General features: G+C 71.3%; 44 protein-coding genes and 3 pseudogenes (2 of these 47 running past the window's edge). 23 read left to right on the top strand and 24 right to left on the bottom strand.

From position 1 onward, the window contains the following. The 4 genes from HC362_RS21710 to HC362_RS21695 form a co-directional block, all read left to right on the top strand. Positions 1-1,329, top strand: the 3' portion of a protein-coding gene (locus tag HC362_RS21710; RefSeq protein ID WP_243085672.1) for an alpha/beta hydrolase. The gene continues 6 nt to the left of window position 1, outside the view; only the last 1,329 of its 1,335 coding nucleotides appear in the window; the start codon falls outside the window, past its left edge; its stop codon occupies positions 1,327-1,329. Positions 1,330-1,574: 245 nt separating this feature from the next. Then, complete coding sequence (locus HC362_RS21705) at positions 1,575-2,963, top strand: hypothetical protein (protein WP_243085671.1); 1,389 nt, start codon at positions 1,575-1,577, stop codon at positions 2,961-2,963. After that, positions 2,960-3,802, top strand: coding sequence for an SDR family NAD(P)-dependent oxidoreductase (locus tag HC362_RS21700; protein WP_243085670.1), 843 nt, complete (start codon positions 2,960-2,962; stop codon positions 3,800-3,802). Before HC362_RS21705 ends, HC362_RS21700 begins: the two co-directional genes overlap by 4 nt. A gap of 249 nt (positions 3,803-4,051) precedes the next feature. Beyond that, positions 4,052-5,386, top strand: coding sequence for an alkaline phosphatase PhoX (locus tag HC362_RS21695; protein WP_243088750.1), 1,335 nt, complete (start codon positions 4,052-4,054; stop codon positions 5,384-5,386). 63 nt (positions 5,387-5,449) lie between these two features. Here HC362_RS21695 and HC362_RS21690 read toward each other — a convergent pair whose 3' ends face one another. Genes HC362_RS21690 through HC362_RS21680 form a run of 3 tightly spaced genes read right to left on the bottom strand, consistent with a single transcriptional unit; the run spans position 5,450 to position 8,757 of the window. Continuing rightward, positions 5,450-7,846 (bottom strand): tetratricopeptide repeat protein, encoded by a 2,397-nt coding sequence (locus tag HC362_RS21690; protein WP_243085669.1) that lies wholly within the window; start codon positions 7,844-7,846, stop codon positions 5,450-5,452. Positions 7,847-7,874: 28 nt separating this feature from the next. Beyond that, the gene (locus HC362_RS21685) at positions 7,875-8,495 is read right to left on the bottom strand and encodes a DUF6879 family protein (RefSeq protein ID WP_243085668.1); all 621 of its coding nucleotides are present in this window, start codon (positions 8,493-8,495) and stop codon (positions 7,875-7,877) included. After that, the gene (locus HC362_RS21680; RefSeq protein WP_243085667.1) at positions 8,488-8,757 is read right to left on the bottom strand and encodes a hypothetical protein; all 270 of its coding nucleotides are present in this window, start codon (positions 8,755-8,757) and stop codon (positions 8,488-8,490) included. The genes HC362_RS21685 and HC362_RS21680 overlap by 8 nt, the downstream gene beginning before the upstream one ends. 163 nt (positions 8,758-8,920) lie before the next feature. On the opposite strand from HC362_RS21680, the gene HC362_RS21675 reads away from it, so the two are divergent. Next, positions 8,921-9,379, top strand: coding sequence for a MarR family transcriptional regulator (locus tag HC362_RS21675; protein WP_243085666.1), 459 nt, complete (start codon positions 8,921-8,923; stop codon positions 9,377-9,379). A gap of 35 nt (positions 9,380-9,414) precedes the next feature. Then, complete coding sequence (locus tag HC362_RS21670; RefSeq protein WP_243085665.1) at positions 9,415-10,212, top strand: YwqG family protein; 798 nt, start codon at positions 9,415-9,417, stop codon at positions 10,210-10,212. A 162-nt stretch (positions 10,213-10,374) separates the two neighbouring features. Here HC362_RS21670 and HC362_RS21665 read toward each other — a convergent pair whose 3' ends face one another. From HC362_RS21665 to iolC, 9 genes and pseudogenes are all read right to left on the bottom strand, one after another. Beyond that, entirely contained in the window at positions 10,375-10,569 is a 195-nt protein-coding gene (locus tag HC362_RS21665; protein ID WP_243085664.1) for a DUF397 domain-containing protein, read from the bottom strand. Between the two features lie 112 nt (positions 10,570-10,681). Next, positions 10,682-10,876, bottom strand: a complete 195-nt coding sequence (locus HC362_RS35080) for a DUF397 domain-containing protein (protein WP_347568463.1) — start codon at positions 10,874-10,876, stop codon at positions 10,682-10,684. 34 nt (positions 10,877-10,910) lie between these two features. Beyond that, a pseudogene (locus HC362_RS21655) lies at positions 10,911-11,660 on the bottom strand (helix-turn-helix transcriptional regulator); the annotation flags it as partial. Between the two features lie 445 nt (positions 11,661-12,105). Next, complete coding sequence (locus HC362_RS21650) at positions 12,106-14,466, bottom strand: FUSC family protein (protein WP_243085661.1); 2,361 nt, start codon at positions 14,464-14,466, stop codon at positions 12,106-12,108. A gap of 178 nt (positions 14,467-14,644) precedes the next feature. Next, complete coding sequence (locus HC362_RS21645; RefSeq protein ID WP_243085660.1) at positions 14,645-16,141, bottom strand: CoA-acylating methylmalonate-semialdehyde dehydrogenase; 1,497 nt, start codon at positions 16,139-16,141, stop codon at positions 14,645-14,647. 73 nt (positions 16,142-16,214) lie between these two features. Beyond that, a complete protein-coding gene (gene iolD, locus HC362_RS21640) occupies positions 16,215-18,101 on the bottom strand; it encodes a 3D-(3,5/4)-trihydroxycyclohexane-1,2-dione acylhydrolase (decyclizing) (protein WP_243085659.1) in 1,887 nt (628 codons plus the stop codon). Beyond that, positions 18,098-19,042, bottom strand: coding sequence for a 5-deoxy-glucuronate isomerase (iolB, locus tag HC362_RS21635; RefSeq protein ID WP_243085658.1), 945 nt, complete (start codon positions 19,040-19,042; stop codon positions 18,098-18,100). Before iolB ends, iolD begins: the two co-directional genes overlap by 4 nt. Positions 19,043-19,066: 24 nt before the next feature. Continuing rightward, entirely contained in the window at positions 19,067-19,954 is an 888-nt protein-coding gene (locus HC362_RS21630; RefSeq protein WP_243085657.1) for a deoxyribose-phosphate aldolase, read from the bottom strand. A 69-nt stretch (positions 19,955-20,023) separates the two neighbouring features. Beyond that, on the bottom strand, positions 20,024-21,031 hold the full coding sequence (iolC, locus tag HC362_RS21625) for a 5-dehydro-2-deoxygluconokinase (protein WP_243085656.1): 1,008 nt from the start codon (positions 21,029-21,031) through the stop codon (positions 20,024-20,026). 131 nt (positions 21,032-21,162) lie between these two features. On the opposite strand from iolC, the gene HC362_RS21620 reads away from it, so the two are divergent. Next, positions 21,163-22,080, top strand: coding sequence for a sugar phosphate isomerase/epimerase (locus HC362_RS21620; protein WP_243085655.1), 918 nt, complete (start codon positions 21,163-21,165; stop codon positions 22,078-22,080). Positions 22,081-22,270: 190 nt separating this feature from the next. Further along, complete coding sequence (locus HC362_RS21615; protein ID WP_243085654.1) at positions 22,271-22,465, top strand: MerR family transcriptional regulator; 195 nt, start codon at positions 22,271-22,273, stop codon at positions 22,463-22,465. A gap of 273 nt (positions 22,466-22,738) precedes the next feature. Here the strand turns inward: HC362_RS21615 and HC362_RS21610 are convergent. Then, a pseudogene (locus HC362_RS21610) lies at positions 22,739-23,146 on the bottom strand (VTT domain-containing protein); the annotation flags it as partial. 290 nt (positions 23,147-23,436) lie between these two features. Here HC362_RS21610 and HC362_RS21605 point away from each other — a divergent pair. Beyond that, positions 23,437-23,700: a heavy-metal-associated domain-containing protein gene (locus HC362_RS21605; RefSeq protein ID WP_243085653.1), complete on the top strand. Its 264-nt coding sequence runs from the start codon at positions 23,437-23,439 to the stop codon at positions 23,698-23,700. Between the two features lie 689 nt (positions 23,701-24,389). Here HC362_RS21605 and HC362_RS21600 read toward each other — a convergent pair. Both HC362_RS21600 and HC362_RS21595 read right to left on the bottom strand, forming a co-directional pair. Beyond that, entirely contained in the window at positions 24,390-25,694 is a 1,305-nt protein-coding gene (locus HC362_RS21600; protein WP_243085652.1) for a citrate synthase, read from the bottom strand. A 133-nt stretch (positions 25,695-25,827) separates the two neighbouring features. Next, positions 25,828-28,107, bottom strand: a complete 2,280-nt coding sequence (locus HC362_RS21595; protein WP_243085651.1) for an ATP-dependent RecD-like DNA helicase — start codon at positions 28,105-28,107, stop codon at positions 25,828-25,830. Positions 28,108-28,467: 360 nt separating this feature from the next. Between HC362_RS21595 and HC362_RS21590 the strand changes: the two genes are divergently transcribed. The 5 genes and pseudogenes from HC362_RS21590 (at position 28,468) to rbsD (ending at position 34,541) form a co-directional block, all read left to right on the top strand. Next, complete coding sequence (locus HC362_RS21590) at positions 28,468-29,475, top strand: LacI family DNA-binding transcriptional regulator (RefSeq protein WP_243085650.1); 1,008 nt, start codon at positions 28,468-28,470, stop codon at positions 29,473-29,475. Then, the gene (locus tag HC362_RS21585) at positions 29,472-31,037 is read left to right on the top strand and encodes a sugar ABC transporter ATP-binding protein (protein ID WP_243085649.1); all 1,566 of its coding nucleotides are present in this window, start codon (positions 29,472-29,474) and stop codon (positions 31,035-31,037) included. Before HC362_RS21590 ends, HC362_RS21585 begins: the two co-directional genes overlap by 4 nt. A 22-nt stretch (positions 31,038-31,059) precedes the next feature. Continuing rightward, positions 31,060-33,022: pseudogene (locus HC362_RS35075) on the top strand (substrate-binding domain-containing protein). Between the two features lie 119 nt (positions 33,023-33,141). Then, complete coding sequence (locus HC362_RS21570) at positions 33,142-34,155, top strand: ribokinase (RefSeq protein ID WP_243085646.1); 1,014 nt, start codon at positions 33,142-33,144, stop codon at positions 34,153-34,155. Then, positions 34,152-34,541, top strand: coding sequence for a D-ribose pyranase (gene rbsD, locus HC362_RS21565; RefSeq protein ID WP_243085645.1), 390 nt, complete (start codon positions 34,152-34,154; stop codon positions 34,539-34,541). Before HC362_RS21570 ends, rbsD begins: the two co-directional genes overlap by 4 nt. A 23-nt stretch (positions 34,542-34,564) precedes the next feature. On the opposite strand, the gene HC362_RS21560 is transcribed toward rbsD, so the two are convergent. Genes HC362_RS21560 through HC362_RS21550 form a run of 3 tightly spaced genes read right to left on the bottom strand, consistent with a single transcriptional unit; the run spans position 34,565 to position 37,778 of the window. Next, positions 34,565-35,404 carry a sugar phosphate isomerase/epimerase family protein gene (locus HC362_RS21560; protein ID WP_243085644.1) on the bottom strand — a complete coding sequence of 280 codons (840 nt, stop codon included), beginning with the start codon at positions 35,402-35,404 and terminating at the stop codon, positions 34,565-34,567. Continuing rightward, positions 35,401-36,609 (bottom strand): dihydrodipicolinate synthase family protein, encoded by a 1,209-nt coding sequence (locus HC362_RS21555; RefSeq protein WP_243085643.1) that lies wholly within the window; start codon positions 36,607-36,609, stop codon positions 35,401-35,403. The genes HC362_RS21560 and HC362_RS21555 overlap by 4 nt, the downstream gene beginning before the upstream one ends. After that, complete coding sequence (locus HC362_RS21550) at positions 36,606-37,778, bottom strand: Gfo/Idh/MocA family oxidoreductase (RefSeq protein WP_243085642.1); 1,173 nt, start codon at positions 37,776-37,778, stop codon at positions 36,606-36,608. Before HC362_RS21550 ends, HC362_RS21555 begins: the two co-directional genes overlap by 4 nt. 193 nt (positions 37,779-37,971) lie before the next feature. Between HC362_RS21550 and HC362_RS21545 the strand changes: the two genes are divergently transcribed. Both HC362_RS21545 and HC362_RS21540 read left to right on the top strand, forming a co-directional pair. Beyond that, positions 37,972-39,066 (top strand): LacI family DNA-binding transcriptional regulator, encoded by a 1,095-nt coding sequence (locus HC362_RS21545; protein ID WP_243085641.1) that lies wholly within the window; start codon positions 37,972-37,974, stop codon positions 39,064-39,066. 136 nt (positions 39,067-39,202) lie between these two features. Continuing rightward, positions 39,203-40,063: a sugar phosphate isomerase/epimerase family protein gene (locus HC362_RS21540; protein WP_243085640.1), complete on the top strand. Its 861-nt coding sequence runs from the start codon at positions 39,203-39,205 to the stop codon at positions 40,061-40,063. Between the two features lie 13 nt (positions 40,064-40,076). Here the strand turns inward: HC362_RS21540 and HC362_RS21535 are convergent, their stop codons facing one another. Continuing rightward, on the bottom strand, positions 40,077-41,498 hold the full coding sequence (locus tag HC362_RS21535) for a S28 family serine protease (protein ID WP_243085639.1): 1,422 nt from the start codon (positions 41,496-41,498) through the stop codon (positions 40,077-40,079). Positions 41,499-41,656: 158 nt separating this feature from the next. Here HC362_RS21535 and HC362_RS21530 point away from each other — a divergent pair, with 158 nt between their 5' ends. Together HC362_RS21530 and HC362_RS21525 are read left to right on the top strand one after the other, a co-directional pair. Further along, positions 41,657-42,154, top strand: a complete 498-nt coding sequence (locus HC362_RS21530; protein ID WP_243085638.1) for an NUDIX domain-containing protein — start codon at positions 41,657-41,659, stop codon at positions 42,152-42,154. A gap of 17 nt (positions 42,155-42,171) precedes the next feature. After that, the gene (locus HC362_RS21525) at positions 42,172-42,399 is read left to right on the top strand and encodes a hypothetical protein (protein ID WP_243085637.1); all 228 of its coding nucleotides are present in this window, start codon (positions 42,172-42,174) and stop codon (positions 42,397-42,399) included. Positions 42,400-42,409: 10 nt separating this feature from the next. Here HC362_RS21525 and HC362_RS21520 read toward each other — a convergent pair whose 3' ends face one another. Together HC362_RS21520 and speB are read right to left on the bottom strand one after the other, a co-directional pair. Further along, entirely contained in the window at positions 42,410-46,210 is a 3,801-nt protein-coding gene (locus tag HC362_RS21520) for an ABC transporter ATP-binding protein (RefSeq protein ID WP_243085636.1), read from the bottom strand. A 614-nt stretch (positions 46,211-46,824) separates the two neighbouring features. Beyond that, the gene (gene speB, locus HC362_RS21515; RefSeq protein ID WP_243085635.1) at positions 46,825-47,817 is read right to left on the bottom strand and encodes an agmatinase; all 993 of its coding nucleotides are present in this window, start codon (positions 47,815-47,817) and stop codon (positions 46,825-46,827) included. 112 nt (positions 47,818-47,929) lie between these two features. Between speB and HC362_RS21510 the strand changes: the two genes are divergently transcribed. Further along, positions 47,930-48,754 carry a phosphatase gene (locus tag HC362_RS21510; RefSeq protein ID WP_243085634.1) on the top strand — a complete coding sequence of 275 codons (825 nt, stop codon included), beginning with the start codon at positions 47,930-47,932 and terminating at the stop codon, positions 48,752-48,754. Here HC362_RS21510 and tesB read toward each other — a convergent pair. From tesB to HC362_RS21495, 3 genes are all read right to left on the bottom strand, one after another. Beyond that, positions 48,721-49,647, bottom strand: coding sequence for an acyl-CoA thioesterase II (gene tesB / locus HC362_RS21505; RefSeq protein WP_243085633.1), 927 nt, complete (start codon positions 49,645-49,647; stop codon positions 48,721-48,723). The genes HC362_RS21510 and tesB overlap by 34 nt on opposite strands. A gap of 44 nt (positions 49,648-49,691) precedes the next feature. After that, on the bottom strand, positions 49,692-50,849 hold the full coding sequence (locus tag HC362_RS21500; protein ID WP_243085632.1) for an acyl-CoA dehydrogenase family protein: 1,158 nt from the start codon (positions 50,847-50,849) through the stop codon (positions 49,692-49,694). Between the two features lie 122 nt (positions 50,850-50,971). After that, positions 50,972-51,718 carry a TetR/AcrR family transcriptional regulator gene (locus tag HC362_RS21495; protein WP_243085631.1) on the bottom strand — a complete coding sequence of 249 codons (747 nt, stop codon included), beginning with the start codon at positions 51,716-51,718 and terminating at the stop codon, positions 50,972-50,974. Positions 51,719-51,840: 122 nt separating this feature from the next. Between HC362_RS21495 and HC362_RS21490 the strand changes: the two genes are divergently transcribed. The 4 genes from HC362_RS21490 to HC362_RS21475 all read left to right on the top strand — a co-directional run. Next, positions 51,841-53,517 carry a carboxyl transferase domain-containing protein gene (locus HC362_RS21490; protein WP_243085630.1) on the top strand — a complete coding sequence of 559 codons (1,677 nt, stop codon included), beginning with the start codon at positions 51,841-51,843 and terminating at the stop codon, positions 53,515-53,517. A 77-nt stretch (positions 53,518-53,594) separates the two neighbouring features. Continuing rightward, the gene (locus HC362_RS21485) at positions 53,595-55,820 is read left to right on the top strand and encodes a biotin carboxylase N-terminal domain-containing protein (protein ID WP_243085629.1); all 2,226 of its coding nucleotides are present in this window, start codon (positions 53,595-53,597) and stop codon (positions 55,818-55,820) included. Between the two features lie 70 nt (positions 55,821-55,890). Next, positions 55,891-56,901 carry a hydroxymethylglutaryl-CoA lyase gene (locus HC362_RS21480; RefSeq protein ID WP_243088749.1) on the top strand — a complete coding sequence of 337 codons (1,011 nt, stop codon included), beginning with the start codon at positions 55,891-55,893 and terminating at the stop codon, positions 56,899-56,901. A 2-nt stretch (positions 56,902-56,903) separates the two neighbouring features. Beyond that, on the top strand, positions 56,904-57,671 hold the 5' portion of the coding sequence (locus tag HC362_RS21475; protein ID WP_243085628.1) for an acyl-CoA dehydrogenase family protein. 399 nt of this gene lie beyond the right edge of the window; only the first 768 of its 1,167 coding nucleotides appear in the window; its start codon is at positions 56,904-56,906; its stop codon lies beyond the right edge, outside the window.

The following is a 57,671-nucleotide window of genomic DNA, read 5'->3' as shown; positions in this document are numbered from 1 at the left end:
CCGCCCGTCCTACGTCTCGTCCGCTCCATCGGACGCGTGCTGTCGGCCCTGGCCACCCTTGTGACGCTGGTCGTCGTCTTTCTCGCACTGATCGCCCTCACGGACGGGGCAGGCTCGGGGCTCGCCGCGTGGGGGACGACCCTCGGGGCCGGGACCCTCTTCGCTCTGTGGCGGGGGCGGCACCGCACCTGGCCGGCGCGGCTCGTGCCGTTCCTGCCGGTGGTCGTCGCGGCGGCGTTGACGGCGACGGTCTGCATCCCGACCGTGCCGACGGCCCGGCGGTACCCGTCCGCGCTGCCGTTCGTCTCCACGCAGCACTGGAACCTGGCCACGGGCAGCCGGGTCGCGGTCTACCACTACCCGCCCGCGAAGTCCGGCCCCCGGCATTCCGTGCCGTTCGTGTACCTCCACGGAGGACCCGTCCGCGGCATCTCGGTGCAGGACCACCGGTTCCTGCGACTCCTGGCACGCAAGGGCTACGACGTCTACGCCTACGAACAGGCCGGCGGCGGACGAAGCGACCTGCTCCCCATGGACCAGTACACGATCTCCAGGTCGGTCCGTGACCTCGCCGCCTTCGTCGACCGCCTGGACAAGGGCAAGGTCGACATCCTCGGATTCTCCTCAGGCGGAGTCGTGCTCACCCGAGCCCTGGCCGACCCCGGCGTCGCCGCACGCCTGCACCGGGCGATCATCGCCGAGCCCGGGCCCATGGACGGCCCCACCGCACACATCACCGGGCACAAGGGCCGGGCATCCGCACGGGGCCTCACACCGGCCCCGACCGGACCGCGATCGACGCACGTCCCCCGGTACGCCGTGGCACTCGGGCTCATGCGACTCGGAGTCCTCACTCCCGAGACCGGACTGATAGGCCAGGCCGAAGGCGACAACGCCTTCACCGCCGCCGACCTCGGCAGCGACACCGCATCCGCCTACTGCGCGCGCGACGCGCACCGCATCCCCACGGAGGACACCGCACAGAACTTCTCCTTCAGTCCCGCCGCCAGCCTCCGCGTCCAGCAGACCGTCAAGGACTCGCCCTCCATCGCGCCGCGGCTGAGGCGCTCCCGGACCCCCGCGATGCTGATGATCGCCGAGTGCTCCTCCCAGGTCCGTCAATGGGCGACCGCCGCGCTTGCCAATGACCCCGCCATCCAGCGCACGCAGTACATGCCCGGAGTCGGACACCACATGTGGAACGGCCTGGACGACAACAACGACCGAGCCGCCGACGTCATCACCGCGTTCCTTCAGGACCAGCCGGCCCCCCTGCCGAACTATCCGACCCGCGACGAGATCCCTGCCTTCCTGCGCGACCACAAATGAAGGCGGTTCAGCAGTAACCGGCAACGGCGGGCGAACCCCCGATGCCGCCCCGGCCCTGCGGCAGGTACAGCCAAGGGCGAACTCTTCTGGCCCGGAAAGGCCCCAGGGCCTGGCGTTGTCGGTGCCGCCCCCTAGAGTGCTGGGCACGAGGCTGGAGAAGCGCGCGGCTCGGAAAAGGCACGAGGCCCGGAGAAACGTGCGGCTCGGAGAGGCGAGTGGGGCTCGACGCGAACGGGGGCGGGAAGATGGCAAGGACGGCCCAGGGCAACCAGCGGGCCGCGAACGGCGCGGACGCCATGGACGGCGCGAGCGGCGCGGACGGCGCCGACTCGCCGGACGACGCCGCGTACGCCGCTGCCCTCGTACGGGCAGAGCTCGCGCCCCGCGAACTGTGGGCGCGCGTCGCGCTGATCGTCGGACTGTGCGTGGGCTGCGGCTTCCTGGCCTCCGGGATCTACGACTACACCCACGTTGGCCGCCCCAAGGGCCTGGCCGCCAACCTCTCGCTGGGCATCGGAGCCGCGCTCCTTCCGACGGCGCTCGCGCTGCTGCTGCCGCTGCGCGGCAGGAGCCGCGACCGGCACAGACTGATAGAGCTGTACGGAGCGCCCGAGTACCGGAGCGGGAGCGAGGCCGAACGGGCGCTGCGCGGACGGCGGGCCGGCTGGTGGACGGTCTGCGTCCTCGCGCTGTTCCTGGCGTTCATCTTCCTGGCGACGGCGCTCACCGAGGCGTTCTCCTCCGACCCGTACGAGGAGCCCGATCCCACGATCTACGGATCCTCCCTGGCGTGGGCCGCCATCCTGACGGCCGGTGGCTGCGCGGGCATCGCCAAGGTCCGGCGCTACCGGCCGCGCGGCACACCGGGCGGCGGACTCGGGAACGGGATGGGCACCACTGCGCGCCGCACGGGACGGCCGACGCCCACCTCCCCCCGCGCGAGGCTGTACGCGCCCCTCGGCTCCCGGCCCGCGGCCCCGCACCGGCTCAGCGCCCGGCTGGACGCCCGCGTCCAGCGGCTGTCCCGGCCCGCAGCCGTGGCGCTGGCGACGGCCGCGACGCTGGTGGGCTGCGCGCTGGCGGGCGCCATCATGCTGGTGCCCCGGTACGTCGGCGGCGGCAGACCGCTGTTCTGGACACTGCTGGTGGTCACGGCGCTCTATCTGCTCGGCCTGCTGCTGGAGTTGACGTACTACGGACCGCGCCGCCGCTATCTGCTGCTCGTCATCTTCGCGGGCATAGCGCTCTTCCCGATCTCCGGGTACGGCTACTCCACCTCGGTGCTGGTGGAGCGCGGTGAGTGGGTGCGGGTCGAGATGACCGAGGTGCACCACCACGCCAAGGGCGGGCCGACCTGCGACCTGCGCCCGCTGACCAGGGGCGCGGTCGTCGAGAACGACAACCTGACCATCTCGTGCGACGAGGACGAGGCGGGCGACACCCTGCGGGTGTTCGCCGACCCGCGGGGCGAGGTGCGACCGCGCCGCTCCCAGCCGAGCGATCTGACGAGCTTCTACGTCGGCTGGGGCATCGCGAGCACCGTGCTGGTGGGGTGCGCCGTCGGCGCCGCGCTCTACGGCCACCGGCGCCGCAGGGAGCTGGGCCTGAACACGACGGAAGGGGAGAGCAGATGACGACCGGACCCCAGGACGCCGCACCGGCGGACTCGGCGGACTCCCCCTCCCTCGCCGAGAACGCCCCGGCCCCCACCCACCCCGTCTACCCCGACCTGGCGGGCAAGGTGGCGGTGGTCACCGGCGGCTCCCGGGGAATCGGCGCCGAGACCGGGCGGGCGCTGGCGGCCCAGGGCGTCGCCGTGTGCCTGGTGGGGCGCGACCGGCCGGCGCTGTTCGAGGTCGCCGACGGCATCGGCAAGGCGGGCGGCACCGCGATCGGTGTCGTCGCCGATGTGACCGACGCGGGGGCGCTCGACCGGGTGGCCGAGCGGGTCGCCGCCGAGCTGGGCCCCGTCGACATCCTCGCCACCTTCGCGGGCGGCCAGGGCGCGCCCACCCCCACGCAGGAGCTGACGGAGGAACGCTGGCGCCAGGTCCTCGACACCGATCTGACCTCCGCCTTCCTCACCATTCGCGCGTTCCTGCCCGGCATGGTCGAGCGGTTCAGCGGCAGCATTCTCACCATGTCCTCCTCGGCGGGCCGCCGTCCCTCGCAGGCGAACCTGGCCTACGGCGTCGCCAACGCGGGCCTGACCATGCTCACCCGCCAACTCGCCACCGAGCTGGGCCCCCAGGGCATCCGGGTCAACTGCCTGGCCCCGACCACGGTGCGTACCGAGAAGGTGGTCGCCCATATGCCCAAGGAGCTCCAGCACAAGGCAGCTCTCCGCCACCCCCTCCGCCGCCTCGGCGAACCCTCCGACGTCGCAGCGGCAGCCGTCTTCCTCGCCTCGGAGGCGGCCGGTTACCTGACGGGCATCACCCTGGACGTGGCAGGCGGCCGCATCACCGACTGAGCCGCGCGAAGCCCCGACGGCGGCCCGGGTCGGCCGGCCGACCGACCGCCCGCCCCGAAGTTTTCGCCGGCAGTTCACCTCCCCACCACGCTGCCGCGCTCCCATCGGCAGGGCCGACCCGTTTCGATGGCCGAGGTCCCGACGGTTCGAGAATTCCAAGACGAGGAGGGGACCTTGTCGTCATCACAGTCCCGATCGCTGTCCCGCAGAAATGTCCTCCGCACCAGCGCCTTCGCGGGCCTGGGCATCATGGTCGCCGGCAGCGTGGATGCCATCGCGGCCCCCGCGGCCGCGGCGGTCACCCGCCGTGCCGGCGGCTACGGCAAGCTGGTCCCCGACCCGGCGGGGCTGCTGTCCCTGCCGGAGGGGTTCAGCTACCGGATAGTTGCCGAGACCGGTACGACCACGCTGGAGAGCGGTGAGCCCACGCCGTCCGACCCCGACGGCACCGCCTGCTTCGCCCGCGGCGGTGGCCAGGGCTTCGTACTGGTCAACAACCATGAGATCGGCGGCAGCGAGGCACACGGCGTGCCGACGCTGCCGGGCCTGACCTACGATCCGGGCGCCCGGGGCGGCACCACCAACATCGTGGTCGACGCCGACGGCAAGCGCGTGAGCGAGTATGTGAGCCTGGCCGGGACGCACAACAACTGCGCCGGCGGCCGCACCCCCTGGAACACCTGGCTGACCTGCGAGGAGACCGAACAGCGTGCCGGTGGCGGCTACCAGAAGGACCACGGTTACGTCTTCGAGGTCGACGCCTTCGACCGGGACGCCAACGCCGAGCCGGTGCCGCTGAAGTTCCTGGGCCGCTACTCGCACGAGGCCGTCGCCGTCGACCCCCGTGGCCCCATCTACCTCACTGAGGACGCCAACGGCCCGCACGGCCTGTACTACCGGTGGACGCCGCCGAAGAACTACCGTCCCGGCAAGGGCGCACTGCGGGCCCTCGCCCTCTCCGAGGGCGGCGACACCGCGGGCCGCCTCCAGGCCATGAGCTGCTTCCAGGGCAGCCGGCGCATCGCCGACCTGTCCGAGGCCACCAGGACCGGCACCCGCTACAGCGTCAAGTGGATCGATGTGCCCGACCGCGACGCCGCCACCACCTCGGTCCGCAAGCAGTTCGAGTCCGGCCAGGTGACCGGCAGCCGCAAGCTGGAGGGCGCCTACTGGGCCGACGGCGGCGCCTACTTCGTCGCCAGCTTCGCCCGCACGGGCGACGGCAGCGCCAACGAGCACGACGGCCAGGTCTGGTTCTACGACCCGGCGTCGGAGACGGTGACACTGAAGACGATCTTCGGCGTCAACCCCGACCCCGACGCCGACACCCACTACGACGGCCCCGACAACATCGTGGTCGACCCGCACGGCGGCCTGATCCTCGCCGAGGACGGTGACGGCATCCAGCACCTCGTCGGCGTCACCGCCGAGGGCACGGCCTACCCCCTGGCCCGCAACGACCTCAACGACAGCGAGTTCACCGGCCCGACCTTCAGCGACGACGGCCGCATCCTCTTCGCCAACATCCAGTCCCCCGGCCACGTCTTCGCCATCACGGGCCCCTGGGACCGTCGGCGCCGCTGAGCCGTCACACCCGACAACCGTGGGCGCCCGGCCGCCCCACCCTCGGCCGGGCGCCCACGGCGGTCACAGCCCGGCTGTCCGCTCCCCGATGCGCGTACGCAACGCCACGGCACGCGGATCGGCGTACGCGGCGAGGCACTCCCGGGCCTCCGCCCAGTGGGCACGAGCCGCCCCCGGGTCCTGCGGTTCCACGGCGGCGGCAAGGCAGTCGAGTTCCAGGGCACGCTGCCAGGTGTCGGCGAGCTCAGCGTGCACGGTGACTGCCTGCCGGTGAAAGGCGACGGCCTCGTCATGGCGGCCCATTGCGACGTACGCCTGCCCGGTGCCCCGCCAGGCGAGCGCTTCCCGGCCGCGGTTCTTCAGGCCACGGTGCAGCTTGGCGGACCGCTGGTACGAGGCCAGTGCCTCGCCCAGTCGAGCAGTGGCACGCTGGATGTCGCCAAGGGTGAGCAGCCAGAACCCTTCCAGGGTGTGGGAGCGCAGATTGAGCGCGATGTCGAGGGCTTCCTCGATCGCGTTCAGCGCCGCCGAGTGATCCCCCTGTTCCAGGCGGACCTCAGCGAGGATGTTGAGAGCGTTGCCGATGCTCCGCTCGTTGTTCAGCTCCCGATGAGCGGCCAACGCCTCTTCCACGGCCGCTTCGGCCTCCCGCAGACGGCCCGCGTCGAGCATGGTGCTGGCGATGTTGGACAGGGCCATGGCCACCCTGCGGGTTTCGTCCAGTTCGCGGAACTGGGCCGCCGCCCGCTCGAAATGCTCGGCTGCCGGATCGAGTTCACGGCTGTCGAGGTGGATCAGACCGATGAGGTTGTTCGAGCGGGCCTCGTCGAAAGGCAGCCCTTCAGCGCGGGCCAGTTCCCGAGCCCGTTGGTGGCGCTCCAGACCTTCCTCGAACCGGTGACACTGCCGGTAGGCCATTCCGAGATTGTTGAGCAGCCGGATCCGTACAGCCGGTTCGTTCCCTCGTTCGGCAGCCTCCAGACCGGCGCGTCCGGTCTCCAGCCAGTCGAGCACTGACGAGGACGGCGAGCGAGCGTCCCAGAGCACCACGGCCAACTGCCAGGCGAGGGTGTCGAACCCGGCGGCCAGCGCAGTCGGGACAAGCCTGGTCAGTGTCGTGTGCTCGCGGTCCGACCAGTCCACCGCCGCGTCGTAATCGGAAAAGCCGAGGGGAGCCACCACGCCCGTCCGCTCGGCCGGCGAAATGCGGGGCTCGAGCGGCTTGATCCAGCCCTGCGCTCCGTAAGCGGTGTGCAGATACCACTCCAGCACCCTGCGCAGTGCGATACTCCGCTGCTCTGCCGACTCATCGTTCTGCACTTGATGAGCGGCGAAAGCCCGCAACAGGTCGTGGAATTGAAAGCGGTCGGGTGCGATCTGCTCCAGCAGATGCGCACCCACAAGGTCGTCCAGCAGGGGCCTGGTGCGCCGTGGCGGCAGCTCGGCCAGTGCCGCAGCCGCGTGCAGGCTGAACTCCGGGCCTGGATGCAGCCCCAGCAGCCGGAACAGCCGCGCCGACTGCTCGGGCAGGGCCCGGTACGACCAGGCGAAGACCGACCGGACCGCCTCGGCTTCCTCGTCGATGCCCGTACTGAGCGCGTCCCACAGCGCCGACTCGTCCCGCAAATCGGCGATCAGGTCGTCAATTTTCATATGCGGATGGCTCGCCGCGCGCTCTGCAGCTATCCGCAGGGCAAGTGGCAGCCGAGCACACAACCGGCTCAGTTCGGAAAGCTTCTCCTCGCCGTCCTCCGGCCGGTAGCCGCTGGTGACCGCGCGCAGCAGGGCCACTGCCTCCTGCTCCGGAAGGGTGCCGAGCGAGAGATGACGGGCACCGTCGCGCACCGCCAGCCCGGCCAGCCGGCTACGGCTGGTGACGATCACCAGGCTGTTGCCACCTCCGGGGAGCAACGGCCGCACCTGGCTCACGGTGGCCGCGTTGTCGAGGATGATGAGGAGGCGCCGCTCGGCGAGCAGGGAGCGGTAAAGGGAGGCGGCCTCGTCCACATCCTGGGGAATGCGCTCGGCCGGTACGCCCAGCGCGCCCAGGAAACGGCGCAGCGCCTGGTTCGCGGTAACCGGTTCGCCGGGGTCGTAGCCGCGCAGATTGATGAAGAGCTGCCCGTCCGGAAAGTGGTCCTTCACTTCGTGCGCCCAATGCAGCACGAGCGAGGTCTTTCCCGCCCCGGCTGTCCCCGCCACCACATGAACTGAGACGACCAGCCGGTCACCGCTCCGGTCGGTCAGGATCGCCTTGAGTTGGCGCAGTTCGTCGGTGCGGTTGACGAAGGCGTGAACAGCGGCCGGCAGCTGGCGCGGAGTGGGGCCCGTCCGTTCCTGGCCCCGCCCTTGGTGGAAGTGAATGCCACCTGCGACATTGCCCGCCTGCACCACGTCGCGGGAAGCCCCGGAAAGATCGTTCCGGGAATCCTGCGAAGGTCCGTCCCCGTCTCCGGACACGCTGTGATCCGCTCCTCTCAAGCCGCTCTCAAGCCGCCGGGGGCGGTGGCAAGTGCGCCACCACGCGCGCGAAATACGATTGGATGTCCTCAGCTGCCGCGTACGCCTCTTTCACAAAGGCCACCCAGGGCTTCACCACATCGGGATCGGTGAAGCGGCGGGCGCGCTCGAAGGCCCCCTTTTCGCTGTAGAGGATTTCGTACAGCGCTTTGCCGTCCAGCACGACGATCTCCGGCAGCAGGCCGTCGCTCTCGGCCGGGGCAACTTCCTTCGCCTGCAGCACACGGCACTGATGGCCGGCTTCCGCACGCATGTGCAGCCAGGTCAGTTCCCACTGCATGTAGGGCGTCAGCGGCTCCTCCACCACGCGTAGCCGACGGAAGGGAGAAGAGTGCCTTCTGTCGTCCTCCGCCGTCTTCCGGGCTTCGTCGAGCCGCGCCTCGAACAGCCGGAGTGCCTCCTGCCAGTCACCCCGGCGGAGAGCGTCCCGGGTTGGGCTGTCCTCCTCGAAGTGCTGGAGCCGCTCCAGCTTCCAGGACTCGCCGTTACGGATGGCGTGACGCCTCGCCCGGAAATCACTGACGTAAGGGTCATGCTCCAGGACTTCACCTTGCTCCGCCGGAAGATACGGAGCACGAAGATCAAGCATCAGGAATATCTGCCTTTGCTGCGCTGAGCATATTGCCAGGGATCACGACCAGCCGCTCATCAGCGCCGAGCGATACACCCTTCGGCAAGCGGAAGCCGTAGTCATCGGTGAGATCGCGGCCTATGACGGCGATATCCCCGTTGTCCAACTGCCAGATGTCCGGGCAGTCTTCTTCGTCCTCCGAATTCCCGAGCTCCTCCGCGGATTTCCCCAGCCGCCGGAGGAATAACGCGGACGGGTCGGCTTCCCAAGCGCGGGCCATGGCTGCCTCCACTCCTCGATCCCGTGACGGACTTCACGGTACCGGAAGTGTTTGAGCGTGTGCAGTCCGTGTTCAGCCAGCCACCTTGACTTGAAGTCTGGTTCAACTTCTACGGTCGGTCCCGCCGCGTCAGCTCAAACGCAGGGAGACAGGGGAACCGGCCATGGAGTACTCGCACAGCGACGCCGAACTGGTCCAGCAGCCCATCGGTTACTGGAGCTGGGCGGCCTACAACGCCGTCGTCAGCCGCACCCGGGGCGCGCTTGCCGGGATCGGCACCACGCAGCCGCAGTGGTGGGTCCTCGCGCAGGTCGCGCGCGCCGAGAGTGTCAAGACCCGCGCGGAGGTGTCCGGCCTCCTGCGGAACTACCTCGATACGGGCCCGGAAGTCATGGAGTCCGAGATCGACCGGACCATCGCCCAGGGGTGGCTCACCGAGGACACACAAGGGCACCTGGGCATCACGGCGGAGGGGCGGGCGTTCTACGAGAAGGCCGCCGCGCTCCAGGACGAGCTGTGGGCGGAGCGGCACGCGGGCATCTCCGACGCGGCGTACCTGACCACGCTCAAGGTGCTCCAGCGGTTCATCCACAACACGGGCGGCAGTGCCTGGCACCACTAGCCCGGTTGTCAGTGGGGGCTGGAAGGATCCTCGGCATGAAGTTCGACGACCCCGCCGAGATGCACCGCATATGCGCCGAACGGCTCGGAGAGGAGACCGGCCGGCAGTTCACCGCCATGGCGCGCCGCGGCTTCGAGCTGGACCGTGCGACGGACGGGGCCCCGGCGACCGGCCGATGCCGGCTGGGCGGGCCTGCGCTGCTCGAACCCGGCACCCTTTGGCCCGAGTTCGGCGGCATGCCGCTGTCCCTGCACGCCGTGCTCGACACCGGCGCTCTCGCCCCCTGGCTCGGCGACGGACTGCCCACCCGCCCGGGCCTGCTCAACTTCTTCTACATCGACCCGGACGTGCCGTACGAGGAGTACCGGAAACTCAACCTCTCCGAGCGGGACGGCGGCTGCGTGATCCCCGCTGATCCCGCTCGCGCGGTGGAGACAGCCGCACCCGCCCCGGCACGGAGTTACCCGGCCACGCCGGTGCACGCCGCCGGGGTGACGATGCTGCCCGACTGCTGGGACATCGAGGACGAGGACCTCAGTTACGACAAGGACGAGCACTGGGGTGCCCCGTCGCTCCTCCTGCAGAAGATGGACGGCATCGACGGGAACACCGCAGGGGGCCACTGTGCCTTCGGCTGGCCCGACACGTCGTACGCCATCTATGCCACCGAGCGCGACGCCGACGGCCCCGAGATCCATCTGCTCCAGCTCGCGGAGGACGGGGACCTGGGGTGGGGTTGGGGTGACGCCGGGACCATGTACTTCATGATCCCGGCGGGCGCCTTCGCGGCGGGCGATTTCAGCAAGGCCGAGGCACGGATGCGCTGTTGCTGAGCCGCCGCCCTGATGAGGGGGCTGCCCCTACGCTCCAGTGGGGCCGCTTCATTTCGGCGACGAACGCCGCGTCGGCGGTGCCCCTTCCGTCCGTTGCGGGCTACGGGTTGGTTGTGGCTGATCGCGCAGTTCCCCGCGCCCCTTCGGGGCGCGTCCTATGCTCTAGCGGGACCGCTTCACCTCGGCGACGAACGCCGCCCAGGCGGGAGTTGGGAACATCAGCGGCCTGCGGGCCGTGTCCTTGCTGTCACGCACCGGGACGAGGCCGGGGAACCCGTCCGCCACCTCCACGCAGTTGCCGCCATCCGGATTGCTGTAGCTGCTTGCGCGCCAGCGTGCGTCGCTCAGATCCACCATGGTTGTAGCCCTTCGCTGCGTTGGCTGTGCCCCTGCCTGTCCGTTGCAGGCTGCGGGTTGGTTGTGGCTGATCGCGCAGTTCCCCGCGCCCCTTCGGGGCGCGTCCTATGCTCTAACGGGACCGCTTCACCTCGGCGACGAACGCCGCCCAGGCGGAGGTTGGAAACACCAGCGGCCTGCGGGCCGTGTCCTTGCTGTCACGCACCGGAACGACGCCGGGGAAGCCGTCCGCCACCTCCACGCAGTTGCCGCCATTGGGGTCGCTGTAGCTGCTTGCGCGCCAGCGCGCGCCGTGCAGATCCACCATGTTTGTAGCCTTCCGCTGCGTTGGCGATCATCCGCGCGGACATCGGCTCGGGGAGCGAGGCCGCACGCAACTGATCGTAGACACGATTGAACGTCTCCACATCGCCCGGCTCTTCAAACAATTGTCCGTGCCCGGCGCCCTCTGCGTACGCCACCTCGGAGCCGTTCGGCATGGTCAGGATCGTGAGCGAGCCGCCCTGCATCGGGTGCTCTCCTGATGCGAACGGGAGCACTTGAATCGACTGCCGATCGCATGCCCTGCGTACCCGATCCAGTTGCTCGTGCATCGTCCTGTCGCCACCCACTCGACGGGCGAGCACGGCCTCATCGAGCACGACGCAGTGCGAAGGAGCATCAGGCTTCCTGAGACGTTCCTGTCGCGACATACGGAGTTCAACGCGTTCCTCAAGCACCTGAGGGCTCGTCACCCCCATTCCGACTCGCAGCATCGCCCGCGCATACGCCTCCGTCTGCAGAAGACCCGGCACAGCCTGCGACGCGTACTCTCGGATGGCGGCCGCCTTCGCCGCAAGCTCCATGAACCGCTGCACCCAATCCGGAAAGCTCTCCCGATACACATGGGGCCACAGGTCCATCAGCAACCCGTCGGCGCCGACCGCGAGGTCGATGGCTTTGGTCAGTTCCCAGGTCGGGCGGGCGCCCAGGGCGCACTCGAGTTGGGCGATGCGGCCGGGGCTGACGTAGACGCGGGCGGCCAGCTCCCGCTGGGTCCAGCCGCGCTGTTCGCGTAGGCGTTTGAGATGAACGCCGTAGAGGGCGGCCATGCTTGATGTCGGGTCCAGTTGACGTTTGGCCATGGGCTCACCCCGGCTGGCTACTCAGCAACGAATAAAGCTCTCAGTGCTGCTGAGGCTACGTCCCGTCACGCACGCTTGGTGGCGTAACCGGCAATTCCAGCAAGAGGACAAGTCATGGAGAGTCCGCGTCCGGCGTGTCAGGACTGCGAATGGTTCCGCATGGTGATCAATCGCGCGGCGGGGGATCCGAAGGCGCGGGCCGACTTGGAGGCGCTGTTCGGCGCGCGCATCTGCGCCGCAAGCACAGCGACGATGAGCGGCGCGGGCTGCGGAGCCTGTGACGTGTGGGCCGAGGGCGACAGGGTGCGGGACGTGAAGACGGGCAAGCCGGGGACGGTGGTGCAGGTGACAGGCCCGGCACCGTTCATCTACCGGGTGCTGGTGGAGGGGAACGGGAGCGGCGGGGCGCCGCTCATGATCTATCGCTACGGGGACCAGCTGCGCCGGGCCGGTCGGTCGGCGCCGTCTTCGGGGCGACCGCCCGCGCCAGGTCGTCCAGCGCGTCGGTGAGGAGTTCGGCGGTGCGGAGGGCGACGGGCGGGGGGTGGTCGGCCTGTTCCCACCAGCGGGCGAGGGCCTCGTGGACCGAGGGCCACTCCAGCGGTTCGCTCCGCCGTACGGCCGGCACGGCGGTGGCGAGGTCGGAGGCGAGGGCGGCGGAGAAGTCGGCGGCCGAGCTGTCGGGCCGGAAGCTGGGGTGCGGCCCCGGCAGGTGGGCTTCCAGCAGCATGCAGGCGCGGCCCATGGTGACCAGCGCGGACTGCGCCTCGCCCGCGGAGCGGCGGGAGAGCCGCGAGACGCGGCCGTGCTGGCGGACGGGTTCGGCCTCGGCGCGGCTGAGGGTCTGCTCCCAGTCCTGCCGGGCCGCGCGGGTGTCCAGCAGGGCCTCGCGCACCTGGCGCGGGGCGTGTTCCGCGGGGTGCGCGAAGGCGTCGAGCACGGCGATGGCGTACCGCCCGGTGGCCGCCAGCCAGTCGGCGAGCCGGTCGCGCAGCAGCGGGGTGTGCCAGGCGGGGAAGAGCGCGTAGCTGAGCATGGCCAGCGCCCCGCCGAGCGCGGTCAGCCCGGCGCGCTCGTAGGCGGTCTGGTACCAGTCGGCGCCCAGGATGCCGAGCAGGAAGACCACGTAGGCGCCGGTGCAGACGGAGGCGATGACGTAGCCGGTGGACAGCAGCAGGTAGAGGAAGCCGACGCTGACGACGGCCAGCGCGGCGCTGAGGTAGGGGCCGGGCCCTGCCAGCGCCATCACGGTGCCCGCGATGGCGACGCCGACCAGTGTGCCGACAGCGCGGCCGATGCCCCGTTCGTAGGTGCGGGAGAAGTCGGGCCGCAGCACCATGACGGCGGTCAGCGGCACCCAGTAACCGTGCGCCGGCGGCAGCGCGTTGCCGAGCAGGTAGCCGAGGGTCACGACGGCGCTGACGCGCAGCGCGTGCCGCAGGATCGGTGACTTCCAGTGCAGCTCGCGGCGGAAGGCGCGGAGCGCGACGGGCACCAGCCCGGCGAGGGTGGGCATGTGGAGGTGGCGCTCGCGGGCCAGCGCGTGCCCGGCTGCGGGGGTGTGTTTGCCGCCGGCCGCCTTGCGGCCGGCCTCCTGCGTCTCGCGGGCCGTGGCCAGTTCGGCCGCGATCTCCTCCGGGTCGGGGCCGTAGGGCCCGTCCAGGCTGGCGTCCACCACCGGGGGCCGGTCCGGGAAGTCGCGACGGCGGCCCTCGCGGTCGGCCACATGCCAGGTGACCCTGGCCAGCACGCTGCCCCTGGTGACCTCGACGGGTTCCTGTGCGGCTTCCACGGCGTCGTCGGTGAGGGCGATGAGGCGCAGTGCCGCGCGCCGGGCGGGGCCGCTCAGTACGGGGCCGCTCTCGGGGACGCGGAGCACGTCCAGGGCCTGGTCGGGCAGCCGGACGCGGTCGCCACGGCGGATGGCGCGCGCGGTGGCGTCCAGTACGGTCGCGGCGGCGGCCAGCAGTTCGCGTACGCGGTCGCGTTCGGGCCCCACCATCGGGGCTCCGCCCACCACCGGGTCGGCGAGGGAGGCCAGCACCGGGCGGAAGCGCTCGGCCATGGCGCGGTAGCCGTGCAACTGGCGGGGCCTTCGGCGGGCCTGACGGGGGGTGACGGCGGCGGCGCTGCGGGCCTCGATCAGCGGTTCGGGGTCGAAGGACGCCATCGGGTCGTGCCGCAGCCGCCGCGCGTAGTCCGCGACCGCGGCCAGCGCGTCCGCGAGGGTGTCGCGGCGCTCGCCCCACGGCCGTACGGGGAAGAGCACGATCAGCCCGGCCTGTACGACGCCGCCGGTGGCGATCAGCGCGGCGCTGCTGAGCGCGCCCATCACACTGGTCGGCAGGTGGACGGTGATGAGCATGACGGCGATGTTGAACGCCGCCACCACGCCCGAGGTGGGCCCCACGCCCCAGGCCATCCCGGCCATGAAGGCCCACAGGGCCAGCAGCAGTATGAACGCCCACGGCAGGCCGACCAGCAGATAGCCGACGAAGGTGGAGATCGCCAGCCCGCTCGAGGCGGCCAGCGCCAGCACCGGCCTCGGCCGCCAGCTGCGCTGGAAGGTGGCGATACCGGAGGCGAAAGCGCCGAACGCGCTGGAGACCGCGAGTTGCGGGGTGCCGATCAGCAGAGCCAGCCCGACCACGAGGCCGACGCCGCAGGCGCCGCGTACCGCGGTCAGCGGGGTGAGGGAGGTCCGCTCCACGGCCAGCCCTGAACGGGCGGTTTCCTTCAGCGCCCGGAGCCAGGGCAGTGGTGCGGCGATCATGCGGCGAGCCTATCTAAGGCGGACGTTTCGATTCCGGCCCAGCCGCACGGGCTGTTCCGGAAAGGGCTGCCCCTTGCCGGTCATTGCGGACTGCGGGTGTGTGGTGGCTTGGCGCGCCCACGCGGCGGAGCCGCATGTCAGATACAGCCCCGCGCCCCTGACGGGGCGCGTACGCGAACTAATGGTTGCTCGGGAAGCCCAGGTTGATGCCTCCGCTGTCGGCCGGGTCGGGCCAGCGGGTGGTGATGACCTTGCCCCGGGTGTAGAACTGCACGCCGTCGTTGCCGTAGATGTGCAGGTCGCCGAAGAGGCTCTGCTTCCAGCCCCCGAAGGAGTGGTAGCCGACCGGGACGGGGATGGGGACGTTGACGCCGACCATGCCGGCCTCCACCTCCAGCTGGAAGCGCCGGGCCGCGCCGCCGTCCCGGGTGAAGATGGCCGTGCCGTTGCCCCACTTGCTGGAGTTGATCAGCGCGAGGCCCTCGTCGTAGGTCTCGGCCCGCACCACGCACAGCACGGGGCCGAAGATCTCGTCGTCGTAGGCGGCCATCCCCGGCCGCACCTTGTCCAGTAGCGAGACGCCGAGGAAGAAGCCGTCCTCGTGGCCTTCGACGGTCAGCCCCGTGCCGTCGGCCACGACCTCGGCGCCCTGCGCGGCGGCCCCTGCCACATACGAGGCGACCTTGTCGCGGTGCTCCCGGGTGATGAGCGGTCCCATCTCGCTGGCCGGGTCGTCGCCGGGGCCGATCCGCAGCTTGCCGGCCCGCTCCGCGATCCTGGCGACCAGTTCGTCGCCGATCCCGCCCACGGCGACGACGACGGAGACGGCCATACAGCGCTCACCGGCGGAGCCGTACGCCGCGTTGATGGCGTTGTCGGCTGCGTGGTCGAGGTCGGCGTCGGGCAGCACCATCATGTGGTTCTTGGCGCCGCCGAGCGCCTGCACCCGCTTGCCGTGGGCGGTGGCCTCGGCCTGGATGTGCTTGGCGATCGGGGTGGAGCCGACGAAGGAGACGGCGGCCACGTCCGGGTGGGCGAGCAGCCGGTCGACGGCCACCTTGTCGCCGTTGACGACGTTGAGCACGCCCTCGGGCAGCCCCGCCTCGGCGGCGAGTTCGGCGAGCCGGTAGGCGGCCGAGGGGTCCTTCTCGCTGGGCTTGAGGACGAAGGTGTTCCCGCAGGCGAGGGCCAGCGGGAACATCCACATCGGCACCATCGCGGGGAAGTTGAACGGGGTGATGCCCGCGACCACGCCGACCGGCTGCCGGATGGCTGAGACGTCCACCCGGGTGGAGACCTGGGTGGACAGCTCGCCCTTGAGCTTCTCCGGGATGCCGCAGGCCAGCTCCAGGATCTCCATGCCGCGCGCGACCTCACCGAGCGCGTCGGAGTGCACCTTGCCGTGCTCGGCTGTGATCAGCCGGGCGATCTCGTCGCGCCGCGCGTCCAGCAGCTCGCGGTACTTGAACAGGAACGCGGTGCGTGTCGCGAGCGAGGACTGCGACCACTGGGCGTATGCCGTCCTGGCGGCGGCGACCGCCGCGTCCACCTCCTCGGCCGAGGCGAGGGCGACCCGGGTGGGCTGCGCCCCGGTGGCCGGGTCGTAGACGGGGCCGAAGCTGCCGGAGGTCGACTCCACCGGCTTGTTGCCGATCCAGTGGCCGAGGGTCTTCATGGCGAGGGGACCTTTCTTGGTACGGGAAACATCGAGAAGGCTCACGACTGGCGCCCGGGTGGGCTCGGAGGGCTTACAAGTGGCGCCGCTGACGGGCGCGTTGCCGCTCGTACTCCTCGCGGGCCCGGCGCGCTGCCGGGCGCTGTGAGGTCTCGGCGACGGCCACGTCCCACCACGCCTCGGGCCCCGGCGCCGGAACGTCCGGGTCAGGATCGGTCTCGACGTAGACGCAGCTGGGCCGCTCGGAGGCACGCGCCGCTGCCAGCGCCTCGCGCAACTGGTCGCAGGTGGCGGCCCGGTACACCTCCATGCCGAGCGAGGCCGCGTTGGCGGCCAGGTCGAGGGGGAGCACCTCGCCGGTGTAGCCGCCCTCGGCGTCGCGGAACCGGTAGGCGGTGCCGAAGCGTTCGCCGCCGGTCTGCTCGGACAGCCCGCCGATGGAGGCGTAGCCGTGGTTCTGCACGAGGACGACGTTGATGTTGATGCCCTCCTGCACAGCGGTGACCAGCTCGGTGGGCAGCATCAGATACGTACCGTCGCCCACCAGCGCCCACACCGGCCGGTCGGGCGCCGCCAGGCGTACGCCGATGGCGGCCGGGATCTCGTATCCCATGCAGGAGTAGCCGTACTCCACGTGGTACTGGCGCGGGGAGCGGGCACGCCACAGCTTGTGCAGATCGCCCGGCATGGACCCGGCGGCGTTGATGACCACGTCCTCGTCCCCGACCACGGAGTCGAGCGCGCCGAGCACCTGGGTCTGCGAGGGGCGGGCCTTCTCGTCCAGCGGGTGCGGGGCGAACGCCTCGGCCACGACGCGCTCCCAGGCCTGTTTGCCGCGCGCGTACTCGGCCTCGTAGTCCGGCGAGACCCGGTGGCCGCGCAGTGCGGCGGCCAGCGCCTGCAACCCGGCACGCGCGTCGGCGACCAGGGGCAGGGCACCGAGTTTGTGCCCGTCGAAGGCGGCGATGTTGAGGTTGAGGAAGCGGGAGGAGGGGTCGAAGAGGGTGCCCGAGGCCGTGGTGAAGTCGGTGTAGCGGGTGCCGACGCCGATCACCAGGTCGGCGGCGCGGGCCAGTTCGTCGGCCACCGCGGTGCCGGTGTGGCCGATGCCGCCCACGTCGCAGGGGTGGTCGTACCGGACGGACCCCTTGCCCGCCTGGGTGGAGGCCACCGGGATGCCGGTCATGTCGGCGAAGGCGCGCAGCGCCTCCTCGGCCTCGCTGTGGTGGACGCCGCCGCCCGCGATCAGCAGCGGGCGCCGCGCGGCCCGTACCGCCTCGGCGGCCTCGGCCAGCGCCTCCGGCTCGGGAACCGGCCGCGCCACCCGCCACACCCGCTCGGCGAAGAACTCCTCGGGCCAGTCGTACGCCTCGGTCTGCACGTCCTGCGGCAGCGCCAGGGTGACGGCGCCGGTCTCCGCGGGATCGGTGAGCACCCGCATGGCCTGGAGGGCCGCGGGGATCAGCGCTTCGGGGCGCAGCACCCGGTCGAAGTAGCGGGAGACGGGGCGCAGCGCGTCGTTGACGGAGATGTCGCCCGCGTACGGCACCTCCAGCTGCTGGAGCACCGGGTCGGGGACGCGGTTGGCGAAGATGTCGCCGGGCAGCAGGAGCACGGGCAGCCGGTTGACGGTGGCCAGCGCGGCGCCCGTGGTCAGATTGGTGGCGCCGGGGCCGATGGAGGTGGTGACGGCCTGCGCCGAGAGGCGGTTGTGCTGGCGGGCGAAGCCGACGGCGGCGTGCACCATCGACTGTTCGTTGCGGCCCTGGTGGAAGGGGAGCGGCGCGCCCGGCTGCCGGCCGCTCTCGACGAGCGCCTGACCGAGCCCGGCCACGTTGCCGTGCCCGAAGATGCCCCAGCAGGCGCCGATGAGCCGGTGCCGCCGCCCGTCGCGTTCGGTGTGCTGGGCGGCGAGGAAGCGCACGAGGGCCTGCGCGACGGTCAGCCTGACGGTTGTCACCTGGCGGCCTCCTCGTTCTGTCCACTGCCCCGCGATGCTGCGGATTCCTTCGCCTCGTACAACGGAAGCCTTGGATCCACAGGCGTATCGGCCCAGGCGCCGCGAATCCACGCGTGTTCTGGATGGTCGCAGATAAGCCAGGAGCGATCCACCCCAGGACCGGCCATCACGTTCAGGTAGTACATGTCGTGGCCCGGTGCCGCCATCGAGGGGCCGTGCCAGCCGTCCGGGATCAGCACCGCGTCACCGCCGCGCACCTCCGCCAGCACATCGGTGCCCTTGCCGTGGCCGCTGGGGGTCACCCGCTGGTAGCCGAGCCCTTCGGTGGTGGTGCCGTCGGGGGCGTGGTGCGGTGCGATCTCGTAGTAGTAGATCTCCTCCAGCTCGCTCTCCACCCCCTCGCGGTACTCGTCGTGCTTGTGCGGCGGGTACGACGACCAGTTGCCGCCGGGGGTCAGCACCTCGACGGCGATGAGCCGGTGGGCTTCGAACACATGTGCAGCACCGAAGTTGTTGACCTGCCGCGAGCACTGCCCGCTGCCGCGCAGCTCCACCGGCACGTCCTCGGCGGCGCCGTAGCGCACCGGCAGCCGCCGCTCGCAGCGCGCGCCCGTGAGCGCGAACCGGCCGCCCGCCGCGCTGCCGATCGTCACCTCGGCGTCGCGCGGTACGTACGCGAAGTCGCTGACGGCGGTGAAGACGCTCGCCCTGCCGTGCAGCCGGAGGGTGTGCCCCTCGGCCTCCACGGTGCAGCCGCCGCTGAGCGGTAGCACGATCCACTCGCTCCCGCCCGTCGGGAACGTATGGGTCTGCCCGGGGCCGAGCTCCAGCACCCGCAGCGAGGAGTAGCCCCAGCCGGCGCTCTCGGGGCTGACCTCGAGGGCGTACGGGCCCGACGCGGCGCTGCCCGCGCGCAGATGGAAGTCGGTGGTGCGGTTCATCTCGCCCCTTTCAGAGCAGTCCGGTCAGAGCAGTCCGACGGCGGTGTCCACGGCCGCGCCCACATCCCCGTCGGCCGGGTAGAGCAGGGAGCGCCCGACGACCAGCCCCCGTACGGCCGGGAGGCTGAGCGCCTTGCGCCACTTCTCATAGGTGCCCTCCTGGTCGCCGTGCACCTCACCGCCGAGCAGTACGACAGGGAGCGTCGAGGTCTCGCACACCCACGCCATGTCGTCCGGGTCCTCGGTGACCGGCAGCTTGAGCCAGGTGTATGCGGAGGTGCCGCCCAGTCCGGCGGCTATGGCGACGGAACGGGCGACGGCGGGCCCGCTCAGGTCGTTGACCACCCTGCCCTCCACCCTCCCGCTGAGGAACGGTTCCACGAAGACGGGCAGCCGGCGCGCCGCCATCTCGTCGACGGCGCGGGCGGCGGAGTGCAGGGTGCGCAGCGAGCCGGGGTCGTCGTAGTCGATGCGCAGCAGCAGCTTGCCCGCGTCGAAGCGCATCCGTTCGATGTCCTCGGCGCGGTGCCCGGTGAAGCGGTCGTCCAGCTCGAACGAGGCGCCGGCCAGCCCGCCCCGGTTCATGGAGCCGACCGCCACCTTGCCCTCCAGCGCGCCGAGCAGCAGCAGGTCCTCCAGGATGTCGGCGGTGGCCAGCACCCCGTCGACGCCGGGCCTGGACAGCGCCAGCACGAGGCGTTCCAGCAGCTCGGCGCGGTTGGCCATGGCGAACTCGTCGCTGCCGACACCCAGCGCGCCGCGTGCCGGATGGTCGGCTGCGACGATCATCAGCCGCTCGCCGACCTCCACCAGCGGCCTGCGCGTACGCCGGGCCGCCGCCTCGGCGACGGCCTCCGGGTGGCGGGTCCGCACGGACGTCAGCTCGGAGATGCCGACACTGCTGGGGGTCAACGGTGGCTCGCTTTCGGGGCGTTGTGGGGGCGGCGGCTCGCGGGGCGCTGCGCGGGGCCGGGGACGGGCTCAGTCACGCAGCAGGTCCTGCACCTGGGCTGCCGTCGGCATGGCGGAGGAGCAGGCCAGCCGGGAGGCGACCAGCGCGCCGGCCGCGTTGGCGAACCGCATGGCGTACTCCAGCTCCCAGCCGGCCAGCAGCCCGTGGCACAGCGCGCCGCCGAACGCGTCCCCCGCGCCGAGGCCGTTGACGACCTCCACCGGGTGCGGCGGCACCTGCGCCGTGGTGCCGTCGGCGTGTGCGGCGAGTACGCCCTTGGGCCCCTGTTTGACGACGGCCAGTTCGACGCCCGCCGCCAGCAGCGCCTCGGCGCAGGCGTGCGGGTCGCGGGTGCCGGTGGCGACCTCGCACTCGGCGAGGTTGCCGACGGCCACGGTGGCGTGGGCGAGGGCTTCCCGGTAGAAGGGGCGCGCGGCCTCGGCGGCCTCGGCCTCCGTGCGCTGCCCCGCGGTCCCCGCACCCCAGAACATCGGCCGCCAGTCCAGGTCGAAGACGGTGGCGACGGCCTCCTCGCGGCCCGGCGCGCGGGCGGTGAGCGCGGCGAGGGTGGCGCTCCTGCTGGGTTCCTCGCACAGTCCGGTGCCGGTCACCCAGAAGATCCGTGCGGCGGCGATGCCCGCCAGATCCAGCTCGTCGGCGCTCAGCTCCAGGTCGGGCGCCTTGGGCTGCCGGTAGAAGTAGAGCGGGAAGTCGTCGGGCGGGAAGATCTCGCAGAAGGTCACCGGCGTGGGGTACCGCGCCACGCCCGTCACCCACCGGTCGTCGACGCCGAAGTCGCGGAGCGCCTCGTGACAGTAGACGCCGAACGGGTCGTCACCGGTGCGCGTGATGACGGCTGCCGAGCGGCCGAGCCGGGAGGCGGCGACGGCCACGTTGGTGGCGGAGCCGCCGAGGAACTTGCCGAAGCTGTCCACGTGCTGGAGCGGGACGCCGGTCTGGAGAGGGTAGATGTCGACCCCGATGCGGCCCATGGTGACCACCTCGTGCGGCGTACCCCCGTCGTGCGGCTCGGCCATGACTCCCGTCCCTCTCTTCCCCTGCGGGGTGTGCAGGTGCCCGGATCATCGTCCGCTGTTCCGGCGGCCACTGTCAATAATTTGTCCTTACATATTGACGTCGCCCCGGGCGACCGGATTGGCTCTCAGCCATGACTGGCACTTCCTCCGCCCCCTCCCTCGACCGCATCCGCGTCGGCTCCGCGCCCGACTCCTGGGGTGTGTGGTTCCCCGACGACCCCCAACAGGTGCCCTGGCAGCGCTTCCTGGACGAGGTGGCACAGGCGGGCTACCGCTGGATCGAGCTCGGCCCCTACGGCTACCTGCCGACCGACCCGGCACGGCTCACCGACGAGGTGGCCTCCCGCGGCCTGGAGGTCTCGGCCGGCACGGTCTTCACCTCGCTGCACCGGGGGCCGGACATCTGGGACGAGACCTGGGCGCACGTCTCCCGCGTCGCCGAGCTCACCCGCGCGATGGGCGCGGCGCACCTCGTGGTCATCCCCTCCTTCTGGCGCGACGACAAGACGGCCGAACTGATCGAGCCCGCGGAGCTGACGGCGCAGCAGTGGCGGCACCTCGCGCAGGGGACCGAGCGGCTGGCACGCGAGGTCGGCGAGCGGTACGGGCTGCGCATCGCAGTCCACCCGCACGCCGACACCCATATCGACACCGAGGAACACGTCGTCCGCTTCCTCGACGCGACCGACTCCGACCTGGTCAACCTCTGCCTGGACACCGGCCACTACGCCTACTGCGGCGGCGACAGCGTCGAGCTGATCGAGCGGTACGGCGAACGGATCGCCTACCTGCACCTCAAGCAGGTGGACCCGGAGATCCTCGCCGAGGTCGTCCGCGAGGGCACGCCCTTCGGCCCGGCGGTGCGCCAGGGCGTGATGTGCGAACCCCCCGGGGGTGTCCCGGAGCTGGAGCCGGTACTGGTGGCGGCCCAGAATCTGGGCGTGGACCTGTTCGCCATCGTCGAGCAGGACATGTACCCCTGCCCGCCGGACCAGCCGCTCCCCATCGCGGAGCGGACCCGGCGCTTCCTGCACAGCTGCGGCGCCTAGAGCGCGCCCCGGAGCCTGCCTCGTACGGGTGAGGGGGCGCGCTCAGCGGGACGCGACGACCCGGTCACCAATGTCACCGTTTCACGGGCCGGGTGTCACAGCCGTCGCACAGCACCCGTCGGAGGTCACTCTCCGTCGTTCACCGGGCACAGGCTGAGCGATCACCAGCCACCCCTGGGAGGTGCGAGAGATGGCCGACCGAGATCTTTGGTCGTACAAGGAAATCGCCGCGCACATCAGCGTCCAACCCGACACCGTGCGCTCCTACCGGAAGCACGGGCACCTACCGCCGCCCGACCTGGTGGAGGGAGGCAGGCCCTTCTGGTTCGCCGACACCATCCGCGAGTGGGTCACCCGCAGGCCGGGCCACCGCGGCGGGCGCTGAGCCGGGCGACGAGGGAGCTTCGGCCATGACACCCGGCATATCCCCGACGACACCCGGCATATCCCCGACCGCTGAGATTCCCTGGGGCGGCACCACAGGTGCCGCCCCAGAACGCGTCCGGGACGGCGCGGCAGCGGGCCGGCGCGGCACCCTCCGGCCCAGCATCCACTGCACCGCGAGCGCGGCCCCGGCCAGCACCGCGGAAGCACCCACCCCGATCAGCGCGCCGGAGAGCGTTCCGGCCAGCGCCCGGCCGCCCCAGTAGCCGACGCCCACCGAATAGCCCGCCCACAGCAGCTCGGCCAGCCCGGCGCCCAGCAGGAAGCGCCGCACCGGGTAGCCAACGGTGCCGGTGGCCAGGCCGCCGACGATCCGGCCGCTGGGCAGGAACCGGACCGCGATCACGAACGGCACCCCGTGGCGCCGGACATGGCCGGCCGTCCACTCGAGCGCCGCCCTGCGGCGCGGACCGGACGACAGCCACCGGCGGCTCCGTCCGCCCGTGCGCCGCCCGATCCCGTACACCAGCACGTCCCCGGCCAGCGCGCTGCCCGCCACGGTCAGCAGCACCAGCGGCAGCGGCAGCCGTCCCTCGGCGGCCAGCGCACCCGCCGCCGCGATCAGCGCGGAGTTGGGCACCAGCGGCGGCAGGGTGGTGAGCCCCAGCACCGCCAGCGTCATCCACAGCGCGCCCTCCACGCCGACCACCCGCCTTCCACCGGACGCCCCCGTGGCGCCACCCGTAAGCCCCAGCTGACAGGTGAAAGGCCCGGGGAACAACCGCCGTCCGACCATTACGGGGACATCTCAGGGCCTGGTCGAGCCGACCCCTAAGGGCTTGCCGTCAGCCGACCGGACGGTGCGTACCGCCGTCCGCCGCACTTGGCGTATACCCTGAGGGGGTATATCGTTGAGCCCGCGCACACCCCGGACGCACCACCATCCGGGCCCCTTCGTGCGGCTCGGCCTGAGTGTTCCGTACTGAGCGTTCCGTACTGAGAGTTGAGGAGTGGACCATGAGCACTGTCACGACCACCTACAAGGTTTCCGGAATGACCTGCGGCCACTGCGAGGGCGCGGTCTCCGAGGAGATCTCCCGGCTCGAGGGCGTCTCGGCAGTGAAGGCCGTGGCCGCCTCCGGAGAGGTCACCGTCACCTCCTCCGGCGAGCTGGACGAAGCCGCCGTGCGGGATGCCGTGGACGAGGCGGGATACGAGCTGGTCGGCCGGGCCTGACCGGCCCGGCCGCCTCGCCATCACAAGGGGCACCGCCCCTCCATTGTCACCCCGGCCCGGGAGTCCCGCACGGCAGGGCGAGACCCTCTCCCGCCGCAGCGGCACTCAGCCACGAAAGACGTGACCGGCGGTGCCGAACCAACCGATTGCGGCGAGTTCGGCACCGTCGGTCACGCGCGTTCCACACCTCACCGTCGCGGCGGGAAGAAGCACACCTACGGAACCCTCTTGCACCAAGCCCGCGGCAGCGAAAAGCGCCCCGTCGGCCAGGTCCCCCCACGGGCCCGCCAACGGGGCGCTTTCGATTCCCGGTCACGGATTCCCCCCACGGGATCCTGGCCGGGCGCCTCCTGGGTGTCCGTGCGAGCGGGAGGGCCGCTCAAAGCTCCCCGCGCACGTTCACCGTTCCTTCACCTCGCATCCGTCCCCCAAGACGGATGTGAAGCCGGCGGCGACGGCTCCGCCGGGAGGCCGACGCCACCCGGTTAGACCTACGAACCCCGCCGATGGTTACCCCCCAATTTCTGTGACCTACGTCTCGTCGTCAATGCGCACAAATGGAAGACCCCGGTCCGTTTGGACCGGGGCCTTCCATTTGTGCTGGTACCGGGGAGAGCGGGTCATCCCGAGAGCGCGGCGCCGTCGGAGCGGCTCACCCGAAAAGGGGCAGCCCCGAACAGGGCAATGGCTCAGCGCGCCTCGACGGGGACGTAGTCCCGCTCGACGACGCCCGTGTAGATCTGCCGCGGGCGGCCGATGCGCGAGTTCGGCTCCTTGATCATCTCGTGCCACTGGGCGATCCAGCCCGGGAGCCGGCCGAGCGCGAACAGCACGGTGAACATGCTGGTCGGGAAGCCCATGGCGCGGTAGATCAGGCCGGTGTAGAAGTCCACGTTCGGGTAGAGCTTCCGCTCCACGAAGTAGTCGTCGGACAGCGCGTGCTCCTCCAGGCGGAGCGCGATGTCCAGCAGCTCGTCGCTCTTGCCCAGGGCCGAGAGCACATCGTGGGCCGCCGCCTTGATGATCTTCGCCCGGGGGTCGAAGTTCTTGTAGACGCGGTGGCCGAAGCCCATCAGCTTGACGCCGTCCTCCTTGTTCTTCACCTTGCGGATGAAGCTGTCGACGTCACCGCCGGAGGCCTGGATGCCCTGGAGCATCTCCAGCACGCTCTGGTTGGCGCCGCCGTGCAGGGGGCCCCAGAGCGCGTTGATACCGGCCGAGATGGAGGCGAACATGTTCGCCTGCGACGAGCCGACCAGCCGCACGGTGGAGGTCGAGCAGTTCTGCTCGTGGTCCGCGTGCAGGATCAGCAGCTTGTCGAGGGCGCTGACCACGACCGGGTCCAGCTCGTACTCCTGGGCCGGGACCGAGAAGGTCATCCGCAGGAAGTTCTCCACGTAGCCCAGGTCGTTGCTCGGGTAGATGACCGGGTGGCCGATCGCCTTCTTGTAGGCGTACGCGGCGATCGTCGGCAGCTTGGCCAGCAGCCTTATGGTCGACAGGTGCCGCTGCTTCTCGTCGAAGGGGTTGTGGCTGTCCTGGTAGAAGGTCGACAGCGCGCTCACCACCGAGGAGAGCATCGCCATCGGGTGGGCGTCACGCGGGAAGCCGTCGTAGAACCGTTTGACGTCCTCGTGCAGCAGGGTGTGCTGCGTGATCTCGTTCTTGAACGCGCTCAGCTCGTCGACGGTGGGCAGCTCGCCGTTGATGAGCAGATACGCCGTCTCCAGGAAGGTGCCGCGTTCGGCGAGCTGCTCGATCGGATAGCCGCGGTAGCGCAGGATGCCCTGCTCACCGTCGAGGAAGGTGATGGCGGATTTGTAGGCGGCGGTGTTGCCGTATCCCGAGTCCAGGGTCACCAGACCGGTCTGGGCACGCAGCTTGCCGATGTCGAAGCCACGGTCGCCCACCGTGCTGTCGACGACCGGGTAGCTGTACTCGCCGTCCCCGTAGCGGAGTACTACGGAGTTCTCGCTGTCGCGGTGTTCGCTCACGTCATCCCTCACCGACGTAGTGCCTCTTCTTCGAGGTGCCCTGACTTCTTCCACTCTCCCCTATCCAGCGCCGTGCGGTGCACTGGGGGTCAGCCGGAGGGCTCCATGGTGGCACGCAGTGCCGCCCAACTAGCTATCCTGCACCCTCTTGGCCGCCATGGTCACCCCCTGGCACACATCCCGCCTCCCGAGGAGGAGCCGCCGCGCGCAGCCGGTGGTCGAGCGCCGTACAGCGCCGCCCCGCCGAGACGGTCCGGACCGCCTGGCCGAGCGCCCTGCGCGACCCCACCAGCACCACCAGCCGCTTGGCTCTCGTCACCGCCGTGTACAGCAGGTTCCGCTGGAGCATCATCCAGGCACCCGTGGTGACCGGGATCACTACCGCCGGGTATTCGCTGCCCTGCGAGCGGTGGATGGTCATCGCGTAGGCGTGGGAGAGCTCGTCCAGCTCGTCGAAGTCGTAGGCGACCTCCTCGTCCTCGTCCGTCAGCACGGTGAGCCGGTGGTCGTCGACGTGCAGTCCGGTGACCACGCCGACCGTGCCGTTGAAGACACCGTTCGCGCCTTTTTCATAGTTGTTCCTGATCTGGGTGACCTTGTCGCCCACCCGGAAAACCCGACCGCCGAAGCGCTTTTCGGGCAGCCCGGGACGGGCCGGGGTGACAGCCTGCTGGAGCAGCCCGTTGAGCGCGCCGGCCCCGGCCGGGCCGCGGTGCATCGGCGCCAGCACCTGCACATCGCGCCGCGGGTCGAGCCCGAACCTGGCCGGGATGCGCCGGGCCGCCACATCCACCGTCAGCTGCCCCGCCGCCTCGGTGTCCTCCTCCACGAAGAAGAAGAAATCCTCCAGCCCCTGGGTGAGCGGCTGGGTGCCCGAGTTGATCCGGTGCGCGTTGGTCACCACGCCCGACTGCTGGGCCTGCCGGAAGATCCGGCGCAGCCGCACCGCGGGTACGGGACCGCCCTCCGCCAGCAGATCCCGCAGCACCTCGCCGGCGCCCACCGAGGGCAGTTGGTCCACGTCTCCCACCAGCAGCAGATGGGCGCCGGGCGGGACGGCCTTGATCAGTTTGTTGGCGAGCAGCAGGTCCAGCATGGAGGCCTCGTCGACCACGACCAGGTCGGCCTCCAGCGGGCGGTCCCTGTCGAAGGCCGCGTCGCCGCCCGGTTTCAGCTCCAGCAGCCGGTGCACGGTGGAGGCCTCGGCCCCGGTCAGCTCCGCCAGCCGCTTGGCGGCCCGGCCGGTGGGCGCGGCCAGCACCACCCGGGCGTGCTTGGCGCGGGCCAGCTCGACCACCGAGCGCACGGTGAACGACTTGCCGCACCCCGGCCCGCCGGTCAGCACCGCCACCCGGCTGGTGAGGGCGAGCCGCACCGCCTCCTGTTGCTCGGGCGCCAGCCGGGCACCCGTGCGCTCCGCCAGCCAGCCGAGCGCCTTGTCCCAGTCGACGTCCTGGAACCATGGCAGCCGGTCCTCCGCCGTGCGCAGCAGCCGCTTGAGCTGGGCCGCCAGCGCCACCTCAGCGCGCTGGAAGGGCACCAGATAGACGGCGGTCAGCCGGCGTCCGGGATCCTCGGGGTCGGGCACCGGCTCGCGCACCACGCCGCCCTCCTCGTCGGCGGCGAGCTCACCGAGACAGTCGATGACCAGGCCGGTGTCCACCTGGAGGAGCTTGACGGCCTCGGAGATGAGCCGCTCCTCGGGCAGATAGCAGTGCCCCTGGTCCGAGGACTGGGACAGGGCGTGGCGCAGACCGGCCTTGACCCGCTCCGGGCTGTCGTGCGGGATACCGACCGACTGGGCGATGCGGTCGGCCGTCAGGAAGCCGATGCCCCACACGTCGGCCGCCAGCCGGTAGGGGTTGCCGCGCACCACGGAGATCGACGCGTCGCCGTACTGCTTGTAGATCCGCACCGCGATGGAGGTGGAGACGCCGACGCCCTGGAGGAAGACCATCACCTCCTTGATGGCCTTCTGCTCCTCCCACGCGGCCGCGATCAGTTTGGTGCGCTTGGGGCCGAGCCCGGGGACCTCGATGAGCTTCTTGGGGTCGGCCTCGATGATCTCCAGCGTGTCGACGCCGAAGTGGCTGACGATCCGGTCGGCGATACGTGGCCCGATGCCCTTGACCAGGCCCGAGCCCAGATAGCGGCGGATGCCCTGGATGGTGGCGGGCAGCACCGTGACGTAGTTGTCCACATGGAACTGGCGCCCGTACTGCGGGTGGGAGCCCCAGCGCCCCTCCATCCGCAGCGACTCCCCCGCCTGGGCGCCCAGCAACGCGCCCACGACCGTGAGCAGTTCGCCACCGCCGCGGCCGGTGTCGACTCGGGCGACGGTGTACCCGTTGTCCTCATTGGCGTAGGTGATGCGCTCTAGTACCCCTTCGAGCACAGCAGGCTGGAACGTCATGTGACCGACCGTAGCCCCGGATACCGACACCCCGGCAGCCCTGTGGATACCGCGCCCTCCAGGGGGTCGCCCCCCGGACCACCAGCCGGACGAACGCCGACCCGGCGCCACTTCCGGGCCGACACCCGCCCCCTGGAGATGACTCTGGGCTCACCACCGGAACTGTCCGCGTGACCAGTGCAGTTACGTATGCACGAGCATCATCACGATCGTGCATCGGCACCGTTCTCGACTTGCGCCACCCTGCGCACATCACATTGCATGACCGATGTAATCGTTTCCATGCGCAGCGCGGCGCCCCCCTGAGTGCCCTGCGTCTGGAGGCACTTCCCCCCTTCCCAGCTTGGAAAAAGCACGGCAATGGCAGGCATCAAGGACGTCGCGGCACGCGCCGGCGTCTCCGTCGCCACGGTCTCGCGCGTCCTCAACGACCACAGCGGGGTCCGCGAGGAGACCCGTACCCGGGTGCTGACCGCCGTCTCCGAACTGAGCTACCGGCCCAACACGCTGGCCCGCTCCCTGCGCACCGACCAGACGCGCACCCTCGGGCTGGTCATCAGCGACGTGCTGAATCCTTTCTTCACCGAGCTGGCCCGTGCGGTCGAGGACGCGGCCCGCAGCAAGGGCTACAGCGTGATCATCGGCAACGCCGACGAACAGCTCGCGCTCCAGGACCACCATGTGCGCACCCTGCTGGACCGCCGGATCGACGGACTGCTCGTCTCCCCCGCCTCCGGCGACTCCGTCGCGCTGCGGGAGGCCGCGCTGCTGGGCATCCCCATGGTGTTCGTGGACCGGTGGATCGAGGGTCTGGACGTACCGCTGGTGCGTGCCGACGGGCAGCCCGCAGTTCGCGATCTCGTCGCTCATCTGTACGCCCTCGGACACCGCAGGCTGGCTATCATCACCGGGCCCGTCGCGAGCACGACCAGCAACGAGAGGGTCCACGCCTTCCGCTCGGCGCTGCGGGAGCACGGACTGCCGCTGCCCGACACCTTCATCGGCCAGGGCGACTTCCAGACGGCGAGCGGACGGCGGGCCACGGAGCGGTTCTTCGCGCTGCCCGAGCCGCCCGACGCGATCTTCGCGACGGACAACCTGATGGCGCTGGGCGTCATGGAGCAGCTGCGCACCCGGGGCATGCGGGTGCCGGCCGATGTGTCGCTGGCCGCCTTCGACGACATCCCCTGGTTCCTGCACACCGACCCCCCGATCACCGCGATCGCCCAGCCCACCCAGGAGCTGGGCCACCGCGCGGTCGCCGCGCTGACCGACCTGGTGGAGGGCCGGAGCGCCGGTTCCGTCACGCTCTCCGCCCACCTCATAGCGCGCCGCTCCTGCGGCGAAGACGAAAGGACGCGTCGTTGACCACCCCAGACCCGCCCCCGGCACGGGAACTGCTGCGCACGGAGGGCATCCGCAAGACCTTCCCCGGCGTGGTCGCCCTCGACGGTGTCGACTTCGACCTGCGCGCCGGTGAAGTGCACGTCCTGCTGGGCGAGAACGGCGCCGGCAAGAGCACCCTGATCAAGGTGCTCTCCGGCACCTATCGCGCGGACGCGGGACGGGTGCTGCGTGAGGGCAAGGCAGTGCGCATCACGGGCGCCGAGGCCGCGGAGAAGCTCGGAATCGGCACCATCCACCAGGAGTTCAACCTGGTGCCGCACCTGTCCATCGCGGAGAACATCTTCCTGGGCCGGCAGCCGCGCCGGTTCGGCCTGGTGGACCGCAAGAAGATGGAGGCCGACGCCAAGGTGCTGCTGGACCGGGTCGGCGTCACCGCTCCCCCGCGCACCCCGGTCGGCAAGCTGGGCATCGCCGGGCGGCAGATGGTCGAGATCGCCAAGGCGCTCAGCCTGCGCACCCGCGTCCTGATCATGGACGAGCCGACCGCCGTGCTCACCGCCGAGGAGGTGAACCGGCTCTTCGTCATCGTCCGCAAGCTGCGGGCCGAGGGTGTGGGCATCGTCTTCATCACCCACCACCTGGAGGAGATCGCCGCCATCGGCGACCGGGTCACCGTGCTGCGCGACGGCCGCAGCGTCGGCCAGGTCTCCGCCCACGCCCCGCAGGACGAGCTGGTGCGGATGATGGTGGGCCGCAGCATCGAGCAGCAGTACCCGCGCGAGACCGTACAGGCCGAGAAGGCGGCCGCCTCGGCCGCGCCGCTGCTGCGGGTCTCCGGGCTGCGCAAGAACGGCGTCTTCGAGAACATCGACTTCGAGGTGCGCGCCGGTGAGGTCGTCGGCATCGCCGGGCTGGTCGGCGCCGGCCGTACCGAGGTGGTGCGCGCCGTCTTCGGCGCCGACGACTACGACGCCGGGCGCGTCGAGGTGGCCGGCAAGCGGCTGCCCGGCGGCGACGTATGGGCCTCGCACGCGGCGGGGCTGGGCCTTGTTCCCGAGGACCGCAAGGGGCAGGGCCTGCTGCCGGACGCGTCGGTCGCGGAGAACCTCGGCCTGGTCACCCTGCGGGAGGCGAGCAGGGGCGGTCTGGTCGACCGTGCGGGCCAGCGCAGGGCGGCCTCGCGGATCGCCGACCGGCTGGGCGTACGGATGGCCGGACTCGATCAGCATGTGCGCACCCTCTCCGGCGGCAACCAGCAGAAGGTCGTGATCGGCAAGTGGCTGCTCGCCAACAGCCGCGTGCTGATCCTGGACGAACCCACCCGAGGCATCGACGTGGGCGCCAAGGTCGAGATCTACCAGCTCATCAACGAGCTGACGGCCTCCGGCCACGCGGTGCTGATGATCTCCAGCGACCTCCCCGAGGTGCTGGGCATGAGCGACCGGATCCTGGTGATGTCCCAGGGCCGGATCGCCGGTGAACTGACCGCGCGGGAAGCGACCCAGGACGCCGTCATGGCCCTGGCCGTCGGCACCTCCGCGCCAGGTACGAGCGAGATGGAGGATTCTCCCCGTGGCCATTGACACGCAGCAGCCGGGTCACCGCCTGGACAAGCGCCCCGGCGGCAGCGGGCCGCCCAACCGCGTACGCCGCGTCCTGGAGGACAACGGCGCACTCACCGCGCTCGCCGTTCTGGTCCTCGTGCTGTCGTTCTGGACCGGCAACTTCTTCACCACGACGAACCTGCTGAACGTGGGCGTACAGGCGGCCGTGACCGCCATCCTCGCCTTCGGCGTCACGTTCGCCATCGTCTCCGGCGGCATCGACCTGTCGGTCGGTTCGGTGGCGGCGTTCTCCGGGGTCATGCTGGGCTGGTTCACCACGACCCAGGGCATGCCGGTCTTTCTCGGCGTCGTCCTGGCCATCCTCTCCGGCACCGCCGCCGGACTGGTGAACGGCATCCTGATCTCGTACGGGAAGCTGCCGCCGTTCATCGCGACCCTGGCGATGCTCTCGGCAGCGCGCGGCCTGGCACAGGTCGTCTCCGAGGGCAGCCCGGTCGTGCTGCCCGACTCCCTCACCTGGATCGGCAGGACGATGGGGGAATGGCTGCCGGTGCCGGTCCTGGTGATGATCGCCATGGGTCTGCTGGCGGCGCTGGTGCTCAACCGCACCTACAGCGGCCGTTCGATGTACGCCATCGGCGGAAACGAGGAAGCCGCGCACCTGTCCGGCATCCGGGTCCGCCGCCAGAAGCTGGTGATCTACACCCTGGTGGGCACCTTCGCCGCCATCGCCGGAATCGTCCTGGCATCCCGGCTCGCCTCGGCCCAGCCGACGGCCGCCAATGGTTACGAACTGGATGCGATTGCGGCCGTCGTCATTGGTGGTGCCAGTCTCGCCGGAGGCGTCGGCAAGGCTTCCGGAACGCTGATCGGCGCGCTTATCCTCGCTGTTCTGCGCAATGGACTCAACCTTCTCGACGTTTCCGCTTTCTGGCAGCAGGTTGTCATTGGGGTAGTTATTGCGCTCGCCGTGCTCCTCGATACACTGCGTCGCCGCGCATGATCTTTATGCGACGGGGGAGCTCGCGTAGTTCATCCATCTGCCGACTGCAAGGAATGCAGCAATGAGCAAGAGAACGAACACGTCTGTCGTCGTCGTGGCCACGGCAGTCGCACTGACGGCAACGGCCTGTGGTTCCGGCGACGGTTCGAGCGGCGGTAAGGACAAGCCCAAGATCGGCTTCGCCATATCCGCGCTCAACCAGCCCTTCATGGTCCAGATGAAGAAGGGCGCCGAGGAGGAGGCCAAGGCACAGGGCGCGGAGCTGAGCGTCCAGAACGCCTCGGACGACGCCTCCCAGCAGGCCAACCAGATCCAGAACTTCACCTCGCAGCAGGTGAAGTCGATCATCATCAACCCGGTCGACTCCGACGCTGCGGCCCCTTCCGTCAAGGCAGCGAACAACGCGAACATCCCGGTCATCGCCGCCGACCGCAGCGTCAACAAGGCCGATGTGAAGACGACCGTCGCCTCCGACAACGTCGCGGGCGGCGAGAAGGCCGCCAAGGAGATCGCCGACCAGCTCGGCGGCAAGGGCCAGGTTCTGCACCTCCAGGGGCAGACGGGCACCTCCGCCTCCCGCGAGCGCGGCAAGGGCTTCACCGAGGGCCTCAAGAAGTACCCCGGCATCAAGGTCGTCACCAAGCAGCCCGCGGACTTCCAGCGCACCAAGGGCCTGGACGTGACCACCAACGCGATGCAGTCGCACCCGGAGATCGACGCCGTCTTCGCGGAGAACGACGAGATGGCGCTCGGCGCGGTCAAGGCGCTCGGCTCCAAGGCGGGCAAGTCCGTCAAGATCGTCGGCTTCGACGGCACGACCGACGCGATGAAGGCCATCAAGAAGGGCACCATCAACGCGACCGTCGCCCAGCAGCCCGCCGAGCTCGGCAAGATGGCCGTCCGCAATGCCATGCGCGTCATCGACGGCTCCGACGTCGACAAGCAGATCAAGGTCCCGGTGAAGGTCGTCACCAAGAAGAACGTCGACCGGTTCTCCTGACCGGGGCGCGGTTCTCCAGCCGGGAGCCGCTTCCCCGGACGGGAGCCGCAGGAACGACAGGCTGAACGGCCCGTCGCGGGCAGCCGCGCCCGCGCGCGGGCCGAGAAGGAGCACCCCGGATGCACGGATACGACCTGCTGGTCGTAGGTTCCGCCAACGCCGACCTGGTCATCGGTCTGGACCGCCGACCGGGCCCCGGCGAGACGGTGCTCGGGTCGGATCTGGTGATCCACCCGGGCGGCAAGGGCGCGAACCAGGCGGCGGCAGCCGCCCGGCTCGGCGCCCGCACCACGCTGTTGGCGCGCGTCGGCGACGACGCGTACGGCCGCATGCTGGCCGAGGCACAGCGAGCTGCGGGCGCCACCCTGTCGGGGCTCCTCGCGGGGGCGACCAATACCCCCGGCACGGTGGCCAAGGACGGCACCGGCGGTGCCGAGGAGGGCAAGGACGCACCCCCGACCGGCGTCGCCCTCATCACCGTCGACGCTGCGGGTGACAACAGCATCGTCGTCTCACCCGGCGCCAACGCCCGGCTCACTCCGGACGATGTGGCAGCCGCGCGTGACCTCTTCGCGGCCGCCGCCGTGGTCTCGCTCCAGCTGGAGATCCCACTGGAGACGGTCACCGCAGCGGCGCACGCGGCGGCCGAGCACGGTGCCCGGCTGGTGCTCAACCCCTCACCGCCCGCCCGCCTCCCCGAGGACGTGCTGGCCCTGTGCGATCCGCTGGTTCTCAACGAGCACGAGGCACGACTGCTGCTCGACGGGCAGTCGCCGGGCGCGGGGCCCGAGGAGTGGGCGACCGCGCTGCTCGCACTGGGCCCGCGCAGCGTCGTGGTCACCCTGGGCGCCGAGGGCGCGCTGGTGGCCGGGCCGGCGGTGGGTGCCGAAGTGACGGACGGGATCGGCATGGTGCGGGTCCCCAGCCCGCGCGTGCGGGCCGTGGACACCACCGGAGCGGGCGACGCCTTCACGGGTGCGCTCGGCTGGCGGCTGGGCCGCGGTGACGGACTGGAGGAAGCCGTGCGCTACGCCGTACGCGTCGGCGCCCTCGCGGTCACCCGCCCGGGCGCGCAGGAATCCTACCCCAGCGCCGACGAAGTACGAAGAGCCGGTCAGGAGAGTGCGGAATGAAGAAGTCCGGGATACTCAACCGCCATCTCTCCGGCGCCCTGGCGCAGTTGGGACACACCGACCTCGTCGTGGTCTGCGACATCGGGCTGCCCATCCCCCAGGGACCGACCGTGGTGGACCTCGCCTTCCGCGCCGGAGTGCCCTCCTTCGCCGAGGTGCTCACCGGCCTGGTGGAGGAGCTGGAGGTCGAGGGCGCGGTCGCCGCCGCAGAGGTACGGCAGGCCAACCCGGAGTGCGGCGCCCTGCTGGAGAGCCACTTCCCCGGGCTGGAACTGGTGCCGCACGAGGAACTGAAGAAGCTGACCAGGCAGGCCCGCCTGGTGGTGCGCACGGGCGAGGCGAGACCGTACGCGAACGTGGCGCTGCGCTGCGGAGTGCCGTTCTGAGCCGCTGAGTGCCGGCTGTGTCGCTACAGCACGTGCTGGAGATACCTCGCCGCCGTCTCCCGCAGCACTTCGGCGCCGTCCCGCTCCCACAGCGCGGGGTTGAAGATCTCCACCTCGACCGGGCCCCGGTAGCCGGCCGCTTCCGTCCACGTCCGGAAGGCCCGCAGGTCGACCGCGCCGTCCCCCAGCTGTCCCCGGCCCAGCAGCACGCCCTCGGGCAGCGGAGTGACCCAGTCGGCCAGCTGGAACAGAGCGATCCGGCCCTGCTCCCCCGCGCGGGCGATCTGCCGCGGGACCCGCTCGTCCCACCACAGGTGGTAGGTGTCGACCACCACCCCGACCTCCTCGGCGGGGAACCGCTCGGCCAGATCGAGGGCCTGACCGAGCGTGGAGACCACGCAGCGGTCCGAAGCGTACATCGGGTGCAGCGGTTCGAGGGCCATCCGCACCCCGCGCTCGCGCGCGTACGGGGCGAGTTCGGCGAGCGCTTCGGCCACCCGCTCCCTGGCGGAGGCCAGATCCCGCTCACCGTCCGGCAGCCCGCCCGAGACCAGCACCAGCACCCGGGTGCCCAGTTCGGCCGCCTCGTCGAGCGCCGCCCGGTTGTCGTCCAGTGCCGCGCGCCGCGCCCCGGCCTCCGCTGCCGTGAAAAAGCCGCCCCTGCACAGCGAGGTGACGGCCAGTCCGTTCTGACGCATGAGGCGGGCGGCTGCCGCGGGCCCGTAGGAGCGCACCGGATCGCGCCACAGTCCGACTCCGCCGATGCCCAGTTCCGCCGTCCTGCCGGCCAGTTCGGGCAGGGAAAGCGGGCGCACGGTCTCCTGGTTGATCGAGAGCCTGGCCAGGCCCTGCGCCGGGCTCACTGGGCCACTCCGTGGACGGTGAGCAGCAGTCTCATCCGCTGCTCGGCGCGCTCGGGGTCGGGAAAGAGCCCCAGGGAGTCGGCCAGTTCGTAGGCGCGCGCCAGGTGCGGCAGGGAGCGGGCCGACTGGAGGCCGCCGACCATGGTGAAGTGCTCCTGGTACCCGGCCAGCCAGGCGAGCAGCACCACACCGGTCTTGTAGTAGCGGGTCGGCTGCTCGAAGAGGTGGCGCGCCAGCGGCACGGTCGGGTCGAGCACCGCGCGGAAGGCCGTGGCGTCCCCGGAGTCCAGCAGCCGTACGGCGTGCGCGGCGAGCGGGGCCAGCGGGTCGAAGACGCCCAGCAGCGCGTCGCTGTGGCCCGCCTCGTCGCCCTCGATCAGCCGGGGGTAGTGGAAATCGTCACCGGTATAGCAGGTGACGCTTTCGGGCAGCCGTCGGCGCAGCACCACTTCGCGGTCGGCGTCCAGCAGCGAGACCTTCACCCCGTCGACCCGTTCGGGGTGGGCCGCGATGATGCGCAGGAACGTGTCGGTCGCCTCGTCCAGGTCGCCGCTGCCCCAGTAGCCCTCCAGCGCCGGGTCGAACATGGGGCCGAGCCAGTGCAGGATGACCGGGCGGCTCGCCTGGCGCAGCAGTGTGCCGTAGACGTGTTCGTAGTCCTCGGGGCCGCGCGCTGCGGCGGCCAGCGCCCGGGAGGCCATCAGGACTGCCTGTGCGCCGGTGTCCTCGGTGAGTGCCAGCTGCTCCTCGTACGCCGCGGTGATCGCGGTGAGCGTCTGCCCGGGCGCCGCGCCCGCGCCGGAAGGGTGCGGGCCCAGTTGGTCGGTGCCCACGCCGCACGCCAGCAGCCCGCCGACCGCCTCGGCCTCGGCCGCCGAGCGCCGGATGAGTTCGGCGGCGCCCGCCCAGTCCAGGCCCATACCGCGCTGTGCGGTGTCCATCGCCTCGGCCACGCCCAGGCCGTGCCCCCACAGATGGCGGCGGAAGGCGAGCGTGGCGTCCCAGTCGAGCGCAGCGGGGCCGCCGGGCGAGGTGTCGGCCAGCGGGTCGGCCACCACGTGCGCTGCGGCGAGGACCGTACGGGAGGTGAGCGGTACGGCCGCACCGCCGCCGGTGCGGTGGTGGCCGCGTACGGCCTCGGTGGGGGCCTTTCGCGGCTCGTAGCGGCGGGTCCCTCCGGTGGCGGGGTCGGGCAGCCGGATCACAGCGCCAGCTCCGGGACCTCGCAGCGGCGCCCCTCGGCCGACGACTTGAGGGCCAGCTCGGCCAGCTGCACCCCGCGCGCCCCGGCGAGCAGGTCCCACGGACAGGGCTCGGCGGCCTCCCGGTCGGCGACATGGCGCAGGAACAGCTCCCACTGCGCCTTGAAACCGTTGGTGTCGGCGTCGCCGTCGTTGTCGGGCACCTCCTGCCACTGTTCGCGGAAGCGCTCGGTGACGGGCAGGTCGGGGTTCCACACCGGTTTCGGGGTGCCCGCGCGGTGCTGGTAGCGGCAGCCGCGCAGCCCCGCGACGGCGGAGCCCTCGGTGCCGTCGACCTGGAACTCGACCAGCTCGTCCCGGTGCACCCGTACCGCCCAGGAGGAGTTGATCTGCGCCACGGCCCCGCCCTCCAGGGTGAAGATGCCGTAGGCGGCGTCGTCCGCCGTCGCCTCGTAGGGCTCGCCCCGCTCGTCCCAGCGCCGCGGGATGTGGGTGGTGGCGTGCGCCTGCACGGAGGTGACGCGGCCGAAGAGGTTGTGCAGCACGTACTCCCAGTGCGGGAACATGTCGCTGACGATGCCGCCGCCGTCCTCAGCCCGGTAGTTCCAGGAGGGGCGCTGGGCGCTCTGCCAGTCGCCCTCGAAGACCCAGTAGCCGAACTCGCCCCGCACCGAAAGCACCCGGCCGAAGAAGCCGCTCCCGGCCAGCCTGGCGAGCTTGCGCAGACCGGGCAGGAAGAGCTTGTCCTGGACGACACCGTGTCTGATCCCCGCCCGGGACGCCGCTTGGGCCAGCTCCAGGGCGCCGTCCAGCGTGCCGGCCGTGGGCTTCTCCGCGTAGATGTGCTTGCCCGCCGCGATGGCCTTCTTGAGCGCTTCCTGGCGCGCTGAGGTGACCTGTGCGTCGAAGTAGATGTCGATGTTGTCGTCGGCCAGTACCGCGTCCAGATCGGTGGAGACCGCCTCCGGGTCGAGCCCGTACTCGTGCGCGAGGGCGCGCAGCGCGTGTTCTCTGCGCCCCACCAGCACCGGCTCGGGCCACAGCGTCTCGCCGCCGCCGAGGTCGATGCCGCCCTCTTCCCGCAGCGCGAGGACGGAGCGTACGAGGTGCTGGCGGTGCCCCATCCGGCCGGTGACGCCGTTCATGGCGATCCGGATCGTCCTGCGTGACACGTGGGCTCGTCTCCCTGCTGTCGCGGCGCTGTGTGGTGAGCACCGTTTAGTAAGCGCTTACCACCGCTCACCGTAGACCCGGCCACAGGCGGCAGCAAGAGACCCGGGGCGGCGGCAGGGGAGTTGACGCAGGGGGCACCGGCGCGGCGGCAGCGTGGGAACATGTCTCGAACAGGACGAGGCGGAGGAACGGATGGCAGTGACCCTGGCGGACGTGGCGGCACGCGCCGGTGTCTCGTCGGCGACGGTCTCGCGGGTACTGAGCGGAAACTACCCGGTCGCGGGTGCCACCAGGAACCGCGTGCTGCGTGCCGTGGAGGAGCTGGAGTACGTCGTCAACGGCCCCGCCAGCGCGTTGGCCGCCGCCAGCTCCGATTTGCTGGGCATCCTCGTCAACGACATCGCCGACCCGTTCTTCGGCATCATCGCCTCCGCCGTGCAGGGCGAGCTGGAAGGCCAGGGCCAGGGCGAAGGACCCGTCCCGCGCAAGCTCGCCGTCGTCTGCAACACCGGCGGCTCTCCCGAGCGGGAGCTGACCTACCTCACGCTGCTGCAACGCCAGCGCGCCGCGGCGATCGTGCTGACCGGCGGGGCGGTGGAGGACCCCGAGCACAGCGCGGCGCTCGCCGCGCGGCTGCGCCGGCTGGCCGCCGGCGGCACCCGGATCGTGCTGTGCGGCAGACCGCCCCTGAGGGACGGCCAGGGCGGCGGCGCGGCGCCCGGTGCGCTGCTGACGGTCGCCTTCGACAACCGCGGCGGAGCGCGCGCACTGACCGGGCACCTGCTGGCGCTGGGCCACCGGCACATCGGCTACGTCGCGGGCCCCGCCGAGCGCACCACCACCCGGCACCGGCTGGAGGGCCACCGCGCCGCGCTGGAGGCGCACGAGAGCTTCGACCCCGCGCGCGCTGAACGGCTGACCGTGCACGGTGGCGGCTACCACCGCTCAGCCGGTTACGAGAGCACCCGCGAACTGCTGCACAGGGCCCCCGAGACGACCGCCGTGCTGGCGGCCAACGACACCGTGGCCCTGGGGGTGTGCGCCGCGCTGCGGGAGGCGGGACTGCGCATCCCGCAGGACGTCTCCGTCGCGGGCTTCGACGACCTGCCCTTCAGCGCCGACGCCTCGCCCACGCTGACCACCGTGCGGCTACCGCTGCAGGAGGCGGGGGCCCGCGCCGGGCGCCTCGCACTGGGCACGCAACCGCCGCCGCGGGGCGGTGTGACGACCATCGGACACGAACTGGTGGTACGCGCCTCCACGGCACCGCCCCGCGCCGGAGGTTGAGGCCCAGCCCCCCGAACGAGACCGCTGCCGGGCGCCGGAGCCCCGGGCGCACCCGCCGCTGCCCGCCGCCCGCCCGCCGTCCGACACGTACCGCCGGAACCTTGCCGGACGGGAGGGCATCTGGTCGGGTGAGCCCATGCGACTCGCGTTCTCCACTCTCGGCGTCCCCGGCATGCCCGTCCCCGAGGTGCTGCGCCTCGCCGCCCGCTCGGGCTTCCACGGGGTCGAACTGCGCGCCCATCCGGAAGAACCCGTGCACCCCGGCCTCGACCGCGCCGAGCGGCAGCGGGTGGCACGGCAGTTCGCCGAGGCGGAGGTCGCCCTGCTGTGCGTCGCCGGATACCCGCGGGTGGCCGCGAGCGGCGACGACGCGCCCGTCCTCGACGAGATGCGCGCGCTGCTGGAGCTGGCGCACGACCTGGGGGCACCGTACGTCCGGGTCTTCCCGGGCGGCGACACCGTCGGCGGCCCCGGCGACACCGGCAGCGGCCCCGGCGGCACGGAGGGCGACACGAGGGCCGTACGGCGGCTGCGGCAGGCGGCCGAGACCGCCGCCGGGCTGGGCGTACGGGTGCTGCTGGAGACCCACGACTCGCACGCCACGGGCGCGGACGCGGCGCGCGTGCTGCGCGCCGTCGACCACCCGGGCGCAGGGGCGCTGTGGGACGTGATGCACACCTGGCGCGGCGGCGAGGACCCCGAGGAGACCTACCGGCTGCTCGCCCCGCACCTGGGCTACGTACAGGTCAAGGACATCGCCTCCAGGCAGGACACCACCCCGCTGCCGCCCGGCGAGGGCGTACTGCCGCTCACCGACGTCGCGGAGGTGCTCACCCGCGCGACGGACGCACAGGCGCCCGCCCCCGGGCAGGGGACGGGCGCCGAGTGGTTGTGCTGGGAGTACGAGAAGCGCTGGTACCCGCAGATCCGTGAGCTGCCCGCGCTGCTGCCGCAGGTCCGCGCACACCTGCTGGGTCTGCTGGCGGACGCGGCCTAGCGGGCCGCGCGCGTCACGGACGCAGTTCCAGCGTCTTGCGCGGCTTGTCCAGCTTCTTGTCGTAGGCCGTCAGCCGCTTGGGCTTCTTGGCGTGTGCGGCCTTCAGACCCGCGAACTCCATCACCATGCGGGTGGCTTCCACCCGGTCGCTCTCCTTGAGCGTGGCGATCTTCGCGCCGTGGTCCTGTCCGGGCGCCCAGAAGACCGCCGTGTCCTCGGTGTGCCTGCCGGGACGGAACGGCTCGGCGCCCCAGGGGTCGTTCTCGCCGTAGACGAAGAGCATCTGCGAGGAGCGGTGGCGCACCCAGCGGTCGATGTCACGCATCGCCCGGTCGTGCTTGTTGAACGCCATCGGGATGCTGCGCGGCACATAGGTGCGCGGCACGTTCAGACCCGGGTACTTGCGCACGTCGTCGAGCAGGGGCTCCTCGTAGTCGGGCGAACCCAGCTGGGTGCCCGCCTGGTAGTAGTACGGGACGTACGGGGTGATGCCCTGGTCGGTGCCTGCCTCCCAGCCGCCGATCTCGTCGGCCCACTTGTAGAGCGTGTCGGTGGAGGCGTCGGTGGCGGGCACCTGGTCGCACTCGCTCTCCAGGTGGTACTGCCAGAAGCCCCAGACCAGGTCCTGGGAGATCAACTCGAACGCTTTGTCGGCGCTGCCGGCCAGCTTGAAGGTGTAGCCGTTCTCCTTGGCCCACGCCTTCAGCCGCGGGACCATCTCGTCGCGCCGCTCGAAGATCTCATGCTGCACGCCGTTCAGGCGGTCACGGCACTCCTTGGAACCGACGTTCTTGAAGAACTCGTAGTAGGCCGAGTCCTCGCGGTTGCGGACGTCGTTGGGCGCGACATAGGGGACGGTGCCGTCCATGTCGTGCGGGTAGAAACGGCGGTAGTACGTCGCCGTCATACCGCCCTTGCTGCCGCCGGTCGCGATCCAGTTCTTGCTGTAGATCCGCTTGAGCGCCTTGTAGATACGGTGCTGGTCGCTGGCCGCCTGCCAGATGGTCAGCTTCGACCAGTCGGCCGACTTGGGCCGGGAGGGGGTGAAGAAGCGGTACTCCATGGAGACCTGGTTGCCGTCCGTCAGCTGCGTCGGCTCACTGCGGCTGGGGTTGGTGTAGAGGTTGTAGCCGCTGGTGAAGAAGACCGTCGGACGGTTGGTGTCCTTGTGCAGGATGGAGATGCGCTGCTTGAACGTGCCCTTGCTCGGGTGCCGGTGGTCGATCGGCTGCTCGTAGTTGAGCAGGAAGAAGCGGTACCCGTCGACGGGCTTCTCCTCGATGAGACTCATCCCGGGCACCGCGAGGATGCGGTCCTTGATGTCCGTCTCGCCTGCGGTCCCGGCCGTGGTGGCGGCCCCCGCGGTGGCACCGCCCACGCTGAAGGTGCTTATGAGCACCACCAGCGAGAGCAGCCATCTGAGCGTTTTACGCATTCACCCTCCCCTGTTTTCGCCAAAAGTCGTCGAGAACCTATCGGCGTCCGACCGGCTCCGCCAGACCCCGGAACCGACCACGTGTACGGAATTCGGGAGAGCGCGCCCCGCTCAGCGGTGCCGGCCCGGCTGTCGGCGGCCGGGGTTACGCTGCCGTCATGACCGATCCCGCAACCCCGCCCACGCCCGCCCCGCTGGCCACGGGCCCGCGCGGGATGCGGCTGCTGTCCTTCCACCGAGAGGCGGAGGACACGCGTTTCCCGGACGCCCCCGTCGGCTACGTGCTGTTGGCCGTACGGCACGGGGGCAGGCTGCTGATGGTGCACGTACGCAGCCGCGCCTGCTGGGAGCTGCCCGGCGGCGGTATCGAGGAGGGCGAGAGCCCGCGTGCGGCGGCCGCCCGCGAACTGCACGAGGAGACCTGCCAGTCGGTGGACGCGGCGGCGCTGCGCTTCGCCGGCTTCGCCCGTACCGCGCTGGGCCCGGAGCAACGGGTGCTCTACGGCGCCGTCTACACCGGGGAGCTCACACAAGTGCTGCCCTTCACCCCGACCGAGGAGATCTCGGCCATCCACTGGCGCACCGGCGAGGAACCGCTGCCCTATGGCGAGGTGCAGACGGTGGACGAATACGTGGTGGGACTCTGCGACAACTGAGGCCTAGCGTAGGACGCATGCCGAGACCTCATGGATTCGCCTACGAACAGCACGGCGCGACAGCGGCCGTGGTGATCAGCCACCACGGCCGCCCGGTCACCACGCTGCGCGGACCGCGCGCCGACCGCTTCCTCGAGGAAGTCGCCGCCGGCGACGCGCAGCTGGTGATGGCCCGCTGGACGGGCAACTACAAGCGCGGCAACGAGCGCACCGCACGCCGCCACCCACGCAACCGGGGCGCCTAGCAGTCACGCCTCACCGGACCACGGCGTGCTCCGCACCTCCCGTGGCGGGCTCCCCCGCGAACGTCCGCCACAGCTCCGCGTAGCGGCCACCGAGCGCCACCAGCTCCTGGTGCGTACCGTCCTCGACGACTCTGCCGTGATCGAGCACGACGACCCGGTCGGCCCGCGCCGCCGTCGTCAGCCGGTGTGCCACCACCAGTGTGGTGCGCGAACCGGCCAGCCGGTCCGTCGCCTGGTTGACCAGCGACTCGGTCGCCAGGTCGAGAGCCGCGGTCGCCTCGTCCAGCAGCAGGACCACCGGGTCCACCAGCTCGGCCCGCGCCAGCGCGATCAACTGCCGCTGCCCGGCGGACAGGTTGCGGCCCCGCTCGTCCACCTCGTGCAGATAGCCGCCCGACAGGGAGGCGATCATGTCGTGGGCGCCCACCGCCCGGGCCGCCGCCTCGACCTGGGCGTCGGTGGCGTCCATCCGCCCGTAGGCGATGGCGTCCCGCACGGTGCCCGGGAAGAGGTACGGCTCCTGGGGCACCACTCCGAGCCGGTTCCGGTAGCCGGTCAGGTCGATCTCGCGCAGGTCCCGGCCGTCGACCAGGACCGCGCCCTCGCTCGGGTCGTAGAACCGGGCGACGAGCTTGACCAGCGTGGACTTGCCCGCGCCGGTCTCCCCCACGAAGGCTACGGTCTGTCCTGCCGGGATGGTCAGCCGGACGCCGGAGAGCGCCTTCTCGTCCCCCTGCGCACCGGCCGGGTCCGCGCTCGCATAGCGGAAGTTGACGTCCCGGAACTCGATCCGGCCCTCCAGCGCGGTCAGTTCGCTCGGCGCCACGGCCGGCGGAGTGCTGCTCTCCTCGCGCAGCAGCTCCTGGATACGGCGCAGTGAGACGGCCGCCTGCTGGTACCCGTCGAAGACCTGCGAGAGCTGCTGCACGGGTGCGAAGAACAGCTCGATGTAGAGCAGGTAGGCGACCAGCGCACCCGCCGTCAGTGTGCCGTTCTCGATGCGCCCGGCGCCCACCACGAGCACGGCCGCCGTCGCGACGGCGGCGAGCAGCTGCACGAAGGGGAAGTAGACCGATATCAGCCACTGGCCGCGCACCCGGGCCCGGCGGTAGCCGTCGCTGCGGCGCTCGAACTGCTCGGCCCCGCGCTCCTCGCCGCGGAACGCCTGCACCATCCGCAGCCCGGCCACCGACTCCTGCAGGTCGGCGTTGACCACGCTCACCCTCTCGCGGGCCAGCTCGTAGGCCTTGACGCTCTGCCTGCGGAAGAAGACCGTGCCGACGACCAGCAGCGGCAGGGTCGCGAAGACGACCAGGGCCAGCTCGATGTCGAGGACCAGCAGCGCGCCCAGGATGCCCAGGAAGGTGAACAGCGAGACGACAGCGGTGACAAGGCCCGTCTGCAGGAACGTCGAGAGGGCGTCCACGTCCGTCGTCATCCGGGTCATCACGGCGCCCGCCTGGTGCCGTTCGTAGTAGTCGAGTCCGAGCCGCTGCAACTGCGCGAAAATCTTCACCCGCAGGGCGTAGAGCACCCGCTCTCCGGTGCGTCCGGTCAGCAGCAGCGAGCAGATCTGCGCGCCCCACTGGGCGAGCACGACGGCCAGCGCGAGTCCGGAGGCGAACCAGACGGCGCCCAGTGCGCCCTTTTCCACACCGTCGTCGATGCCGTGCCGGATCAGCACGGGCAGCACCAGTCCGAACCCGGCGTCCAGTGCGGCGAAGACGAGGGCGACCAGCAGGGCTGCGCCGAAACCGCGCAACAGGCGGCGCAGACCGTAGGACTCCTCGCGCTGCTCGGCGTGCTGCTCGTCCACGTCCGGTGTGTCGTCGGCGGGCGGCAGCGCGGCCACCCTGGCGAGCAGTTCGGGGCTGCCGGGCAGACCGGCCAGTTCCGCGCCGAAGGCGCCCGGGCGTCCGGCCTGTGCCGCGGCGGTACCGGTGACACCGGCCGCGGCCGCGTCGTCGGCCTCCGCCTCCTGCTCCCGCACCCACAGCTCGGGCGTCACCCCGTCGACGGTCTCGTGCGCGTCGTGTACGGCCATACCGGCCGGGTCGCGTTCCACGTCGCCGAGCTCGTCCGGGTCGGTCAGCAGCCGGCGGTAGAGGGCGCAGCGCTCGGTCAGCTCCTCGTGGGTGCCGACGTCGGCCAGCCGCCCGTGCTCCAGCACCGCGATCCGGTCCGCCAGCGCCAGGGTGGACTGCCGGTGGGCGATAAGCAGTGTCGTACGGCCCGCCATGACCTCGCGCAGCGCCTGGTGTATCTCGTGCTCCACGCGCGCGTCCACAGCCGAGGTGGCGTCGTCCAGGAGCAGCAGGCGCGGGTCGGTCAGCAGCGCGCGGGCGAGCGCTACGCGCTGGCGCTGGCCGCCGGAGAGGGTCAGTCCCTGCTCGCCGACGGCCGTCTCGTAGCCGTCCGGCAGCTCGCGGATGAAGCGGTCGGCCTGTGCGGCGCTGGCGGCGGCGCGGATCTCCTCGTCGGTGGCGTCGGGAGCGCCGTAGGCGATGTTCTCCCGGATGGAGGAGGAGAACAGAAAGGGGTTCTCCGGCACGAGGCCGATGGCGGAGCGCAGCGAGTCCAGCGTCAGATCACGCACGTCCTGCCCGCCGACGCGCACCGCTCCGCCCGTCACGTCGTAGTAGCGCGGCAGCAGCATGGAGACGGTGGACTTGCCGCTGCCGCTGGCGCCCACCAGGGCGACCGTCTCGCCGGGTTCGATGCGCAGGCTGAAGCCGTCCAGCACCGGGTTGTCCGGTGCGTAGCCGAAGGTGACGTCCTCGAACTCGACGGAGGCGTCGGCGGACTGCGGCAGGGCGCGCGCGTGCGGGCTCTCGGCCATCTGCGGTTCGGTGTCGATCAGGTCGTAGACCCGTTCGACGCCGGCCCGCGCCTGCTGTCCGACGGTGAGCATCATGGCGAGCATCCGCACCGGGCCCACCAGTTGGGCCAGGTAGGTGGAGAAGGCGACGAAGGTGCCCAGGGTGATCTCGCCCCGGGTGGCCATCCAGCCGCCGAGCGCCAGCATGCCGACCTGGCCGAGGGAGGGCACGGTCTGCAGGGCGGGCGCGTAGCGCGCGTTGAGGCGTACGGTGCGCATCCTCCCGGCGAACAGCTTCCGGCTGACGGCCCGGAGTTTTCCGGTCTCCTGTGCCTCCTGGCCGAAGCCCTTGACCACGCGTACGCCGGTGACCGATCCGTCCACCACGGAGGCGACCGCGCCGGCCTGCTGCTGCGCGTACCAGGTCGCGGGGAAGAGCCGCTTGCGGCTGAGGTTGGCCACCCACCACAGCAGCGGGAAGACCGCCACCGACACCAGGGTCAGCAGCGGTGAGAGGGCGACCATCACCACGAGCGCGACCACGAACAGCAGTACGTTGCCGATCATCATCGGCAGCATGAACAGCAGGCTCTGCACCAGTTGGAGGTCGCTGGTGCCGCGTCCGACGACCTGTCCGGTCGACAGCTCGTCCTGGCTGCGGCCGTCCAGCCGCACGATCGAGCGGTACATCTCGGTCCGCAGGTCGTGCTGGACATCCAGCGCGAGCCGTCCGCCGTAGTAGCGGCGTGCGTAGGTCAGTACGTAGATGACCACGGCGGCTGCGAGCAGCAGCCCGATCCACGTCCACAGGCTGCCCCGGCCGCCGACCACCACGTCGTCGATGATCGTCTTGGTCAGCAGCGGGACCAGTGCCATGACGGCCATGCCGCCCAGCGAGGCGCCCAGCGCGAGCACGACCGAACGCCTGTACCGCCAGCAGTACCCGGCCAGCCGCCGGGCCCACCCCGGCGTACTCGCACTCTCCTCCGTCACGACGTCCCCAGTCCCTTCATGTCGGGCCTTTCGCTGCCTTCCCTGCGGACAGCCCAACATCAATGGATCGGATTTTCATCCCGGATCGGCGGAGAGGTGAGCGGAAAAGGGACGAGCGGAGGAGGGCGAGTGAAGGAGGGCGAGTGGAGGGAGGAGTGGAGGAGGGACTCGTGGAGGAGGGACTCGTGGAGGAGGGACTCGTGGAGGAGAAGGTGACCGAAGGCGGCCCGGTGAGCCCTAGGCTCTTCCGAGGCCGCCCCGGCCACCGACGGCGCGTCCCTGGGTGCGTGCGGGCCGGCACCCCCCACGAGGCCAGCTCCGCGATCGCTCCGCGCCGTCTTCCCGCGGGATCGCTTGTGCAGTCTGTCGAGAACTTCCACGAAATGCACATCGACCGATCAAATTTAGTAACGTCCCGTATTAAACCAGCTGCACTCTGTTACTGAGCGGACGATTTGCCGGGTACCGTCAAGCCCGCACCGACCTGCATCGTTCGGCAGTCCGAACGGTGCCGACTCGCCCGACGTGTACGGGAGGCTGCCCGCAGGCGAACACACGACCGGAAGGAGCAGGTCCCCAACACGGCCGGAACCCACTCATCCGGGCCGCCCTCGTCAGCCCCTGGCCGCCGCGATCTGCCGCGTCATCAGCGTCGTCAGCTCGTACGCCGTGTGCGAGGCTGCGACCGAAGTGAGCTCCGCGTGGTCATAAGCGGGCGCGACTTCCACCAGATCGGCCGAGACCAGATTGCAGTCGGACAGACCGCGCAGGATCTCCAGCAGCTCCCGCGAGGTGAGCCCGCCCGCCTCCGGGGTGCCCGTGCCGGGCGCGTGCGCGGGGTCGAGCACATCGATGTCCACCGACACATAGAGCGGACGGGAGCCGATGCGCTGCCGCAGCTGGTCGACCACCTCGTCCACGCCCCGCCGCATCACATCCGCCGAGGTGACGATGCCGAAGCCCATCTTGGCGTCGTCGTCCAGGTCGCGCTTTCCGTACAGCGGTCCCCTGGTGCCCACATGGGAGAGCGCCGAGGTGTCCAGCAGCCCCTCCTCGACGGCACGCCGGAAGGGCGTGCCGTGGGTGTAGGCGGCGCCGAAGTAGGTGTCCCAGGTGTCCAGGTGCGCGTCGAAGTGCAGCAGGGCCACAGGTCCGTGCTTGCGTGCCATCGCGCGCAGCAGCGGCAGCGCGATGGTGTGGTCGCCGCCGAGCGTCATCAGCCGGGCGCCGGACTCCAGCAGGGAGGTGGCCGCCTCGTCGACCGTCTCGACGGCCTCGCCGATGTCGAACGGGTTGACCGCGATGTCCCCGGCGTCCGCGACCTGCGCCAGCGCGAAGGGTGCCGCGTCCTGCGCCGGGTTGTAGGGCCGCAGCAGCCTCGACGCCTCCCGGATGGCGTTGCCGCCGAAGCGGGCTCCGGGGCGGTAGGAGACTCCGGTGTCGAACGGGACACCCACCACGGCCACGTCCGCACGGCCGCCCGTCTCGTCGATCCGCGGCAGCCGCGCGAACGTCGCGGGTCCCGCGTAGCGGGGCACCCTGGAGGAGTCGACGGGACCACGGGGCGTCGGAACGGTGTCGGAGGGATGTATCTCACTGCTGCTCATACCGTCGAGCGTAGGCGGAACGCACCCCTGGGCCGTTGGACGGTCCGCAGGAACGTACGCCGCCTTTTGGACACTCCGTCCATCGAGCGACCGTACGAGACACAATGGCTACATGTCACAGCCTCTCTTGCCCGTGTCGCTGCCCCTGCCGCTTCCGGAAGCGCCCTCCCGTGACGAGCTGACCAGCCACCTGGTGCGCACCCGGATCGCGGGGGACGTCGCCACGCCGCGGGAGAACAACCTGTCCCACTACCGCAAGCTCGCCAACGGCGACCGCCACTACTGGCTCGGCCTGGAACTGGGCGAGCGCTGGGCGGACGAGCAGGACGTACTGGCCGTGATGGCCGAGCGCTGCGGCGTCAACGACGACCCGGACTACCGCACCGGCCAGGACACCATCGACCCCGAGCTGACCGTGGCGGCCCTCGACCGGGCCGCCGCCGAGCTGCGCAAGGCCGCCGAGGGGCGCGGCAGGGTGCTGTTCGCCACCGGCCATCCGGGAGCGCTGCTGGACATGCACGGCACCCTCGCCACCGCGCTGCGCGCGGCCGGGTGCGACATCGTGCGCACCCCGCTGCGGGTCTTCGCCGACGAGGGCGTCATCGTGCAGTTCCAGGGCGTCGCCGTCTACGAGCGCGGCGCCTCCCTGTGGCACACCCACTCGCCCGAGCCGATGGCGGGCGTGCTGCACGGTCTCGAGCAGGCCGGAGAGCCGCTGCCCGACCTGGTGGTGGCCGACCACGGGTGGGCGGGCCGCGCCGCCCAGCACGGGCTGACCACCGTCGGTTTCGCCGACTGCAACGATCCCGCGCTCTTCCTGGGCGAGGCGGAGGGCACGCTGGAGGTCACCGTGCCGCTGGACGACCACGTGGTCGACCCGCGCTTCTACGAGCCGATGACGGCCTATCTGCTGGCCGCCGCCGGGCTGGCGGGCTGAGCGCCGCCCTCCTGGCGCGGAACCCGGACGACGCCCTCCTGGATGACGGAGACCACCAACCGTCCGTCCCGGGTGAAGATCCGCCCCTTGGCCAGCCCCCTGCCGCCCTGGGCCGTCGGGGACTCCTGGTCGTAGAGCAGCCATTCGTCAGCGCGGAACGGGCGGTGGAACCACATGGCGTGGTCCAGGCTGGCCCCGACCACGTCGCCGACCGCCCAGCCGCCCCTGCCGTGGGCGAGCAGGACCGAGTCCAGCAGCGTCATGTCCGAGACGTAGGTCGCCAGACAGATGTGCAGCATCGGGTCGTCCAGTTCGCCGTCCAGCTTCCCGTTGGTGCGGAACCACACCTGGGAACGCGGCTCGCCGGGCCTGCCGACCCTGCCGAACGGGGGCTCCTCGACGTACCGCAGATCGACCGCGGCCCGCGCCTTCAGGAGCCGCTCGGGCACCTGGGGGTCGGTGAACAGCTCCCGGTAGCGCGGAACGATCTCCTCCGCGGCCGGCAGCGTCTCCGGATCGGGTGCGTGGGGCATCGGCTCCTGGTGCTCCATCCCCTCCTCGTGCACCTGGAACGAGGCGGACAGATGGAAGATGGGCTGCCCGTGCTGTACGGCCACCACCCGGCGGGTGGTGAAGGACCGCCCGTCGCGTATCCGGTCCACCGTGTAGACGATGGGCGCGCCGGGGTCCCCCGAGCGCAGGAAGTACGCGTGCAGCGAGTGCGGCAACCGCCCGGCGGGGACGGTGCGGCAGGCGGCGACGAGTGCCTGCGCGGCGACCTGGCCGCCGAAGACCCGGGGGACGATGGCGGGGCGGCTGCTGCCGCGGAAGATGTCCTGCTCGATCCGCTCCAGATCGAGCAGTTCGAGCAGGGACGTCAGTTCTTGGCTCATGTTCTGTGATTCTGCCGAGCGGACCCGAGACGGCCGTACGCCGTTCACAGCCCCATGGACTTGGCGATGATGGAGCGCATGACCTCGCTGGTGCCGCCGTAGATGCGCGAGACGCGGGTGTCGGCGTACAGGTTGGCGATCGGGTACTCCAGCATGTAGCCGTAACCGCCGTGCAGCTGGAGGCACTTGTCGATGACCCGGGCCGCGGTCTCGGTGGTGAACAGCTTGACCGAGGCGGCGTCGGCGGGCGTCAGCTCACCAGCGTCCAGCGCCTCCAGGGCACGGTCGACGACGGCCTGCATCGCGTCCACGTCGGACTGGCAGTCGGCCAGTACGAACTTGGTGTTCTGGAAGGAGGCCACCTCCTTGCCGAAGACCGTCCGCTCCTTGACGTAGTTGTGCGCGAAGCGGACGGCCGCCGCGGACTGCGCGTAGGCGCCGATGGCGATGCCCAGCCGCTCCTGCGGCAGGTTGTGGGTGAGGTAGGAGAACGCCTTGCCCTCCTCGCCCAGCAGGTCCTCGACGGGCACCTTGACGTCGGTGAAGGACAGCTCGGCGGTGTCGGAGCTGCGCAGTCCGAGCTTCTCCAGCTTGCGGCCCACCGCGTAGCCCTCGCTGCCGGCGTCCACGACGAGGATGGAGATGCCGCCGCGCCGGTCCTCGGGGGTGGGCGGGGCTGTACGGGCGCAGACCAGGACGCGGTCGGCCTGGACGCCGCCGGTGATGAAGGTCTTGGCGCCGTTGAGGATGTAGTGCGTGCCGTCCTCGGACAGCTTGGCCGTGGTCTTCATACCGGCCAGGTCGGAGCCGGTGCCGGGCTCGGTCATGGCGATGGCGGTCATCATCTCGCCGGAGACGAAGGCGGGCAGCCAGCGCTTCTTCTGCTCCTCGTCGGCGTACTTGAGCAGGTACGGGAGGCAGAGGGCTGTGTGCACGCTGGAGCCGCCGAAGCTGACGCCCGCGCGGGCGCACTCCTCGGTGATCACGGCGTTGTACTTGAAGCTGGTCTCGCCGGCGCCGCCGTACTCCTCGGGGACCTCGATGCCGAAGACGCCCAGTTCGCCGAGCTTCTTGTAGAACTCCTTGGGCACATAGCCCTGCTCGGCCCACTGCGGGTAGTAGGGCACGACCTCCGCCGCGATGAAGTCGCGGATCGTCTGGCGGAACGCTTCGTGGTCCTCGTTGAACACCGTGCGGCGCACAGCACGCCTCCTCGTCGCCTTGACCATGGCTAAGCGCTTGCTCAGCCCAATGGAGTCAAAGCTACCGAGCGGTCACCTCCACTGTCCAGGGCGGTCGCTCACGCGACCACGCGATCACGCGATCACGCGGAAGGCTCGGCCCCCGGTGCGGGCGCGGGCTCCGGGTGCTCGGTGCGCTCTGCGGGCGCGGTGTACTCGGCGCGCTCTGCGGCGGACCGCGCCTCCCCCTCCCCCGCCTCCCCCGCGCGCTCGCGCGGAGCCGCGGCCGAGAAGGCGCCGCGGGCCAGCCGGTGCAGCAGCGCGGCCGTCGTCTCCCGGTCGGGCAGCGCCGAGGGGCCGCTCAGGTGCGGGGTCGAGTTCAGCAGCCCGAAGACGGTGTGCACCGAGACCCTGGCCTCCAGCTCGGTCAGGCCCGGATACACCGCGCGGACAGCGGCGACCCACAGCTCCACGTACTGCCGCTGGAGCTTGCGGACCTGCTTGCGGTCGGCCTCCCGCAGCCGGTCGAGCTCGCGGTCGTGGAGGGTGATCAGCTCCCGGTCGTCCAGCGCGAAGTCGATGTGCCCCTCGATCAGTGCGTCCAGCGCCGCCTGCGGCGCCAGACCCGCCGCCGCCGACTCCTCGGACCTGCGCCGGCCGCCCTCGTAGAGCCGCCGGCTGATCCCCACCAGCAGCTCGGCCAGCATCGCGTCCTTGCCCGCGAAATGGCGGTAGAGGCCCGGGCCGCTGATACCGACGGCGGCTCCTATCTCGTCGACGCCCACCCCGTGGAAACCGCGCTCGGCGAAGAGCCGCGCGGCCTCCCGCAGGATCTGCTCCCGTCGGCTGGGTGCGGCCGTGCCTGCCGTCTTCGTGCTCATGCTGACCATTCTAGACAGCCGCGTTAGTGAGCGTTAACCTGGATGCAGCGAGTTAACGATGGCTAACCGCCGGATGTGCGGTGGCGGTGCGGCTGTCGTGGTGGTGACGTGCGAGCAAGGGGGCTGGCCGGATGAACGAGCGAGCAGTGCGGGACGTGAGCGGGCACGGGCCCGCGGCGCCACGCCTGGTGAGCGCACTCGACCCGGGCTCCGAGGCGGCGGCGGAGAACCGCAGGGCCCACCGCGAGCTGGCCGGACAGCTCCGCGAGAAGCTGGCGCGGGCCCGGCTGGGCGGCGGTGCCAGGGCCCGCGAGCGGCACACGGCGCGCGGCAAGCTGCTGCCCCGCGAGCGGGTGGACGCCCTGCTCGATCCCGGCTCGCCCTTCCTGGAGCTCGCCCCGCTGGCGGCGGACGGGATGTACGGCGACGCGGCCCCGGCGGCTGGGGTGATCGCCGGCATCGGACGGGTCGCCGGACGCGAGGTGGTCATCGTCGCCAACGACGCCACGGTCAAGGGCGGCACCTACTACCCCATGACGGTCAAGAAGCACCTGCGGGCTCAGGAAGTGGCCCTGGAGAACCGGCTGCCGTGCCTCTATCTGGTCGACTCGGGCGGCGCCTTCCTGCCGATGCAGGACGAGGTCTTCCCCGACCGCGAGCACTTCGGCCGGATCTTCTACAACCAGGCCCGGATGTCCGCCGCCGGAGTCCCGCAGATCGCCGCCGTCCTCGGCTCCTGCACCGCAGGCGGCGCCTATGTCCCGGCGATGAGCGACGAAGCGGTGATCGTGCGCGAGCAGGGCACGATCTTCCTGGGCGGCCCGCCTCTGGTGAAGGCGGCCACCGGTGAAGTGGTCACCGCCGAGGAGCTCGGCGGCGGCGAGACCCACTCCCGGATCTCGGGTGTCACCGACCACCTGGCCGAGGACGACGCGCACGCGCTGCGCATCGTCCGCCACATCGTCGCCACCCTGCCCGCGCCTCCCGCCGCCTCTGCCCTGCCCTGGGCCGTACGCCCCGCGGAGGAGCCCGCCCTGGACCCGGCCGGGCTCTACGACGTGGTGCCCGTCGACTCCCGCACGCCCTATGACGTGCACGAGGTCATCGGCCGCCTGGTGGACGGCTCCCGCTTCCAGGAGTTCAAGCCGGAGTACGGCACCACGCTCGTCACCGGCTTCGCCCATGTCCACGGCCACCCCGTCGGCGTGGTGGCCAACAACGGCATCCTCTTCTCCGAATCCGCCCAGAAGGGCGCCCACTTCATCGAGCTGTGCGACCAGCGCGGCATCCCGCTGCTCTTCCTGCAGAACATCTCGGGCTTCATGGTCGGCAAGGACTACGAGGCGGGCGGCATCGCCAAGCACGGCGCCAAGATGGTCACCGCCGTGGCCTGCGCCCGGGTTCCGAAGCTGACGGTGGTGATCGGAGGCTCCTACGGCGCCGGCAACTATTCGATGTGCGGCCGGGCCTACAGCCCGCGCTTCCTGTGGATGTGGCCGAACGCCAAGATCTCCGTGATGGGCGGCGAGCAGGCCGCCTCGGTGCTCGCCACCGTGAAGCGGGACCAACTGGAGGCGCGCGGTGAGGAGTGGAGCGCCGAGGAGGAAGAGGAGTTCCGCGCCCCCGTCCGCGCGCAGTACGAAACCCAGGGCAACGCCTACTACGCCACCGCCCGGCTGTGGGACGACGGCGTGATCGACCCGTTGGAGACCCGGCAGGTGCTGGGGCTGGCGCTGACCGCCTGCGCCAACGCGCCGCTGCCGCACCGCGATCCGGAGGCGCCCCGCTTCGGCGTCTTCCGGATGTGAGGGGGCGGGACATGGCACAGCCGACCGACGGCAGGGAAGCCGGGAGCGACGGAGTCGCAAGGGCGAGGAGAGGACCGATGTTCGACACGGTGCTGGTGGCCAACCGGGGCGAGATCGCGGTGCGGGTGATCCGCACGCTGCGCAGGCTCGGAATCCGGTCCGTCGCGGTGCACAGCGACGCGGACGCCGAGGCGCGCCATGTACGGGAGGCGGACACCGCGGTCCGGATCGGCCCGGCGGCGGCCGTGCACAGCTATCTGAGCGTGGACCGGCTGCTGGAGGCCGCGGACCGCAGCGGCGCCCAGGCCGTACACCCCGGGTACGGATTCCTCGCGGAGAACGCCGAGTTCGCGCGGCGCTGCGAGGCCGCCGGGCTCGCCTTCATCGGGCCGCCCGCCGACGCCATCGAGCTGATGGGCGACAAGATCCGCGCCAAGGAGACGGTGCGCGAGGCGGACGTCCCGGTGGTGCCGGGCTCCTCGGGCAGCGGGCTGACCGACGCCGAACTGGCCGTCGCCGCTCGGGAGACCGGCCTCCCGGTGCTGCTCAAGCCGTCCGCGGGCGGCGGCGGCAAGGGCATGCGGCTGGTGCGCGACGAGGCGGCGCTGCCGGACGAGATCGCCGCGGCCCGCCGCGAGGCCCGGGGCGCATTCGGTGACGACGGACTGCTGGTGGAACGGTGGATCGACCGGCCGCGGCACATCGAGATCCAGGTGCTGGCGGACGGCCACGGCAACGTCCTCCATCTGGGAGAGCGCGAGTGCTCGCTCCAGCGCCGGCACCAGAAGATCATCGAGGAGGCGCCCAGCCCGCTGCTGGACGAGGCCACGCGCCAGGCGATGGGACAGGCGGCGGTGAACGCGGCACGCTCGTGCGGCTATCGGGGTGCGGGCACGGTGGAGTTCATCGTGCCGGGCGACGGCTCCGGGTCGTACTACTTCATGGAGATGAACACCCGGCTCCAGGTGGAGCACCCGGTCACCGAACTGATCACCGGGCTCGACCTGGTGGAGTGGCAGCTGCGCGTCGCGGCCGGGGAGCCGCTGCCCTTCGCACAGGGGGACATCGCGCTGGACGGCCATGCGGTGGAGGCCCGGATCTGCGCGGAGACCGCCCGCGTCACACAGGGCGCCGAGGACGGCCATGTCGACTTCCTGCCCTCGGCAGGCCGGGTGCTGCTGCTCCAGGAGCCGCAGGGCGAGGGCGTGCGCACCGACTCCGGCTTGAGCGAGGGCACGGAGGTGGGCACGACGTACGACCCGATGCTCGCCAAGGTCATCACCTGGGGGCCGGACCGGGCCGCCGCGCTGCGCGGACTGCGCGCCGCTCTGGCGCGTACGACGGTGCTGGGAGTGGACACCAACACGGCGTTCCTGCGCGCCCTCCTCGCCCACCCCCAGGTGGCCTCCGGAGACCTGGACACCGGCCTGGTGGACCGCGCCGCGGCCGGGCTGCTGCCCGAGGGCGTGCCGGACGAGGTGTACGGAGCTGCGGCCCTGCTGCGGCAGGCGGCACTCGCCCCGGACGCCGGCCCGGGACCGGACACCGGCACTGGAGGACCGGGCGCCGCCGCGGTGCCCGGCGTCGCCCCGGAAGCCGCCGCCGGTCGAGCGGCCGGGGCCGCCGCCTGGGTCAGCCCGTTCTCGGTGCCCTCCGGGTGGCGGCTCGGCGGACAGCGCGCCTGGACGGTGCACCATCTGCGGGTTCCGGGCCACGAACCGGTTGCGGTGCGGGTCCGCCCGGCAGCGCCGGACGGCAGGCGCCCCGAAGGGCCCCCGGCCGCAGGCGAGATGGAGGTCAGCGTCGACGGCGCCGCCCCGGTGCGCGCCCGGCTGGCGCCCGGCGCGAGGGCGGACGGCCCAACAGCGGACGCCCCGAAGGTACGGCTCGACTGGGACGGAATGAGCCGCACCTTCACCCGCGCCCTGGCAATGGACGGTGACACCCCGGGGGTGTGGCTGGGCAGGGACGGCGAGGCCTGGCAGGTGCGCGGTCACGACCCGGTGGCGGAAGCCCTCCGGCGGGCGGGCGGCGCCCATGGGGCCGACGCGCTGACGGCGCCCATGCCCGGCACGGTCACCGTGGTCAAGGCGGCCGTCGGCGACGAGGTGGCGGCCGGTCAGAGCCTGCTGGTGGTGGAGGCCATGAAGATGGAGCACGTCATCACGGCCCCGCACGCCGGCCGGGTGGCCGAGCTGGAGGTGACGGCGGGCAGCACCGTGGCGATGGACCAGGTGCTCGCGGTGGTGGACCCGTTCGAGGACGCCGAGAAGGCGGACGGGAAGGAGGCGCGGGATGACTGACGCGGCAACCCCCACGACACCGGGCGGCTCACCGGAGGGCAGGGCCGGCGGCTCACCGGCACAGCTGCCCATGGTCTTCCCCCTGGAGGGCCACGAGGGACTGCCCGGCCGGGTGCGGATCCACGAGGTGGGCCCGCGCGACGGTTTGCAGAACGAGCCGGCGACCGTCCCGGTCGAGGTCAAGGCGGAGTTCATCGAGCGGCTGGCGGCCGCGGGCCTGACCACCGTGGAGGCCACCAGCTTCGTCCACCCCAAGTGGGTGCCCCAGCTTGCCGACGCCGAGGAGCTGTATCCCCGCCTCGGCGGCCCCGCCCTGGAGGGCGTGCGGCTGCCGGTGCTGGTGCCCAACGCGCGCGGTCTGGAGCGGGCGCTGGCGCTGGGGGCGCGGGAGGTGGCGGTGTTCGCCAGCGCCACCGAGTCGTTCGCCAAGGCCAATCTCAACCGCACGGTGGACGAGGCCCTGGAGATGTTCGAACCCGTGGTGGCCCGCGCCAAGCGGGAGGGCCTTCGGGTGCGCGGCTATCTGTCGATGTGCTTCGGCGATCCCTGGGAGGGGCCCGTCCCCCTCGAACAGGTGGTCAGGGTGTGCCGGGCGCTGGCCGGAATGGGCTGCGACGAGCTGAGCCTGGGCGACACCATCGGCGTCGCCACCCCCGGCCATGTCCACGCGCTGCTCGCGGCCCTCCGTACGGCAGGGCTGCCCGGCTCGGGCGCCGGGGAGCCCGGCGCTGCCGGCTCCGGACCGCCGGCTGCCGGTCCCGTGCTCGCCGTGCACTTCCACGACACCTACGGCCAGGCCCTCTCCAACACCCTGGCGGCGCTGCAGAACGGCGTGGCCACCGTGGACGCCTCGGCGGGCGGGCTGGGCGGCTGCCCGTACGCCAAGAGCGCCACCGGAAACCTCGCCACCGAAGACCTGGTCTGGATGCTGAACGGCCTCGGCATCGAGACCGGCGTCGATCTGGCCCAGCTCACCGCCACCAGCCGCTGGATGGCCGAACGGCTGGGCCGGCCCAGCCCGTCCCGTACGGTCCGCGCCCTCGCCGGCACGGCCGCCCCCACCTCTTCCCAGGAGCAGTGACCATGGCACTCGACCACCGACTGAGCCCCGAGCACGAGGAGCTGCGCCGCACCGTCGAGGAATTCGCCCACGATGTGGTGGCGCCCAAGATCGGCGAGTTCTACGAGCAGCACGAGTTCCCGTACGAGATCGTCCGGCAGATGGGCTCCATGGGCCTGTTCGGCCTGCCGTTCCCCGAGGAGTACGGCGGCATGGGCGGCGACTATCTCGCGCTCTGCCTCGCCCTGGAGGAGCTGGCCCGGGTCGACTCCTCCGTGGCCATCACGCTGGAAGCGGGGGTGTCGCTGGGGGCGATGCCGCTCTACCTGTTCGGCACCGAGGAGCAGAAGCGCGAGTGGCTGCCGCGGCTGTGTGCGGGCGAGATCCTGGGCGCCTTCGGGCTGACCGAGCCGGAGTGCGGCTCGGACGCGGGCGGCACCCGCACCACAGCGGTGCTGGACGAGAAGAACGACGAATGGGTGATCAACGGCACCAAGTCCTTCATCACCAACTCCGGTACGGAGATAACGGGCCTGGTCACCGTGACAGCCGTCACCGGGCGCAAGGACAACGGGGCGCCCCGCATCTCCACGATCATCGTCCCCTCGGGCACCCCGGGCTTCACCGTCGCGCCGGCCTACTCCAAGGTGGGCTGGAACGCCTCGGACACCCATGAGTTGTCCTTCGCCGATGTCCGCGTCCCGCACGCCAATCTGCTGGGCGAGCCGGGCCGTGGCTATGCCCAGTTCCTGCGCATCCTCGACGAGGGCCGGATCGCCATCTCCGCGCTC

Source organism: Streptomyces sp. 891-h (assembly GCF_022760275.1).
In the GTDB taxonomy this organism is placed as follows: Bacteria; Actinomycetota; Actinomycetes; order Streptomycetales; family Streptomycetaceae; genus Streptomyces; species Streptomyces spirodelae.
This window is presented reverse-complemented; position numbering and strand designations above follow the sequence as displayed.

Excerpts from the sequence above, each read along its gene's own strand:
- HC362_RS21670 (WP_243085665.1), top strand. The coding sequence starts at position 9,415 with ATGAAGTTCGACGACCCCGCCGAGATGCACCGCATATGCGCCGAACGG.
- HC362_RS21685 (WP_243085668.1), bottom strand. The coding sequence starts at position 8,495 with ATGCTTGATCTTCGTGCTCCGTATCTTCCGGCGGAGCAAGGTGAAGTC.
- HC362_RS21675 (WP_243085666.1), top strand. The coding sequence starts at position 8,921 with ATGGAGTACTCGCACAGCGACGCCGAACTGGTCCAGCAGCCCATCGGT.
- HC362_RS21485 (WP_243085629.1), top strand. The coding sequence starts at position 53,595 with ATGTTCGACACGGTGCTGGTGGCCAACCGGGGCGAGATCGCGGTGCGG.
- HC362_RS21645 (WP_243085660.1), bottom strand. The coding sequence starts at position 16,141 with ATGAAGACCCTCGGCCACTGGATCGGCAACAAGCCGGTGGAGTCGACC.
- HC362_RS21620 (WP_243085655.1), top strand. The coding sequence starts at position 21,163 with ATGACTGGCACTTCCTCCGCCCCCTCCCTCGACCGCATCCGCGTCGGC.
- HC362_RS21705 (WP_243085671.1), top strand. The coding sequence starts at position 1,575 with ATGGCAAGGACGGCCCAGGGCAACCAGCGGGCCGCGAACGGCGCGGAC.
- HC362_RS21650 (WP_243085661.1), bottom strand. The coding sequence starts at position 14,466 with ATGATCGCCGCACCACTGCCCTGGCTCCGGGCGCTGAAGGAAACCGCC.
- iolC (WP_243085656.1), bottom strand. The coding sequence starts at position 21,031 with ATGGCCGAGCCGCACGACGGGGGTACGCCGCACGAGGTGGTCACCATG.
- speB (WP_243085635.1), bottom strand. The coding sequence starts at position 47,817 with ATGAGCAGCAGTGAGATACATCCCTCCGACACCGTTCCGACGCCCCGT.
- HC362_RS21615 (WP_243085654.1), top strand. The coding sequence starts at position 22,271 with ATGGCCGACCGAGATCTTTGGTCGTACAAGGAAATCGCCGCGCACATC.
- HC362_RS21545 (WP_243085641.1), top strand. The coding sequence starts at position 37,972 with ATGGCAGTGACCCTGGCGGACGTGGCGGCACGCGCCGGTGTCTCGTCG.
- HC362_RS21495 (WP_243085631.1), bottom strand. The coding sequence starts at position 51,718 with ATGGTCAGCATGAGCACGAAGACGGCAGGCACGGCCGCACCCAGCCGA.
- HC362_RS21595 (WP_243085651.1), bottom strand. The coding sequence starts at position 28,107 with ATGACGTTCCAGCCTGCTGTGCTCGAAGGGGTACTAGAGCGCATCACC.
- HC362_RS21590 (WP_243085650.1), top strand. The coding sequence starts at position 28,468 with ATGGCAGGCATCAAGGACGTCGCGGCACGCGCCGGCGTCTCCGTCGCC.
- iolB (WP_243085658.1), bottom strand. The coding sequence starts at position 19,042 with ATGAACCGCACCACCGACTTCCATCTGCGCGCGGGCAGCGCCGCGTCG.
- HC362_RS21525 (WP_243085637.1), top strand. The coding sequence starts at position 42,172 with ATGCCGAGACCTCATGGATTCGCCTACGAACAGCACGGCGCGACAGCG.
- HC362_RS21480 (WP_243088749.1), top strand. The coding sequence starts at position 55,891 with ATGGTCTTCCCCCTGGAGGGCCACGAGGGACTGCCCGGCCGGGTGCGG.
- HC362_RS21535 (WP_243085639.1), bottom strand. The coding sequence starts at position 41,498 with ATGCGTAAAACGCTCAGATGGCTGCTCTCGCTGGTGGTGCTCATAAGC.
- HC362_RS21540 (WP_243085640.1), top strand. The coding sequence starts at position 39,203 with ATGCGACTCGCGTTCTCCACTCTCGGCGTCCCCGGCATGCCCGTCCCC.
- tesB (WP_243085633.1), bottom strand. The coding sequence starts at position 49,647 with ATGAGCCAAGAACTGACGTCCCTGCTCGAACTGCTCGATCTGGAGCGG.
- HC362_RS35080 (WP_347568463.1), bottom strand. The coding sequence starts at position 10,876 with ATGGTGGATCTGCACGGCGCGCGCTGGCGCGCAAGCAGCTACAGCGAC.
- HC362_RS21665 (WP_243085664.1), bottom strand. The coding sequence starts at position 10,569 with ATGGTGGATCTGAGCGACGCACGCTGGCGCGCAAGCAGCTACAGCAAT.
- HC362_RS21700 (WP_243085670.1), top strand. The coding sequence starts at position 2,960 with ATGACGACCGGACCCCAGGACGCCGCACCGGCGGACTCGGCGGACTCC.
- HC362_RS21680 (WP_243085667.1), bottom strand. The coding sequence starts at position 8,757 with ATGGCCCGCGCTTGGGAAGCCGACCCGTCCGCGTTATTCCTCCGGCGG.
- HC362_RS21695 (WP_243088750.1), top strand. The coding sequence starts at position 4,052 with ATGGTCGCCGGCAGCGTGGATGCCATCGCGGCCCCCGCGGCCGCGGCG.
- rbsD (WP_243085645.1), top strand. The coding sequence starts at position 34,152 with ATGAAGAAGTCCGGGATACTCAACCGCCATCTCTCCGGCGCCCTGGCG.
- HC362_RS21490 (WP_243085630.1), top strand. The coding sequence starts at position 51,841 with ATGAACGAGCGAGCAGTGCGGGACGTGAGCGGGCACGGGCCCGCGGCG.
- HC362_RS21570 (WP_243085646.1), top strand. The coding sequence starts at position 33,142 with ATGCACGGATACGACCTGCTGGTCGTAGGTTCCGCCAACGCCGACCTG.
- HC362_RS21530 (WP_243085638.1), top strand. The coding sequence starts at position 41,657 with ATGACCGATCCCGCAACCCCGCCCACGCCCGCCCCGCTGGCCACGGGC.
- HC362_RS21510 (WP_243085634.1), top strand. The coding sequence starts at position 47,930 with ATGTCACAGCCTCTCTTGCCCGTGTCGCTGCCCCTGCCGCTTCCGGAA.